The sequence below is a fragment of the Streptomyces sp. NPDC029292 genome (assembly GCF_055569295.1).
In genome coordinates this window covers 170,370-227,223 of record NZ_JBVHXR010000010.1, presented here as the reverse complement: position 1 = coordinate 227,223, position 56,854 = coordinate 170,370, and the positions used below count along the sequence as shown (strand labels likewise).

52 protein-coding genes and 1 tRNA gene (2 of these 53 only partly in view) are annotated in these 56,854 nt (G+C 69.9%); 38 read left to right on the top strand and 15 right to left on the bottom strand.

Annotated features, from left to right (window positions below; genetic code table 11):
* Window positions 1-577, bottom strand: the beginning of a protein-coding gene (locus ACZ4WS_RS23085) for a potassium/proton antiporter (protein WP_467983098.1). It extends 971 nt beyond the left edge of the window; only the first 577 of its 1,548 coding nucleotides appear in the window; its start codon is at window positions 575-577; its stop codon lies beyond the left edge, outside the window.
* 225 nt (window positions 578-802) lie between these two features.
* Between ACZ4WS_RS23085 and ACZ4WS_RS23080 the strand changes: the two genes are divergently transcribed.
* Complete coding sequence (locus ACZ4WS_RS23080) at window positions 803-3,553, top strand: penicillin acylase family protein (RefSeq protein WP_467983097.1); 2,751 nt, start codon at window positions 803-805, stop codon at window positions 3,551-3,553.
* Window positions 3,554-3,679: 126 nt separating this feature from the next.
* Here the strand turns inward: ACZ4WS_RS23080 and ACZ4WS_RS23075 are convergent, their stop codons facing one another.
* On the bottom strand, window positions 3,680-4,327 hold the full coding sequence (locus ACZ4WS_RS23075; RefSeq protein WP_467983096.1) for a 5-formyltetrahydrofolate cyclo-ligase: 648 nt from the start codon (window positions 4,325-4,327) through the stop codon (window positions 3,680-3,682).
* 61 nt (window positions 4,328-4,388) lie between these two features.
* Here ACZ4WS_RS23075 and galU point away from each other — a divergent pair, with 61 nt between their 5' ends.
* From galU to ACZ4WS_RS23040, 7 genes are all read left to right on the top strand, one after another.
* Window positions 4,389-5,291: a UTP--glucose-1-phosphate uridylyltransferase GalU gene (galU, locus tag ACZ4WS_RS23070; RefSeq protein ID WP_467983095.1), complete on the top strand. Its 903-nt coding sequence runs from the start codon at window positions 4,389-4,391 to the stop codon at window positions 5,289-5,291.
* Between the two features lie 5 nt (window positions 5,292-5,296).
* A complete protein-coding gene (glp, locus tag ACZ4WS_RS23065) occupies window positions 5,297-6,619 on the top strand; it encodes a molybdotransferase-like divisome protein Glp (protein ID WP_467983094.1) in 1,323 nt (440 codons plus the stop codon).
* 84 nt (window positions 6,620-6,703) lie between these two features.
* On the top strand, window positions 6,704-7,183 hold the full coding sequence (moaC, locus tag ACZ4WS_RS23060; RefSeq protein WP_327429384.1) for a cyclic pyranopterin monophosphate synthase MoaC: 480 nt from the start codon (window positions 6,704-6,706) through the stop codon (window positions 7,181-7,183).
* Window positions 7,180-7,719 carry a MogA/MoaB family molybdenum cofactor biosynthesis protein gene (locus tag ACZ4WS_RS23055; protein ID WP_467983093.1) on the top strand — a complete coding sequence of 180 codons (540 nt, stop codon included), beginning with the start codon at window positions 7,180-7,182 and terminating at the stop codon, window positions 7,717-7,719. The genes moaC and ACZ4WS_RS23055 overlap by 4 nt, the downstream gene beginning before the upstream one ends.
* A 23-nt stretch (window positions 7,720-7,742) precedes the next feature.
* A complete protein-coding gene (locus tag ACZ4WS_RS23050; RefSeq protein WP_467983189.1) occupies window positions 7,743-8,420 on the top strand; it encodes a GNAT family N-acetyltransferase in 678 nt (225 codons plus the stop codon).
* A 173-nt stretch (window positions 8,421-8,593) separates the two neighbouring features.
* Window positions 8,594-9,880 (top strand): divisome protein SepX/GlpR, encoded by a 1,287-nt coding sequence (gene sepX / locus ACZ4WS_RS23045; RefSeq protein ID WP_467983092.1) that lies wholly within the window; start codon window positions 8,594-8,596, stop codon window positions 9,878-9,880.
* A gap of 96 nt (window positions 9,881-9,976) precedes the next feature.
* A tRNA-Ala gene (locus ACZ4WS_RS23040) sits at window positions 9,977-10,050 on the top strand.
* 174 nt (window positions 10,051-10,224) lie between these two features.
* Here the strand turns inward: ACZ4WS_RS23040 and ACZ4WS_RS23035 are convergent.
* Complete coding sequence (locus tag ACZ4WS_RS23035; RefSeq protein ID WP_467983091.1) at window positions 10,225-10,710, bottom strand: GNAT family N-acetyltransferase; 486 nt, start codon at window positions 10,708-10,710, stop codon at window positions 10,225-10,227.
* Window positions 10,711-10,791: 81 nt separating this feature from the next.
* Here ACZ4WS_RS23035 and ACZ4WS_RS23030 point away from each other — a divergent pair, with 81 nt between their 5' ends.
* Window positions 10,792-11,595, top strand: coding sequence for an exodeoxyribonuclease III (locus ACZ4WS_RS23030; RefSeq protein ID WP_467983090.1), 804 nt, complete (start codon window positions 10,792-10,794; stop codon window positions 11,593-11,595).
* Here the strand turns inward: ACZ4WS_RS23030 and ACZ4WS_RS23025 are convergent.
* Complete coding sequence (locus ACZ4WS_RS23025; RefSeq protein WP_467983188.1) at window positions 11,583-12,221, bottom strand: MerR family transcriptional regulator; 639 nt, start codon at window positions 12,219-12,221, stop codon at window positions 11,583-11,585. The genes ACZ4WS_RS23030 and ACZ4WS_RS23025 overlap by 13 nt on opposite strands.
* Before the next feature lie 155 nt (window positions 12,222-12,376).
* On the opposite strand from ACZ4WS_RS23025, the gene ACZ4WS_RS23020 reads away from it, so the two are divergent.
* The 5 genes from ACZ4WS_RS23020 (at window position 12,377) to ACZ4WS_RS23000 (ending at window position 16,262) form a co-directional block, all read left to right on the top strand.
* On the top strand, window positions 12,377-13,903 hold the full coding sequence (locus ACZ4WS_RS23020) for a flavin-containing monooxygenase (protein WP_467983089.1): 1,527 nt from the start codon (window positions 12,377-12,379) through the stop codon (window positions 13,901-13,903).
* The gene (locus ACZ4WS_RS23015) at window positions 13,900-14,907 is read left to right on the top strand and encodes an alpha/beta fold hydrolase (RefSeq protein WP_467983088.1); all 1,008 of its coding nucleotides are present in this window, start codon (window positions 13,900-13,902) and stop codon (window positions 14,905-14,907) included. Before ACZ4WS_RS23020 ends, ACZ4WS_RS23015 begins: the two co-directional genes overlap by 4 nt.
* Entirely contained in the window at window positions 14,904-15,788 is an 885-nt protein-coding gene (locus ACZ4WS_RS23010) for an SDR family oxidoreductase (protein ID WP_467983087.1), read from the top strand. The genes ACZ4WS_RS23015 and ACZ4WS_RS23010 overlap by 4 nt, the downstream gene beginning before the upstream one ends.
* 109 nt (window positions 15,789-15,897) lie before the next feature.
* The gene (locus tag ACZ4WS_RS23005) at window positions 15,898-16,083 is read left to right on the top strand and encodes a hypothetical protein (RefSeq protein ID WP_467983086.1); all 186 of its coding nucleotides are present in this window, start codon (window positions 15,898-15,900) and stop codon (window positions 16,081-16,083) included.
* Between the two features lie 29 nt (window positions 16,084-16,112).
* Window positions 16,113-16,262, top strand: a complete 150-nt coding sequence (locus tag ACZ4WS_RS23000) for a hypothetical protein (RefSeq protein ID WP_467983085.1) — start codon at window positions 16,113-16,115, stop codon at window positions 16,260-16,262.
* On the opposite strand, the gene ACZ4WS_RS22995 is transcribed toward ACZ4WS_RS23000, so the two are convergent.
* Window positions 16,205-19,456, bottom strand: coding sequence for a S41 family peptidase (locus ACZ4WS_RS22995; protein WP_467983084.1), 3,252 nt, complete (start codon window positions 19,454-19,456; stop codon window positions 16,205-16,207). The two genes, ACZ4WS_RS23000 and ACZ4WS_RS22995, sit on opposite strands and share 58 nt — an antisense overlap.
* A 166-nt stretch (window positions 19,457-19,622) precedes the next feature.
* Here ACZ4WS_RS22995 and ACZ4WS_RS22990 point away from each other — a divergent pair, with 166 nt between their 5' ends.
* Window positions 19,623-20,210 (top strand): TetR/AcrR family transcriptional regulator, encoded by a 588-nt coding sequence (locus ACZ4WS_RS22990; RefSeq protein ID WP_467983083.1) that lies wholly within the window; start codon window positions 19,623-19,625, stop codon window positions 20,208-20,210.
* A gap of 133 nt (window positions 20,211-20,343) precedes the next feature.
* Entirely contained in the window at window positions 20,344-22,560 is a 2,217-nt protein-coding gene (locus tag ACZ4WS_RS22985) for an MMPL family transporter (protein ID WP_467983082.1), read from the top strand.
* Window positions 22,561-22,651: 91 nt separating this feature from the next.
* Here ACZ4WS_RS22985 and ACZ4WS_RS22980 read toward each other — a convergent pair whose 3' ends face one another.
* Window positions 22,652-23,023: an SsgA family sporulation/cell division regulator gene (locus ACZ4WS_RS22980; protein WP_467983081.1), complete on the bottom strand. Its 372-nt coding sequence runs from the start codon at window positions 23,021-23,023 to the stop codon at window positions 22,652-22,654.
* A gap of 192 nt (window positions 23,024-23,215) precedes the next feature.
* Here ACZ4WS_RS22980 and ACZ4WS_RS22975 point away from each other — a divergent pair, with 192 nt between their 5' ends.
* From ACZ4WS_RS22975 to ACZ4WS_RS22950, 6 genes are all read left to right on the top strand, one after another.
* Complete coding sequence (locus tag ACZ4WS_RS22975) at window positions 23,216-24,256, top strand: energy-coupling factor ABC transporter permease (protein ID WP_467983080.1); 1,041 nt, start codon at window positions 23,216-23,218, stop codon at window positions 24,254-24,256.
* Between the two features lies 1 nt (window position 24,257).
* Window positions 24,258-25,055, top strand: coding sequence for a cobalt ECF transporter T component CbiQ (cbiQ, locus tag ACZ4WS_RS22970; protein WP_467983079.1), 798 nt, complete (start codon window positions 24,258-24,260; stop codon window positions 25,053-25,055).
* The gene (locus ACZ4WS_RS22965) at window positions 25,043-25,801 is read left to right on the top strand and encodes an energy-coupling factor ABC transporter ATP-binding protein (protein WP_467983078.1); all 759 of its coding nucleotides are present in this window, start codon (window positions 25,043-25,045) and stop codon (window positions 25,799-25,801) included. The genes cbiQ and ACZ4WS_RS22965 overlap by 13 nt, the downstream gene beginning before the upstream one ends.
* On the top strand, window positions 25,798-26,247 hold the full coding sequence (locus ACZ4WS_RS22960) for a MarR family winged helix-turn-helix transcriptional regulator (protein WP_467983077.1): 450 nt from the start codon (window positions 25,798-25,800) through the stop codon (window positions 26,245-26,247). The genes ACZ4WS_RS22965 and ACZ4WS_RS22960 overlap by 4 nt, the downstream gene beginning before the upstream one ends.
* A gap of 262 nt (window positions 26,248-26,509) precedes the next feature.
* Window positions 26,510-26,956, top strand: coding sequence for an organic hydroperoxide resistance protein (locus tag ACZ4WS_RS22955; protein ID WP_467983076.1), 447 nt, complete (start codon window positions 26,510-26,512; stop codon window positions 26,954-26,956).
* Window positions 26,957-27,020: 64 nt separating this feature from the next.
* Window positions 27,021-28,181, top strand: coding sequence for a serine hydrolase domain-containing protein (locus ACZ4WS_RS22950; protein WP_467983075.1), 1,161 nt, complete (start codon window positions 27,021-27,023; stop codon window positions 28,179-28,181).
* A 79-nt stretch (window positions 28,182-28,260) separates the two neighbouring features.
* Here the strand turns inward: ACZ4WS_RS22950 and ACZ4WS_RS22945 are convergent, their stop codons facing one another.
* From ACZ4WS_RS22945 to ACZ4WS_RS22925, 5 genes are all read right to left on the bottom strand, one after another.
* Window positions 28,261-29,106 (bottom strand): EamA family transporter, encoded by an 846-nt coding sequence (locus tag ACZ4WS_RS22945; RefSeq protein ID WP_467983074.1) that lies wholly within the window; start codon window positions 29,104-29,106, stop codon window positions 28,261-28,263.
* Entirely contained in the window at window positions 29,103-29,600 is a 498-nt protein-coding gene (locus ACZ4WS_RS22940; RefSeq protein ID WP_467983073.1) for a YbaK/EbsC family protein, read from the bottom strand. Before ACZ4WS_RS22940 ends, ACZ4WS_RS22945 begins: the two co-directional genes overlap by 4 nt.
* A gap of 288 nt (window positions 29,601-29,888) precedes the next feature.
* Window positions 29,889-31,559 (bottom strand): penicillin-binding transpeptidase domain-containing protein, encoded by a 1,671-nt coding sequence (locus ACZ4WS_RS22935; protein WP_467983072.1) that lies wholly within the window; start codon window positions 31,557-31,559, stop codon window positions 29,889-29,891.
* Window positions 31,560-31,658: 99 nt separating this feature from the next.
* Window positions 31,659-33,293, bottom strand: coding sequence for a penicillin-binding transpeptidase domain-containing protein (locus ACZ4WS_RS22930; RefSeq protein WP_467983071.1), 1,635 nt, complete (start codon window positions 33,291-33,293; stop codon window positions 31,659-31,661).
* A gap of 118 nt (window positions 33,294-33,411) precedes the next feature.
* Window positions 33,412-35,151: a dolichyl-phosphate-mannose--protein mannosyltransferase gene (locus ACZ4WS_RS22925; protein WP_467983070.1), complete on the bottom strand. Its 1,740-nt coding sequence runs from the start codon at window positions 35,149-35,151 to the stop codon at window positions 33,412-33,414.
* Between the two features lie 62 nt (window positions 35,152-35,213).
* Between ACZ4WS_RS22925 and rsmI the strand changes: the two genes are divergently transcribed.
* The 12 genes from rsmI (at window position 35,214) to ACZ4WS_RS22865 (ending at window position 51,489) form a co-directional block, all read left to right on the top strand.
* The gene (rsmI, locus tag ACZ4WS_RS22920) at window positions 35,214-36,071 is read left to right on the top strand and encodes a 16S rRNA (cytidine(1402)-2'-O)-methyltransferase (RefSeq protein WP_467983069.1); all 858 of its coding nucleotides are present in this window, start codon (window positions 35,214-35,216) and stop codon (window positions 36,069-36,071) included.
* A 221-nt stretch (window positions 36,072-36,292) separates the two neighbouring features.
* Window positions 36,293-36,700, top strand: a complete 408-nt coding sequence (locus tag ACZ4WS_RS22915) for a hypothetical protein (RefSeq protein ID WP_467983068.1) — start codon at window positions 36,293-36,295, stop codon at window positions 36,698-36,700.
* Window positions 36,701-36,822: 122 nt separating this feature from the next.
* On the top strand, window positions 36,823-37,695 hold the full coding sequence (locus ACZ4WS_RS22910; RefSeq protein WP_467983067.1) for a TatD family hydrolase: 873 nt from the start codon (window positions 36,823-36,825) through the stop codon (window positions 37,693-37,695).
* Window positions 37,696-37,836: 141 nt separating this feature from the next.
* A complete protein-coding gene (locus ACZ4WS_RS22905) occupies window positions 37,837-39,186 on the top strand; it encodes a ubiquitin-like domain-containing protein (RefSeq protein WP_467983066.1) in 1,350 nt (449 codons plus the stop codon).
* Between the two features lie 183 nt (window positions 39,187-39,369).
* On the top strand, window positions 39,370-40,242 hold the full coding sequence (rsmA, locus tag ACZ4WS_RS22900; RefSeq protein ID WP_467983065.1) for a 16S rRNA (adenine(1518)-N(6)/adenine(1519)-N(6))-dimethyltransferase RsmA: 873 nt from the start codon (window positions 39,370-39,372) through the stop codon (window positions 40,240-40,242).
* Complete coding sequence (locus tag ACZ4WS_RS22895) at window positions 40,239-41,132, top strand: 4-(cytidine 5'-diphospho)-2-C-methyl-D-erythritol kinase (RefSeq protein WP_467983064.1); 894 nt, start codon at window positions 40,239-40,241, stop codon at window positions 41,130-41,132. Before rsmA ends, ACZ4WS_RS22895 begins: the two co-directional genes overlap by 4 nt.
* A gap of 226 nt (window positions 41,133-41,358) precedes the next feature.
* The gene (locus tag ACZ4WS_RS22890; protein ID WP_467983063.1) at window positions 41,359-42,138 is read left to right on the top strand and encodes an MHYT domain-containing protein; all 780 of its coding nucleotides are present in this window, start codon (window positions 41,359-41,361) and stop codon (window positions 42,136-42,138) included.
* A 219-nt stretch (window positions 42,139-42,357) separates the two neighbouring features.
* Complete coding sequence (locus ACZ4WS_RS22885; RefSeq protein ID WP_467983062.1) at window positions 42,358-44,379, top strand: sensor histidine kinase; 2,022 nt, start codon at window positions 42,358-42,360, stop codon at window positions 44,377-44,379.
* 154 nt (window positions 44,380-44,533) lie between these two features.
* Window positions 44,534-46,339: an ABC-F family ATP-binding cassette domain-containing protein gene (locus ACZ4WS_RS22880; RefSeq protein ID WP_467983059.1), complete on the top strand. Its 1,806-nt coding sequence runs from the start codon at window positions 44,534-44,536 to the stop codon at window positions 46,337-46,339.
* 352 nt (window positions 46,340-46,691) lie between these two features.
* Window positions 46,692-48,521 carry an outer membrane protein assembly factor BamB family protein gene (locus ACZ4WS_RS22875; RefSeq protein WP_467983057.1) on the top strand — a complete coding sequence of 610 codons (1,830 nt, stop codon included), beginning with the start codon at window positions 46,692-46,694 and terminating at the stop codon, window positions 48,519-48,521.
* Between the two features lie 96 nt (window positions 48,522-48,617).
* Entirely contained in the window at window positions 48,618-50,519 is a 1,902-nt protein-coding gene (locus ACZ4WS_RS22870; protein ID WP_467983056.1) for an outer membrane protein assembly factor BamB family protein, read from the top strand.
* 259 nt (window positions 50,520-50,778) lie between these two features.
* Window positions 50,779-51,489 carry a helix-turn-helix transcriptional regulator gene (locus ACZ4WS_RS22865; protein WP_467983053.1) on the top strand — a complete coding sequence of 237 codons (711 nt, stop codon included), beginning with the start codon at window positions 50,779-50,781 and terminating at the stop codon, window positions 51,487-51,489.
* Window positions 51,490-51,515: 26 nt separating this feature from the next.
* On the opposite strand, the gene ACZ4WS_RS22860 is transcribed toward ACZ4WS_RS22865, so the two are convergent.
* On the bottom strand, window positions 51,516-52,244 hold the full coding sequence (locus ACZ4WS_RS22860; protein WP_467983048.1) for an MOSC domain-containing protein: 729 nt from the start codon (window positions 52,242-52,244) through the stop codon (window positions 51,516-51,518).
* 127 nt (window positions 52,245-52,371) lie between these two features.
* Here ACZ4WS_RS22860 and ACZ4WS_RS22855 point away from each other — a divergent pair, with 127 nt between their 5' ends.
* Window positions 52,372-52,788: a hypothetical protein gene (locus ACZ4WS_RS22855; RefSeq protein ID WP_467983045.1), complete on the top strand. Its 417-nt coding sequence runs from the start codon at window positions 52,372-52,374 to the stop codon at window positions 52,786-52,788.
* 1,057 nt (window positions 52,789-53,845) lie between these two features.
* Here the strand turns inward: ACZ4WS_RS22855 and ACZ4WS_RS22850 are convergent.
* Both ACZ4WS_RS22850 and ACZ4WS_RS22845 read right to left on the bottom strand, forming a co-directional pair.
* On the bottom strand, window positions 53,846-54,052 hold the full coding sequence (locus ACZ4WS_RS22850) for a DUF397 domain-containing protein (protein WP_467983042.1): 207 nt from the start codon (window positions 54,050-54,052) through the stop codon (window positions 53,846-53,848).
* A gap of 9 nt (window positions 54,053-54,061) precedes the next feature.
* Window positions 54,062-54,913 (bottom strand): helix-turn-helix domain-containing protein, encoded by an 852-nt coding sequence (locus ACZ4WS_RS22845; RefSeq protein WP_467983039.1) that lies wholly within the window; start codon window positions 54,911-54,913, stop codon window positions 54,062-54,064.
* 236 nt (window positions 54,914-55,149) lie between these two features.
* Between ACZ4WS_RS22845 and ACZ4WS_RS22840 the strand changes: the two genes are divergently transcribed.
* The 3 genes from ACZ4WS_RS22840 to ACZ4WS_RS22830 are packed head-to-tail and all read left to right on the top strand — an operon-like array spanning window position 55,150 to window position 56,695.
* Window positions 55,150-55,557, top strand: a complete 408-nt coding sequence (locus ACZ4WS_RS22840) for an ATP-binding protein (protein WP_467983037.1) — start codon at window positions 55,150-55,152, stop codon at window positions 55,555-55,557.
* 33 nt (window positions 55,558-55,590) lie between these two features.
* Window positions 55,591-56,457: a hypothetical protein gene (locus ACZ4WS_RS22835; protein WP_467983034.1), complete on the top strand. Its 867-nt coding sequence runs from the start codon at window positions 55,591-55,593 to the stop codon at window positions 56,455-56,457.
* Window positions 56,441-56,695, top strand: a complete 255-nt coding sequence (locus tag ACZ4WS_RS22830) for a hypothetical protein (protein ID WP_467983032.1) — start codon at window positions 56,441-56,443, stop codon at window positions 56,693-56,695. The genes ACZ4WS_RS22835 and ACZ4WS_RS22830 overlap by 17 nt, the downstream gene beginning before the upstream one ends.
* An 88-nt stretch (window positions 56,696-56,783) precedes the next feature.
* Here ACZ4WS_RS22830 and ACZ4WS_RS22825 read toward each other — a convergent pair whose 3' ends face one another.
* Window positions 56,784-56,854: the end of a hypothetical protein gene (locus ACZ4WS_RS22825; protein WP_467983029.1), read on the bottom strand. Its footprint extends 262 nt past the window's final position; the window shows 71 of its 333 coding nt (coding positions 263-333); its start codon lies beyond the right edge, outside the window — the gene reads right to left on this strand; the stop codon is at window positions 56,784-56,786.

Here is a 56,854-nt window from a genome sequence, read left to right as displayed (position 1 = left end):
CGTACCAGTGCTCCACCGGGCCGGCCGTGGAGAACGCGACGACGAGGATGACCACCGGGGCGTCGTTGAAGCCGGACTCGGCCTCCAGGACACCCGTCACGCGCGCGGGGAGAGGGATTTTCCGCAGGACCGAGAAGACCGCTGCCGCGTCCGTCGAGGACACCACCGCACCGATGATCAGCGCCTGCCGCCACTCCAGCCCGATGAGGTAGTGCGCCGCGGTGGCCGTGAAGCCGACGCTCACCGCGACCCCGACCAGCGCCAGCGAGGTGGCGGCCGGAAGGGCCGGCTTGATCTCCTTCCACTTCGTGCCGAGACCGCCCTCGGCCAGGATCACGACCAGGGCCGCGTACCCGATGACCTGGGTCAATTCGGCATTGTTGAAGTGGACGTTGCCGATCCCGTCCTGGCCCATCGCGATGCCGATGCCCAGGTACACGAGCAGCGTGGGGAGCCCGCTGCGCGACGAGATCCGGACCGCTGCCACCGCGACGAGCAGGACGATCGAGCACACGAGCAGGAGCTGGTTGAGGTGGTGGACAGTCAGTGGCTGTTCCCTTCTCGCCAATCCGGGCACGGGATTCGACCACGTCGATCCGATTGCCGGACGTTGGTACGTCAGTCCAAGTACTTCGTTACCTTACCTAACTCTTGACGCTTTCTTGACACTCCTGTGGGCAAGATCGAACGCCCGTCCGCTCGGGTACCCGACTCCGCGTCAAGGCGCGATGGGCCCTGCGCCTATGGTTGCTCCAGCACTCCAGGACCGCCTGCCGCTCGCGTTAGGACAGCAAGGACAGCGATGCCCCCCAACACCACCGCCTCTTCCGGCCAAAAGCCCGGCAAGTCCGGCAGGAAGAAGGGGCGCAAAGCCCGACTGTTCTTGATTGTCCTGGTCCTGGCCATCATCGGAGGCGTCGCCTTCGGCGCGTACTGGAGCATCAGCACCGTCCGCGCCTCCTTCCCGCAGACCAAGGGCTCCATCACGCTCGACGGACTGTCCGGCCCCGTCGACGTCAAGCGCGACAGTTACGGGATCCCGCAGATCTACGCCTCGTCCGACGAGGACCTGTTCATGGCGCAGGGCTTCGTCCAGGCGCAGGACCGGTTCTACGAGATGGACGTGCGCCGCCACATGACCTCGGGCCGCCTGTCCGAGATGTTCGGCAAGAGTCAGGTCAAGAACGACGAGTTCCTGCGCACCCTGGGCTGGGACCGCGTCGCGAAGGAGGAGTACGACACCAAGCTGTCGGCCTCCACGAAGAAGTACCTCCAGGCGTACGCCAAGGGAGTCAACGCCTACCTGAAGGGCAAGGACGGCAAAGACATCTCCCTGGAGTACGCGGCCCTTGGTTTCACCAACGACTACAAGCCCCAGGAGTGGACCCCGGTCGACTCGGTGGCCTGGCTCAAGGCGATGGCCTGGGACCTGCGCGGCAACATGCAGGACGAGATCGACCGCTCCCTGATGACCAGCCGTCTCGGCCCGAAGCAGATCGCCGACCTGTACCCGGAGTACCCGTACAGCCGGAACAAGACGATCGTCCAGGAGGGCGAGTACGACAGCGTCACCGAGTCGTACGTCCAGGGCAGCTCCACCACCACGACCGCCACCACGGCGGGCACGGGGCTGGCGAACAACACCACGGCGCCCTCCAGCCTGCAGAGCCAGCTGTCGGGGCTCTACGACGTCCTCGACGACCTGCCCACGGCCGTCGGCGTGAACGGCAACGGCATCGGCTCCAACTCCTGGGTGGTCGACGGCAAGCACACCATCACCGGCAAGCCGCTGCTGGCCAACGACCCGCACCTGTCGGCCTCACTGCCGTCGGTCTGGTACCAGATGGGCCTGCACTGCACGAGCATCTCCAGCAAGTGCCAGTACGACGTCTCCGGCTACACCTTCGCGGGCATGCCCGGTGTGGTCATCGGCCACAACCAGGACATCGCCTGGGGCATGACCAACTCCGGGGTCGACGTCACCGACCTCTACCTGGAGAAGCTCACCGGCGACGGCTACCAGTACGACGACAAGGTCCTGCCCTTCAAGTCCCGCGAGGAAACGATCAAGATCGCGGGCGCCAAGTCCAAGACGATCGTCGTCCGGGAGACCAACAACGGGCCCCTGCTCTCCGATCGTGACGACGAACTCGTCAAGGTCGGCAAGAAGGCCACCGTCGACGAAGCGGCACCCGACCGCGGCGACGGCTACGGCATCTCGCTGCGCTGGACCGCACTGGACCCGGGCAACTCCATGGATGCCATCTTCCAGATGGACAAGGCGTCGAGCTGGACCGAGTTCCGCAAGGCGTCCGCGTCCTTCGACGTGCCCTCCCAGAACCTGGTCTACGCCGACACCCAGGGCAACATCGGCTACCAGCTGCCGGGCAGGATCCCCACCCGCGGCGAGAGCGACGGCTCGCTCCCGTCGCCGGGCTGGGACTCCAAGTACAACTGGACCGGCTACATCAAGCAGGCCGAGCTGCCCTACGAGTACAACCCCAAGCGCGGCTACATCGTGACCGCCAACCAGGCCGTCGTCGACAAGGACAAGTACCCCTACACGCTCACCACGGACTGGGGTTACGGCACACGCAGCCAGCGGATCAGTGACCTGATCGAGTCGAAGATCAAGGGTGGCGGCAAGATCTCGACCGATGACATGCGCCAGATGCAGCTCGACAACAGCAGCGAGATCGCCAAGCTGATCGTGCCCAAGCTGCTCAAGATCGATGTCGCCGACAAGAACGTCCGTGAGGCGCAGAAGCTCCTCGAGGGCTGGGACTACACCCAGGACGCCGACTCCGCGGCGGCCGCGTACTTCAACGCGACCTGGCGCAACATCCTCAAGCTCGCCTTCGGCAACAAGCTGCCCAAGGAGCTGCGGGTCAAGGGCCAGTGCCTGTACGTCGACCGGGTCGACACCACCGGTCCGGCGGACGAGGACCAGACCGTGCGCGAGTGCGGCCAGCGCGACGCGGACCAGGCGCAGCCGGACGGCGGCGACCGCTGGTTCGAGGTGGTCCGCAAGATCATCGACGATCCGAACAACGACTGGTGGTCCGCGCCCAAGTCGGGCACCGACCGCGCGGTCACCGATCGCGACGGGCTGCTCAAGCGGGCCATGAAGGACGCCCGCTGGGAGCTGACCGCCAAGCTCGGCAAGGACATAGATACCTGGAGCTGGGGCCGGCTGCACCGCCTGTTCCTGAAGAACCAGACTCTGGGCACTGACGGCCCCGCGTTCCTGAAGTACATGCTCAACCGCGGCCCCTGGAAGCTCAGCGGCGGCGAGGCGACCGTCAACGCGACCGGCTGGAACGCGGCGGGCGGCTACGGAGTGGTCTGGGTCCCGTCGATGCGCATGGTGGTCAACCTCGGGGACCTCGACAAGTCCAAGTGGATCAACCTCTCCGGCGCCTCCGGGCACGCCTACAGCGCCCACTACACCGACCAGACGGACAAGTGGGCCAAGGGCGAACTGCTCCCATGGGCCTTCTCGGACAAGACGGTCGACAAGACGACGAGTGACACGCTGGTACTGAAGCCGTGAAGCCGTGAAGCACTGAAGCCGTGAAGCACTGAAGCACTGAAACGGTGACCTCGTGAAATTGGCCCTCCACGCGTGCGTGGAGGGCCAATTCGTCTCTGCGGGAGTGGGTGACTGCCGGACCGCGCGTCAGCGGAAGCGGCGTACGCCCGAGGGGGTCACCACCGCGTGCACGGGCCGGTCGTGCGCCTCCTCGGGCACCCGCGCGACGACCTCCGAGTCGTACAGGAGCACCACCAGCGCGGGATCGGCCTTCGCGCGCTCCAGTCGGGCCAGTACGCGGTCGTACGAGCCTCCGCCGCGCCCCAGACGCATGCCGCGCGCGTCGACGGCGAGACCGGGCAGCAGGACGGCGTCGGCGTCCTGGACGGCCTCCGGTCCCAGCCGCTCGCCCGCGGGCTCCAAGAGGGCCATTTTCCCGCCGTGTTGAACGCGTACGAGGGAGCTCGCTCCGGAGTACGCTCCCCAGTCCAGATCGTTGTCCGCCATCAGCGCCGGCAGCAGCACGCGCACGCCACGCGCGTGGAGTGCGTCCAAAAGCGCGAGGGTGCCGGGCTCGCTCCCCACGGAGACGTACGCCGCCACCGTGTGCGCGTGCGCCAGCTCGGGCAGCTCCAGGGCGCGGGCGGCGAGAGCTGCGGACGTTTCCCGCACGTCATCCGCTGTCAACCGATCTCTCACCGCGAGGAATCCTCGCCGCAACGTTCGCTTGTCAGGCTCAGGGGTAGATCCAATGTGACGCACAGGGTGTTCCCGTACCTTTCTTAATGCGCTCATATGAGAGCGAATTAACCGGAGCATCAGATTCAGCACATAGCCACCGGATATGGTTGCGGGCATGACTGAGTCGCACCCCAGGATCAGCAAGGCTGTCATCCCCGCAGCAGGCCTCGGTACCCGGTTCCTGCCGGCCACCAAAGCCACTCCCAAGGAGATGCTGCCGGTCGTCGACAAGCCTGCGATCCAATACGTGGTCGAAGAGGCCGTGTCGGCGGGTCTTGACGACGTCCTGATGATCACGGGCCGCAACAAGCGCCCCCTCGAGGACCACTTCGACCGGAACTACGAGCTCGAATCGGCCCTCCAGAAGAAGGGCGATGCCAGCCGGCTCGCCAAGGTCCAGGAGTCCAGCGACCTCGCCACCATGCACTACGTGCGCCAGGGCGACCCCAAGGGCCTCGGTCACGCCGTCCTGTGCGCGGCCCCGCACGTCGGTCACGAGCCCTTCGCGGTGCTCCTCGGCGACGACCTGATCGACCCGCGCGACCCCCTGCTCGCCCGCATGGTCGAGGTCCAGGAGCAGCACGGCGGCAGCGTCATCGCGCTCATGGAGGTCGCGCCCGAGCAGATCCACCTCTACGGGTGCGCCGCCGTCGAGGCCACCGCCGAGGGCGACCTCGTCAAGGTGACCGGCCTGGTCGAGAAGCCGGACGCGGCGGACGCGCCCAGCAACTACGCGATCATCGGACGTTACGTCCTCGACCCGCACATCTTCGACATACTGCGCAAGACCGAGCCGGGCCGCGGCGGCGAGATCCAACTCACCGACGCCCTCCAGCAGCTCGCCGCCGACGAGAAGGTCGGCGGCCCCGTGCACGGCGTCGTCTTCAAGGGCCGCCGCTATGACACCGGGGACCGAGGCGATTACCTGCGTGCCATTGTCAGACTCGCATGCGAACGTGAAGACCTGGGCCCGGACTTCCGGACCTGGCTTCGCAGTTACGTAGCCGAGGAGATGTAGGGACTTTGAGCAGCGCCGCGACCCGCACCACCGGCCAGGATCACCTCTGGTCGGTGGACGACCACCTGGAGGACATCCTCGCGACCGTCCGCCCCCTCGAACCCATCGAGCTGCAACTCCTCGACGCCCAGGGCTGCGTGCTGGTCGAGGACGTCATGGTGCCGGTCTCCCTGCCACCGTTCGACAACAGCTCGATGGACGGGTACGCGGTCCGGGTCACCGATGTCGCGGGCGCGAGCGAGGAGTACCCGGCGGCCCTGACGGTTGTCGGCGATGTCGCGGCCGGCCAGGCCGAACAGCCCTACGTGGGCCCCGGCCAGGCCGCCCGCATCATGACCGGCGCCCCGCTGCCGCCCGGCGCCGAAGCCGTCGTCCCCGTGGAGTGGACCGACGGCGGCCTGGGTGAGGGCCCGGTCTCAGGAATGCGTGCCCACAGCGCGGCCCCCGAGGGCGCTTCCGGACAGGTGCACGTTCACCGCCCGGCCGAGGCGCGCGCGCACGTGCGCGCGAAGGGCAGCGACGTGAAGGCCGGCGACCGCGCCCTCGAAGCGGGCACGGTCCTCGGCCCGCCGCAGATCGGCCTGCTCGCCGCGATCGGCCGCGGCACCGTACGCGTGCGCCCGCGCCCGCGCGTGGTCGTCCTGTCCACCGGCAGCGAACTGGTCCAGCCCGACGAGGAGTTGAGCGCCGGCCAGATCTACGACTCCAACAGCTTCGCCCTCTGCGCCGCCGCCCGCGACGCCGGAGCCATCGCCTACCGCGTGGGCGCGGTCGCCGACGACGCCGAGACGCTCCGCTCCACCATCGAGGACCAGCTCATCCGCGCGGACCTGCTGGTCACCACGGGCGGCGTGAGCGTCGGCGCGTACGACGTGGTCAAGGAGGCCCTGTCCTCCGTCGGCGACGAGGACGAGGCGGGCAGCGGCATCGAGTTCCGCAAGCTCGCCATGCAGCCCGGCAAGCCCCAGGGCTTCGGCTCCATCGGCCCCGACCACACCCCGCTGCTCGCGCTCCCGGGCAACCCCGTGTCGTCGTACGTCTCCTTCGAGATGTTCGTCCGTCCCGCGATCCGCACCCTGGCGGGTCTGGAAGACGTCCACAGGCCCACGACCAGGGCGACCCTGGAGACGAGCAAGGCGCTGACCTCGCCTGCGGGCCGTCGGCAGTTCCTTCGGGGGAAGTACTCCGACGGAAAGGTGACCCCGGTCGGCGGCGCCGGATCCCACCTGGTCGCGGCCCTCGCGCACGCCGACGCGCTGATCGTCGTCCCCGAGGACGACACCTCGGTCGAGCCCGGTGCCGAGGTCGAGGTGGTCCTGCTCGGCTGAGAGGTCCGAGTTGGCGGTACCGTGTCGCGCACAACAGGCCACGCACCGCACCGCGACAGGCCCTGACCGGGAGCGCCACACCACATGAGTACGCAGGACCGACTGACGCACATCGACGAGGCGGGCGCGGCCCGCATGGTCGACGTATCCGGGAAGGACGTGACCGCGCGCACCGCCCGCGCCAGCGGCCGCGTCCTGGTCTCGCCCCGTGTGGTCGAGCTGCTGCGCGGTGAGGGGGTTCCCAAGGGCGACGCCCTCGCCACCGCGCGCATCGCGGGCATCATGGGCGCCAAGCGCACGCCGGACCTGATCCCGCTGTGCCACCCGTTGTCGGTGTCGGGTGTCAAGATTGATCTGTCGGTCGCGGACGACGCCGTCGAGATCCTCGCCACCGTGAAGACCACGGACCGTACGGGCGTCGAGATGGAGGCCCTCACCGCGGTCAGCGTGGCGGCCCTCACCGTGATCGACATGGTCAAGGCGGTCGACAAGGGGGCGGTCATCACGGACGTGCGCGTCGAGGAGAAGACGGGCGGAAAGTCGGGCGACTGGAGTCGGGCATGACCGGCGACCCATCGACCGGCGGTGCCCTGGTGGCCCCCTACAGCGCGCTCGTGGTGACCGCGTCCAACCGCGCGGCGGCCGGTGTGTACGAAGACAAGGGCGGTCCCTTGATCGCCGAGGGGCTCGCGAAGTTCGGCTTCGCGGTCGACGGTCCGCAGGTCGTCCCCGACGGTGACCCCGTGGAAGCGGCGCTGCGCGCCGGCGTCGACGCGGGGTACGACGTCATCCTGACCACCGGCGGCACCGGCATCTCGCCCACCGACCGGACCCCCGAAGCGACGCTCAAGGTGCTCGACCACGAGATCCCGGGCATTCCCGAGGCCATCAGGGCGTTCGGAAGAGAGAAGGTGCCGACGGCGGCGCTGTCCCGGGGGCTCGCCGGAGTCGCGGGAGGCACGCTGATCGTCAACCTGCCGGGCTCCACCGGCGGGGTGAGGGACGGTCTCGCCGTCCTGGAGCCCCTCCTGATCCACGCCGTCGACCAGATCCGCGGCGGCGACCACCCCAGACCCAACAGCAGTGGGGGTGCGAGCTGAACAGCCCATCCTGGCCCGTCGAGCTGGTGGACGGCGACGTCGTCCTCCGGCCGATAAAGCTGCGCGACCAGCGGGCCTGGCGCGAGGTCAACCGGCGCAACCGGGACTGGCTGCGGCCGTGGGAGGCGACGATCCCGCCGCCCACCCCCAGCGGTCCGATCGCGCACCGGCCGACCTACCGCCAGATGGTCCGGCATCTGCGCGCCGAGGCCAACGCGGGCCGGATGCTGCCCTTCGTGATCGAGTACCAGGGGCGGCTCGTCGGACAGCTGACGGTCGCCGGGATCACCTGGGGCTCGATGTGTTCCGGACACATCGGTTACTGGGTGGACCAGGCGGTGGCGGGTCGTGGAGTGATGCCGACAGCCGTGGCGCTGGTGACCGACCACTGCTTCCGCGCGGTTGGACTGCACCGCATCGAAGTCTGTATTCGCCCGGAGAACGGACCCAGCCGCAGGGTCGTGGAGAAACTCGGATTCCGCGAGGAAGGGCTTCGTCCACGTTATCTCCACATCGACGGGGCCTGGCGCGACCATCTCGTCTTCGCCCTCACCGCCGAAGAGGTGCCCGAAGGGCTGCTCGGACGCTGGCGGCGGACGCGCTCGGAACAGGCCCGTTTGGAACAGGCCCGGTCGGAGCAGTCTCGCTCGGAGCAGACGGGCTCGCAGAACCCGAGCAAGCCGGGCAACGCCAGCAAATGAAATAGGTGTTCGAAATTGATCGGTCGGCGATCGCCTCAGGGCATTAAATTCGCGGTCCCGGTGGCCTGTTGATCGCATCAGTCACAAAAAAAGCTCGAAATATCAGCCAGATCGTGCGACACACCGGCGCAATTGGCAGATGGCCTCACGCAAACCCCTCTACCGTGTGAGGCGTGAGCAGCAGCGGCCTCATCTACGCAGTCATTGTCGGGGCCTGGGCCGCCTACTTGGTGCCGATGTGGCTCCGTAGGCAGGACGAGCTGAATGAGGCCCGTCCGACGGAACGCTTCAGCACCGCCATCCGGCTGCTGTCCGGACGGGCGGGTATGGAGCGCCGGTACGCCAAGGACCTGCGGGCGCGCTCCACCGAAGAGGGGGAGCCCAGCGCCGATCCGGACGGCGTCACCGATTCGGTGGACGTCCGGGCCTTCGCCATGCCTCCGACCCGGCCACAGGCCCACGCACAGGCCCAGCATCGGCCGCAGGCACAGGGGCGGGTGCAGCCACAACCGCCGGTGCAGGCGGAGTCGAAGCCCGCGCCTCAGGCGGCGGCCAGACAGAGCGGCGCGCCGTACGAGGCTCCGGGTGCCGCCAGGTCCGTACCGCACCAGTCGGTCAAACCCGCGCCGAAGCAGTCGGGGAAGCCCGCGCCCCAGCCCGCCTCCAAGTCCGCGCCCCGGCATGTGCCGAGCGCAGCGCGCCGTGCTTCTTCGGCGGAGGCCGCAGCGCGCGCCCGGCGCACGAAGGTGCTCGCGCGCCGGAGGCGTACGACCGTGATGCTGTTCCTCGGCTTCACGCTCGGCGCGATCGTCGCGGCTGTCGGCGGGCTCGCGCTCCTGTGGGCGCCCGGCGTGCCCGCCGTGATGCTGAGCGCGTACATCGTGTACCTGCGCGCCCAGGAGCGCCGGCGCTTCACCTACACCATGGACCGGCGCCGGGCCGAGGCCGCGGCGCAGCGGCTGCGGGAGCGGCAGCCGCGCCGGCGGCCGACCGCCGATCCCGGGGCCGACGAGCCGGACGACGGCCCCGAGCCGGAGACCGACCCCGGCCTGTCCGCGCTCGCCGCCGATCGTCGCGCGCTCGTGGAGCAGACCGACCACGCGGAGTGGGTCGACCAGCAGCGCGAGCGCCAGCGTGGCCCCGGCCAGGGGGACAGCTGGGACCCGGTGCCGGTTCCCCTGCCGACGTACGTGACCGCGCCGGTCGCGCCCCGGGCCACGCCCAGCGTCGACCTGGGGGCGCCCGACGCGTGGAGTTCCGCGCGCTCGAGCGCCGTGGAGCCGAGTGCGCCGGAGGCCGAGTCGGCCGCCGAGGAGGAGACCGACAGCGCGGGGGGCGCGGACGACGGTCGCAGCGACGCCCGGCGCGCCGCGTCCGCCCGGCGCGCACGCGAACGCGGTCGCACGCCGTTGTTCGACCAGTACGAGGACGGGGGACGGCCGCGCGCGGCCAACGAGTGACGGGTGGGTGACGGGGGCTCGGGAGCCCCTGGCTGACCAGCCAGGAACGGATTTCCAAGCACCTCGATGAGGATGCTAGAGTTTCACTCGTTGCAAGGGCCTGTGGCGCAGTCCGGTAGCGCACCTCGTTCGCATCGAGGGGGCCAGGGGTTCAAATCCCCTCAGGTCCACTGCAATCACTGTTCTCGAGCTTTGCTCAGGGCAGTTGACTGGATCCCGCCCGATCTCACTGATCGGGCGGGATCTTTGCGTTGCGGCAGCGGCGGCGGTAGCCGGCCGGGCCGGCGCCTCGCATCACGAGGTCGGAGTGGACGTCCCGCATTGCGAGGCCCGGGAGGGCGGGGTCAGTGCTCCCGCAGCGGCTTGGCGTAGCAGAGGCTCAGCTCGTGAAAGCGGTAGTGGCCGAACTTGGCGCAGGGCCCGTAGCCGCTCGACGAATAGAGCGTGACCGCCTCGGGTTGCTTGGCGCCGGTTTCCAGGACCATGCGGGTGCGGCCGGCCTCGCGGGCGTCGGCCTCCAGGGCGGCCAGCACGCGGCGGGCGAGGCCGAGGCCGCGGGCCTCGGGTATCACGTACATGCGCTTGAGCTCGGCATCGCCGTCCGAGTACCCCTCGTCGTTCTCGTCCTGGGTGCGCCAGCCGCCCGTGGCCACCGGGCGGTCCTGCTCGTCGTACGCGATGAGGTACAGGCCGAGCGGCGGAGCGAACATCGACGCGTCGAGCGGTGTGACGTCGCCCTCGTCGCCGTAGCGCTCGGCGTATTCGGCCTGCACCTGGTCGTTGAGCTCGACGGCGTCGGGGTGGTCGAAGGGGACCGGGCGGATATTCATGCGGTCAACCGTACATCTATGCGCTGGCTGGCGGTACCCGTTGAGTTCGGGTCGGCGGTACCGGTTAAGTATCGTGCCTGGGTGCTGACTGTTACCTCTGTGAATGTGAACGGGCTCCGGGCCGCCGCGAAGAAGGGTTTCGTGGAGTGGCTCGCGGAGACCTCCGCGGACGTGCTGTGCCTTCAGGAGGTGCGGGCCGAGCCCCACCAGTTGCCGCAAGCGGTCTGCGAGCCGGAGGGGTGGCACGTCGTGCACGCCCCCGCCGCCGCCAAGGGGCGCGCGGGTGTGTCCCTTTACACACGCCGCGAGCCCGATCGCGTCCGGGTCGGCTTCGGCTCCGAGGAGTTCGACTCCAGTGGGCGGTACGTGGAGGCCGACCTCCCGGGCGTCACCGTCGCCAGCCTCTACCTGCCCTCCGGCGAGGTCGGGACCGAGCGGCAGGACGAGAAGATCCGGTTCATGGGGGAGTTCCTCGAGTATCTGAAGGGGCTCAGGGAGCGGGCCGCCGCCGACGGGCGAGAGGTCGTCGTCTGCGGCGACTGGAACATCGCCCACCAGGAGGCCGACCTCAAGAACTGGCGCGGCAACAAGAAGAACTCCGGCTTCCTGCCCGAGGAGCGGGCGTGGATGGGGCAGGTCTTCGACGCGGGTGACGGCGGGTACGTCGATGTCGTGCGCGCCCTGCACCCGGATGTCGAAGGGCCGTACTCGTGGTGGTCGTACCGCGGGCGCGCGTTCGACAACAACACCGGATGGCGCATCGACTACCAGGTCGCGACGCCGGGACTCGCGGGCAAGGCGGTCAAGGGGTTCGTCGAGCGGGCGGCGACGCATGAGGAGCGGTGGTCCGATCACGCGCCGGTGACCGTCGTCTACGACCTCTGATCGCGCCGCGGCTCCCGTAGCCGTCGGTCCAGGGCCATCGAAAGCTCCGCCTCCACCACGCTCTTCGCCAGTGGGCGCAGGCGTTGGAGGTCGTCGGTGGTGCGGTCCTCGGTGAGGACGAGGGCGGTGAAGAGTTCGGCGAGGGCGTCGGCGTGGTCGCGGACGCGGCGGGCGGCGGTGAGGACGTCGGCGAGGGGGATGCCCTCGCGGACCAGTGCGGCCGAGACGTCGAGCAGGCGGCGGCTGATGTGGACGATCTCGCCGCCGTCGGTGCCGAGGTAGCCGAGGTCGAGGGCCGTGGCGAGGTTCTCGGGGGTCGCCTGGCCCGCGAAGGCGTCGGCCAGTTCCTCGGGGGAGACGCGGACCGGGGTCTCCTCGGTGGGTTCGCCGAGACCGAGGAGTTCGCCCACGTCGCGGCCGTGGTCGAACGCCTCCGCCAGCTCCGCGATGCCGCTGAGGGTGTGGCCGCGTTCCAGCAGCGCCGAGATCGTGCGCAGGCGGGCCAGGTGCGTGTCGTCGTACCAGGCGATACGGCCCTCACGGCGGGGCGGCGGAATGAGCTTGCGCTCGCGGTAGAAGCGCAGGGTGCGCACGGTGATACCGGCCTCCTTGGCCAGCTCCTCCATCCGGTACTCATGCTTCTCCGCCACGTGCGCACCCTACGTCGTACCGGCGGTAACTTTCCCGGTCGCGACCCCTACCCATCAGTACGCACCTGCTCTACTCTCCCCATTGCGCCAGTGTTCACTGGCAGGGTCGTGCGGCTAGGGAGGCGTCCGGGATGACCGAGCACGAGCATGTACGAGTGGCGGTGATCGGGTCCGGGTTCGGCGGTCTGGGGGCCGCCGTGCGGCTGCGCCGTGAAGGGGTCACCGACTTCGTCGTCCTGGAGCGGGCCGACAGCGTGGGCGGCACCTGGCGGGACAACAGTTACCCCGGGTGCGCCTGCGACGTACCGTCCCACCTGTACTCGTTCTCGTTCGCGCCCAACCCCGACTGGCCGCGCACCTTCTCCGGGCAGGAGCACATCCGGGAGTACCTGGAGCACGTGGCGGACGTCTTCCGGCTGCGGTCGCATCTTCGCTTCAACTCCGAGGTGAAGATGATGACGTGGGATGCGGAGAAGCTGCGCTGGGGGATCGAGACCAGTAGTGGTTTCCTCACGGCGGATGTGGTCGTCTCCGCCACCGGGCCGCTGTCCGACCCCAAGATTCCGGACATCCCGGGGATCGACACCTTTCCTGGCAAGGTCTTCCACTCGGCCCGCTGGGACCACGACTACGACCTGCGCGGCAAGCGCGTCGCCATGATCGGCACGGGGGCCTCGGCGATTCAGATCGTGCCCTCGATCCAGCCGGACGTCGCCGAGCTGACGCTCTTCCAGCGCACCCCGCCGTGGGTGATGCCACGCGTCGACCGCGCCATCAGCGGCGCGGAGCGCTGGCTGCACCGGCAGCTGCCGTTCACGACGCAAGCGCGGCGCGGACTCCTGTGGGGCATCCGGGAGTTGCAGGTCCAGGCCTTCACCAAGCGGCCCAACGAGCTCGGCATGGTGGAGCGGCTGGCCAAGCGGAACATGGCGCGGGCCGTCAAGGACCCCGCCCTGCGCACCAAGCTGACCCCGGACTACCGCATCGGCTGCAAGCGGATCCTGCTCTCCAACGCCTACTACCCGGCGCTCACCCAGCCCAATGTGGACGTCGTGGCCTCCGGGCTCGCGTCGGTGGACGGCTCCACCCTCGTCGCCGCCGACGGCAGCACCGCCGAGGTCGACGCGATCATCTTCGGTACGGGCTTCCACGTCACCGACATGCCGATCGCCGAGCGGGTCGTCGGGGCGGAGGGCAAGACGCTCGCGGAGGTGTGGCGGACCGGCATGAAGTCGCTGCGCGGTGCGACCGCCGCCGGGTTCCCCAACTGGATGACGGTCATCGGGCCCAACACCGGTCTCGGGAACTCGTCGATGATTCTGATGATCGAGTCCCAGCTCAACTACATGGCGGACTTCGTACGGCAGTTGGACATCCTCGGGGGGCGTGCGGCCCTCGACGCGCGCCCCGGCGCCGTGAACGACTGGAACCACAAGGTCCAGGAGCGCATGAAGCGCACGGTGTGGAACACCGGCGGCTGCAACAGCTGGTACCTCGACGCCAACGGGGTCAACACCACCATCTGGCCGGGGACGACGACCGAGTTCCGCAACGCCACACGGCGCGTGGATCTCGGAGAGTACGAAGTGCTGCGCGAGCCCGAGCCCGCGCCCCTTACGAAGAGCGCGCGCGAGAAGAGGGTGGAGGCGGGAGCGTGAGCCGACTGATGCATGTGGAGCACGGGGCGTACGCGCCGCCCGCGCCCGCGCGCGAGCTGACCGCCGTCTCCGCCGACGGCGCACGCCTGCACGTCGAGGTGCACGGGCCCGAGAGTGCGCCCCCCGTGGTCCTCGCACACGGCTGGACCTGCTCGACCGCCTTCTGGGCGGCGCAGATACGGGACCTCGCCGCCGACCACCGCGTCATCGCGTACGACCAGCGCGGGCACGGGCGCAGTCCCGCGAGCGCCACCTGCACCACGGAGGCGCTCGCCGACGATCTGGAAGCGGTGCTCGCGGCCACGCTCGCGCCGGGCGAGAAGGCCGTGCTGGTGGGTCACTCCATGGGCGGGATGACCCTCATGGCCGCCTCGGCGAGGGCGCGCTTCAGGGAGCACGCGGCGGCCGCGCTGCTGTGCAGCACGGGGAGCTCGCGGTTGGTCGCGGAGGCGCGCGTGGTGCCCATGCGCGCCGGGCGGCTGCGGACCCGTATCACCAAGTCCGTCCTCGGCTCGCGGGCGCCGCTCGGGCCGGTCACGCCACTCGCCCGGCGGATCCTCAAGTACGCGACCATGGGCCCCGGTTCGTCCCCGGGCATGGTCGAGGCGTGCGCGCGGATCGTGCACGCGTGTCCGCGCAAGGTGCGGTACGCCTGGTCGGTGGTCCTCGATCTGCTCGATCTCGACCATGGAGTACGGGAGTTGAACGTGCCGACCGCTGTCGTCGCGGGGACGGCGGACCGGTTGACGCCGGTCGTGCACGCGCGAGCGCTCGCGGCCGCGCTGCCGCACTGTGTCGGCCTCACCGAACTGCCGGGGCTCGGGCACATGACCCCTGTGGAGGCGCCCGAGTTGGTCACCTCCCGCATACGCGAACTCGTCACCACCTATACGCGGAACAGAGCGACAGCAGAGGCCGCAGCGACCGCAGAGGCCACAGCGATCACAGAGACCGCAGAGGCCACAGAGGCCACAGAGGCTGTAGAGATCAAGGAGGGCGCATGAGCAGGGTGAGTCTGGAGGGGCAGGTCGCGGTCGTCACGGGAGCCGCGCGGGGCGTCGGTGAACTCCTCGCCCGCAAGCTCTCCGCGCGCGGCGCCAAGGTCGCGCTCGTCGGCCTGGAGGCGGACGCGCTCAAGCAGGTCTCGGAGCGGCTGCACAGCGAGAGCGGCCACTGGTACGCCGACGTCACCGACCACGAGGCCATGGCGCGGGTCGCCGAGGAGGTCAAGCAGCGGTTCGGGAAGGTCGACATCGTCGTCGCGAACGCCGGTGTCGCCAGCGGCGGTCCCTTCGTCGACTCGGACCCCGTCGCCTGGCGGCGCGTCATCGAGGTGAACCTGATCGGCTCGGCGGTGACGGCCCGCGCGTTCCTGCCCGTCCTGATGGAGAGCCGCGGGTACCTGCTCCAGATCGCCTCGCTCGCGGCGATCACTCCGGCTCCCATGATGACCGCGTACTGCGCGTCCAAGTCGGGCGTGGAGGCGTACGCGCACAGCCTGCGCGCCGAGGTTGGGTACAAGGGAGTGCGGGTGGGGGTCGGCTACCTCTCCTGGACCGACACCGACATGGTGCGGGGCGCCGACCAGGACGAGGTGATGCGCGAGCTGCGGCAGCGGCTGCCGTGGCCGTCGAACAAGACGTATCCGCTGGGGCCCGCGGTCGACCGCATCGTCGCCGGGATCGAGCGACGCTCCAGTCATGTGTACGCGCAGTGGTGGCTGCGGGGCATGCAGGGCATCCGCGGCTATCTGCCCGGGGTCATCGGGGCGGTCGGGCAGCGGGAGATGCGGCGGTTCGAGCCGCGGCTCAAGGAGGTGCGTACGGGGCTTGTCGGGGCCGGTGGGGCGGCCGATGAGCAGGAGCGGCAAGGGATGTCGCCGTGAGTCGCCGGGCGTAGCTCACCGTGAGTTATTGATCGAAATGCGTGCTCTGTCCGTGCGTGTAAGTCTGGTCGAGCCCCGAAACCCCTCACCCACAATGGGAGTGAATCTCATGGGCATGCAGGACCAGTTCAAGGACAAGGCCGAGCAGCTGAAGCAGCAGGCCAAGAAGAAGACGGGCAACGCGAAGGACGAGACGACTGAGCGTTCCTCGCAGCAGCGCGACCGTAACCAGAAGGAGACGGAGCGCGCGCAGCAGGAAGCGCAGGACCGCTTCGACCAGGACTACGACATCTGACGTCTGACTCTGCGGTCGACTTTGCCCGGATGGGGTGCCCTTCTTGGAAGGGCACCCCATTCCTGCGTGCGCTGTCGCTGGGCTTCTGGATGCAGGGCGACTACTGCCTCGTGGGCGACTACTACTGCCTCGTCCTCGGCGGCAGCTTCGGCCTTGTCCTGTCCGGCACGTTCGCGTAGTCCGGCGGGGATGCCGCCGGGTGCGTGTTCAGCAGGTCCAGTGCCAACTGGATCGCGTCGTCCATCTGGGCGTGCCGGCCCTCCGCCCAGTCCAAGGGGGTGCGGAGGATCTCCAAGTCCGGGGTGACGCCCTTGTTCTCGATGGACCAGCCGTACGCGTCGAACCAGGCCGCGTTCATCGGGACCGTGATCACCGTGCCGTCGCCGAGGCGGTGGCGGCCGGTCATGCCGACGACGCCGCCCCAGGTGCGTTGGCCGACGACGGGGCCGAGCTTCAGGAGTTTGAAGGCCGCGGTGATCATGTCGCCGTCGGAGGAGGTCGCTTCGTCCGCGAGGGCGACCACGGGACCGCGCGGGGCGTTCGAGGCGTACGACACCGGCTGGGCGTTGCGTGTCAGGTCCCAGCCCAGGATCGTGCGCGTCAGCTTCTCGATGACCAGCTCGCTGATGTGGCCGCCCGCGTTGCCGCGCACGTCGACGATCAGGGCGGGACGGGAGACCTCCATGCGCAGGTCGCGGTTGAACTGGGCCCAGCCGGAGCCGCCCATGTCGGGGATGTGCAGGTATCCGCACATGCCGTGGCTCAACTCCCGTACCACCTCGCGCCGTTTGGCGACCCAGTCCTGATAACGCAGCGGCCGCTCGTCGATCAGCGGCACCACCGCGACCCGCCGCGACCGGCCCTCGCCCGCCGCCGGAGTGAAGGTCAGCTCCACCGTCGTACCGCCCGCGCCCGCGAGGAGGGGGTACGGGCCCGTGACCGGATCCACCGGACGTCCGTCCACGTGGGTGAGCACCGCACCCTCACGGATTCCCGAACCCGCCAGCGGCGAGCGCGCCTTGGAGTCCGAGGAGTCGCCGGGGAGGATCCGTTTGAGCATCCAACTGCCGTCACGGCGGACGAAGTTGGCGCCCAGCAAGCCCTGCCAGCGCTGGTAGTGGGGCGGGCCTTCGTTGCGACGGGCCGCCGCGACGTACGCGTGCGAGGTGCCCAGCTCGCCCAGCACCTCCCGCAGCAGATCGGCGAACTCGTCGGGAGAGGCGACCCGTTCGACCAGCGGGCGGTACTGATCGAGCACCGCGTCCCAGTCGATGCCGCACATGTGGGGTTCCCAGAAGTAGGCGCGGATGAGGCGGCCCGCCTCCTCGTACGACTGGCGCCATTCGGCGGGCGGGTCCACCTGGTGCAGGATGCGGCGCAGGTCGATCCAGACCGTGGAGTCGCTGTCGCCGGACTCGGTGGAGGGGACGGCCCGCAGGTCGCCCTCGTCCACGACCACCAGCCGGGCCCCGTCCGCGCTCACCGCGAACCAGTCCAGGTGTCCGACGAGTTCGGACTTCTTCGCCTTGGCGATGTTGAAGTACTCGAGGGTGGGGCGGCCGGTCGTGTCGTCGGGGTTCACGAAGGTCTCGCCCAGCGCGCCCGAGATCGGCCAGCGCAGCCACACCAGGCCGCCGCCCGCCACCGGATAGAGCGCCGAGTACTTGGAGGCGGTGACCGGGAAGGGCGTCACCCGGCTCTCCAGGCCTTCGAGTTCCACGGTCGCCGTGTTGCCGTCGCCTGGCTCCTCCTCGACCGGGTCCAGTCCTCCGGCGACCGGGCGTCCGTCGGGGTTCAGCGCGAAGGGGGAGGGGGTGGCGGAGGACAGGGGGACGAGGTACGGGCGGCAGCCCAGCGGGAAGGACAGGTCCCCGGTGTGGACGTCGTACACCGGGTCGAAGCCGCGCCAGGACAGGAAGGCCAGGTACCGGCCGTCCCGCGTGAACACCGGATTCTCGTCCTCGAAGCGCCCGTTGGTGACGTCGACGATCAGGCGGTCCTTGATCCGCGCCATCTTGATCTGGCGCAGCGAGCGGCCGATCCCCGGGTGCGACCACGTCAGCCATGCTCCGTCGGGCGAGAACGCGAGATCCCGTACCGGCCCGTTGATGGACCGAATGAGTTCCGTGACCTCGCCGTTCGACTCCTCCGTGGCGTCGAGGAGCAGCAGCCGCCCGTCGTTCGAGGCGATCGCGAGGCGCTCGCCCAGCGGGTCCGACACCATCTCCAGTACGCGGCCCAGCTCGCCGGAGGCGAGGCGGCGCGGCTCGCGTTCGCCGGTGGCGCGCGGGAGGTAGGCGATCTCGACGGCGTCCTCGCCCTCGGCGTCCGTGACGTAGGCGACCTGACCGCCCGAGCCGAGCATCTCGGGGAGCCGGACGCGTACGCCGGGCGTGTCCGTGATGGTCCGCGCGGGGCCGTCCCGGTGGGTGAGCCAGTAGAGGCTGCCGCGTACGACGACGGCGCTGGCCCGGCCCGTCTCGTCCACGGAGATGCCGTCGACGTGCTGGGCCGCCGGGACCAGGTACGTACGGCGTCCGGCGCGCGGACCGCCGAGCCGTACGTCGAGGCGGCGCGGGACGGACTCCGGGGACAGGCCGTCGACGATCCACAGGTCGCCCGCGCACTGGTAGACGACGCGGGTGCCGTCGCTGGCGGCGTGCCGGGCGTAGAAGGCGTCGTGGTCGGTGTGGCGGCGCAGGTCGGAGCCGTCGTACGCGCACGAGTACAGGTTTCCGATGCCCTCGTGGTCGGAGAGGAAGGCGATCCGGCCGCCGACGAACATGGGCGAGTCGAGGTGGCCTTCGATGTCGGCGAGCAGCTGCTGACCGTGCATCCAGAGTCGGCCCATCGCGCCGCCGCGGTACCGCTTCCAGGCGGCTGGCTCGTGCGGCGGGGTGCCGGTGAGCAGCAGGGTCTTGCGCTCGCCGTCGATGTCGGCGGTCGCGATGTGCGAGACCGGTCCCCAGGGCATCTCGCCGCCCGGGTCGCCGTTGGTGGGGACCTTGTAGGCCCAGGTGAAGTACGAGAAGGGCTGGCTGTGCGAGGCGACGGCGAGGATGTCGCCGTCGGGGGACCAGCCGCAGACCTGGGTGTCCGCGCTGCCCCAGTAGGTGAGCCGTCTGCCGGGGCCGCCGTCCACCGGTGCCAGATGGATCTCCGGGGCGATGCTGCGCCAGCTCGTGTACGCGATGTGGCGGCCGTCGGGCGAGAAGCGGGGGTGGCCGACCTTGGTGCGGTCCACGGTGAGCCGCCAGGCCCGGCCGGGGCTGTCGAGGGGGGCCACCCACAGGTCGTCCTCGGCCGCGAAGCACAGCCGGTCGCCGCTGAGGTGCGGGAAGCGGAGGTATCCGGGTGCGTTGTCGTCGCTCACCTCCCTATGCTTTTCCGCCCGGCGGGCCCCGGCAACTTGTGAAACACACACGTGACCCAGGACACGTACGAAACGGTTTCGTTTCGCTGACTCTCAGGGTATCTTCAGAGACGTACGAAGGTGACGTACGGCAGCGTGTCGTTCGAAGCAGGGGAAGGTGAGTGGGATGGCTGAAGCCGCAACGGTGCGTCGCAGTCGGATCACGCCCGAGCGTGAGGCCGAGCTGTACGCGGCCGTGCTCGACCTGCTTCGGGAAGTCGGCTACGACGCGCTGACGATGGACGCCGTGGCCGCCCGCACCAAGTCCAGCAAGGCCACCCTCTACCGCCAGTGGGGCGGCAAGGCCGAGCTCGTCGTCAGGGCGATGCGGCACCAGAAGCGGGCCCACGTCCCCGTCGACACGGGGTCCCTGCGGGACGACTTCCACGCGATGGTGACCCGTGAGGACGACTGTCGAATGGAGCAGGACTCCGCGCTGATGCGGGGACTGGCCATGGCGGTGCACGGCAACCCCGATCTCCTGCACGCCTTCCAGGAGTTGGTCATCGAGCCGGAAGTGCAGGAGATGCGCCGGGTGCTGCAGCGCGCCGTCGACCGGGGTGAGATCCGTCCGGACAACCCCGCGATGAACTACGTGCTGCACATGCTCGTCGGCGCCTTCGCGGCCCGGACCCTGATCGACGAACTGCCGCCGACCCAGGCCTTCCTCACCTCGTACGTCGACGCCGTGATCCTCCCCGCTCTCGGCGCCTGAACCTTCGCCCCTGCCCGAAGTCCCCTCAATGCACCTGACGCGACCGCTCACGTCGTCGGGCTGATCGCCCCTGCCCCACAGGACGATCACACCAGCCCCTGCCATCCCACGACCTGACCGGGAGTTCGCCCTCGTGGCCACTTTCCTCTATAAACTCGGCCGATTCGCCTTCAGGCGACGGCACTTCGTCGCCCTGATCTGGGTGGCGCTGCTGACGCTCGCGGGTGTCGGCGCCGCCTCCGCGCCTGCCGCGGGCTCGTCCTCCTTCTCGATCCCCGGCACCGAGGCGCAGAAGGCCTTCGACCTGCTGGAGCAGCGCTTCCCCGGCATGAGCGCCGACGGAGCGACCGCGCGGGTCGTCTTCAAGGCGCCCAGCGGCGAGAAGATGACGGACGCGGGCAACAAGGCGACCGTCGAGAAGACCGTCAAGGAGCTGGGCACCGGCTCCGAGGTCACCTCCGTCGCCGACCCGTTCAAGGCGAACGCCGTGAGCAAGGACGGGTCGGTCGCCTACGCGTCGGTGAAGTACAAGGTCTCCGGCATGGAGCTGAAGGACGCCTCGAAGGACGCCCTGAAGGCGGCAGCGCAGGACGCGCGGGATGCCGGGCTGACCGTCGAGGTGGGCGGTGACGCGCTCACGGCGACGCCCGAGACCGGGTCCACCGAGGTCATCGGTATCGCGATCGCCGCGGTCGTCCTCGTCATCACCTTCGGTTCGCTGATAGCGGCCGGGCTGCCGCTGCTGACCGCGCTGATCGGCGTGGGCATCGGCGTCTCGACCATCACCGCCCTCGCCAAGGCGCTCGACCTCGGCTCCACCACCTCCACGCTCGCGATGATGATCGGCCTCGCGGTCGGCATCGACTACGCGCTGTTCATCGTCTCCCGCTACCGCGCCGAGCTGGCCGAGGGCCGCGCACGCGAGGAGGCGGCCGGGCGGGCCGTCGGCACGGCGGGCTCGGCGGTGGTCTTCGCGGGCCTGACGGTCGTGATCGCGCTGGTCGGCCTGTCGGTCGTCAACATCCCGATGCTGACGAAGATGGGTGTCGCGGCGGCGGGCACGGTCGCCATCGCCGTACTGATCGCGCTGACGATGATCCCGGCGCTGCTCGGCTACGCGGGCCGGAAGGTCCAGCCCGCCGGCAAGAAGAGCAAGCTGCTCGGCGGCGGTCGCGCCGCGAAGAAGGAGGGCAAGCCCAACATGGGCACCCGCTGGGCGAGCTTCGTCGTCCGCCGGCCCCTCGCCGTCCTGCTGCTCGGCGTCGTGGGTCTGGGCGCGGCGGCCATCCCGGCGGCCTCGCTCGAACTGGGCCTGCCCGACGACGGTTCACAGCCGACGTCGACCACCCAGCGGCGCGCGTACGACCTGCTGTCCGAGGGCTTCGGGCCCGGCTTCAACGGCCCGCTGATGGTCGTGGTCGACGCGCAGGCCAGCGACTCCCCGAAGGGCGCCGTCACCGAGGTGTCCGACACGGTCAAGGACCTCAAGGGCGTCGTGACGGTGACCCCGGCGGCGTTCAACAAGGCCGGCGACACCGCGACGATCACGGTGATCCCGGACTCCAAGCCGTCCTCGGTCACGACCGAGAACCTGGTGCACGCCATCCGTGACGCGGGCGGCTCCATCACCGCGGACACCGATGCGAAGGTGCTGGTCACCGGTACCACGGCGATGAACATCGACTTCTCGCAGAAGCTCAACGACGCGCTGATCCCGTATCTCGCGCTGGTGGTCGGTCTCGCCTTCCTGCTCCTGATCGTGGTCTTCCGCTCGATCCTGGTCCCGCTGAAGGCGGCCCTCGGCTTCCTGCTCTCGGTGATGGCCGCGCTCGGCGCCGTCGTCGCGGTCTTCCAGTGGGGCTGGCTCGCCAGCCTCATCGGGGTCGAGGAGACCGGCCCGATCATGTCGATGATGCCGATCTTCATGGTGGGTGTCGTCTTCGGTCTCGCCATGGACTACGAGGTCTTCCTCGTGACACGGATGCGCGAGGCGTACGTCCACGGGGAGAAGCCCAGCCAGGCGATCGTGACCGGCTTCAAGCACGGCGCGCGGGTCGTCACGGCGGCGGCCGTCATCATGATCGCCGTGTTCTCCGGCTTCATCGGCTCCAGCGAGTCGATGATCAAGATGATCGGCTTCGGCCTCGCGATCGCGGTCTTCTTCGACGCGTTCATCGTGCGCATGGCGCTCGTCCCGGCCGTCCTGGCCCTGCTGGGCAAGCGGGCCTGGTGGCTGCCGAAGTGGCTGGACCGTGTCCTCCCGAACGTGGACGTCGAGGGCGAGGGCCTGCGCGCACTGGACGAGAAGCCGCGGGACGGGGACGGCGACCGGGAGCTGGTCCGGGTCTGACCGGAGCTGGTCCCGACTGCCGCGCCACCGCTCCTGGTGGCGCGGCAGTTGTCTTTGTTTCTAGTGCGCCACCGGCGCAGTTCTTAGTGGGTCACCGGCGCGGTCCCAAGTGGGCCACCGGCGCCGCCGCCGTATACGTACGACGCAGGAAGCGGATCAGGACTTTCGAGTCGACCTGTACGACCGCCACCCCTTGTGCCGAGTGGAACTCCATCACCGCCTGTACCCGGCCGCACGGCCAGACGCGGACGCCGCCACTGCTGACGGGAACCCGCAGCCCCTGCTCGAGGAGCTCGCGGGCGAAGACCCACTCGTGGGGACCCGGCAGTGTGATGTGCACCTGGCGGGGATCGTCCTCGGGGTCGTAACGGAGGGCCACCGGGACGGCCCGGTGTTCGTCCTCGGCGGAGTCGGCGGTGTCGGTGACTATGTGGGCGCGTGCGTACTGTTCGACGGCGGACATGAACCGACTCCTTACGCTGCGTTACCTGTGCGGAATCTGTGAATCCGTCACCATTCCAATGTCGCACATTCCACGGAAACCGCTCTCGGGTGGAGTGGTGCGATCCTCCGAAGGTCCGCCGGGCGCGCCCCGGCTTATTCGTAGGCGCCTCGCTCTTGCAAGGCATTCGCAACAAGCCACTATCATCGAACGGTGCACGTACCTGACGGATTCATCAACGCCCCGGTCTCCGCGGTCACCGGAGTGGTCGCCGCCGGTGCCATCGCCGTGAGCCTGCGCGGCGCCCGCCGCGAACTCGACGAGCGGACCGCGCCGCTCGCCGGCCTGGTCGCCGCCTTCATCTTCGCCGTACAGATGCTGAACTTCCCGGTCGCCGCCGGGACCAGCGGACATCTGCTCGGCGGCGCCCTGGCCGCGATACTCGTCGGCCCCTTCACCGGGGTCCTCTGCGTCTCCGTGGTGCTGCTGATGCAGGGCATCCTCTTCGCGGACGGCGGCCTGACCGCGCTCGGCGTGAACGTCACGGACATGGCGATCACCACGACCGTCGTGGCGTACGCCGTCTTCCGCGGCCTGGTGAAGGTGCTGCCCCGCAAGCGGCGCTCCGTCACCGTCGCCGCCTTCGTCTCCGCGCTCCTGTCCGTCCCGGCCGCCGCCGTCGTCTTCACCCTCATCTACGCGATCGGCGGCACCACCGACGTCTCGATCGGCAAGGTCGCCACGGCCATGATCGGCGTCCACCTCCTCATCGGCATCGGCGAGGCCGCGATCACCGCGCTCACGGTCGGCGCCGTCATCGCCGTACGACCGGATCTCGTGTACGGCGCCCGGGGCCTGACACAGCGGCTCAAGCTGCGCGTGGGCGGCGAGTTGGTCGACGCGCCGACGACCGTGGCCCCCGTCGCCGCCCGCTCCTCCCACCGCAAGGTGTGGATCACCGGCCTCGTCACCTCCCTCGTCCTCGCCGGGTTCGTCAGCTTCTACGCCTCCGCGAGCCCCGACGGCCTGGAGAAGGTCGCCAAGGACAAGGGCATCGACAAGAACGTCGAGAAGCACGCGGCGGAGGACTCCCCGCTCGCCGGGTACGGCGTCAAGGACATCTCCGACGCCCGGATCTCCGGCGGCCTCGCGGGCGTGATCGGCGTCGGCGTCACGGTCGTCGCGGGCAGCGGTGTCTTCTGGGCCGTCCGCAGGCGTCGTACGGCCGATGTCTCCCCCTCGCGGGTGGCCTGACGTGGGCGCGGATGGGGGTACCTCCCGCTCGAGCGCAGCCGAGAGTGGGGGAGCCCACAAGCTGTACCGGCACGGGCACTCGCCCGTGCACGCGCTGCCCCCGCACACCAAGCTCGCGGCCGCCTTCGCCTTCGTCGTCGTGGTGGTCTCCACCCCGCGCGAGGCGATGTGGGCGTTCGCGCTGTACGCGGTGCTGCTCGCGGTGGTCGCGTACAAGGCCCGGGTTCCGGCCGGTTTTCTGCTGAAACGGCTTTTGATCGAGATCCCGTTCGTCGCCTTCGCGGTGCTGATGCCGTTCGTGGCGGAGGGCGAGCGGGTGGACGTGCTGGGTGTCTCGCTGAGCGTGAACGGCCTCTGGGGTGCCTGGAACGTCCTGGCGAAGGGGACCCTCGGCGTCGCCGCCTCCGTGCTTCTCGCCTCCACCACCGAGCTGCGCGAACTGCTCCTCGGGCTTCAGCGGTTGAAGCTGCCACCGCTCCTTGTGCAGATCGCGTCCTTCATGATCCGGTACGGCGATGTCATCACGGACGAGATGCGGCGGATGCGGATCGCGCGGGAGTCGCGCGGCTTCGAGGCCCGTGGTGTCCGGCAGTGGGGCGTCCTCGCGAAGTCGGCGGGCGCGCTGTTCATCCGCTCCTACGAGCGCGGGGAGCGCGTGCATCTCGCCATGGTGAGCCGGGGGTACGCCGGTTCGATGCCGGTCATCGACGAGGTGACCGCGTCCCGGGCGCAGTGGTCGTACGCCCTCGCCCTTCCGTTCGCCGCCCTTGTCGTATGTCTGGTGGGATGGACGCTGTGACCCCCTCTCTGGAAGTGGCCGGACTGGCCTTCGCCTACCCCGACGGGCATCAGGCCCTCTTCGGCGTCGACTTCACCGTCGGGCGCGGCGAGCGCGTCGCGCTGCTCGGCCCGAACGGTGCCGGCAAGACCACCCTCGTCCTGCACCTCAACGGCATCCTGACCGGCGGCGCCGGAACCGTGACGGTGGCCGGACTCCCGGTCGGCAAGCGGCACATGGCCGAGATCCGGCGGAAGGTCGGCATCGTCTTCCAGGACCCGGACGACCAGCTCTTCATGCCGACCGTGCGGGAGGACGTCGCCTTCGGCCCGGCGGCTGCGGGGATGAAGGGGGCCGAACTGGAGGAGCGCGTCCGTACGGCCCTGGAGCGGGTCGGCATGGAGGCCTTCGCCGACCGCCCGCCGCACCATCTGTCGTTCGGGCAGCGACGCCGGGTGGCCGTGGCGACGGTCCTCGCGATGGAGCCGGAGATCCTCGTCCTCGACGAGCCCTCCTCCAACCTCGACCCCGCCTCGCGCCGCGAACTCGCCGACATCCTGCGGTCGTTGGACGTCACCGTCCTCATGGTCACGCACGACCTGCCGTACGCCCTGGAGCTGTGCCCCCGGTCGCTCGTTCTGAGCGACGGAGTGATCGCGGCCGACGGGAAGACCGGCGAGCTGCTCTCCGACGACACGCTCATGCGCACCCACCGTCTGGAGCTGCCCTTCGGGTTCGACCCGCGCTCCGTGACAATGGGCGCGTGACGAATCAAGAGGACGCCGGGTCGCCGCTCCTCGACGACCAGCTGTGCTTCGCCCTGTACGCGGCCCAGCGGGCGGTGACGGCCGCCTACCGCCCGCTGCTGGAGGAGCTCGGTCTCACCTACCCGCAGTACCTCGTCCTGCTGGTCCTCTGGGAGCGCGGCGAGACCACGGTCAAGGAACTGGCGGGCGCCCTGCGGCTCGACTACGGCACGGTGTCGCCGCTGCTCAAGCGCCTGGAGTCGGCGGGGTTCGTGCGCCGTGAGCGCTCGGCGCGCGACGAGCGCTCGGTGCTCGTCGCGGTCACCGGGCGCGGGGAGGAACTGCGGGAACGCGCGGCGAGTGTGCCGGGCGCGCTGCTCGCGGCGACCCAGCTCGGCGCGGACGAGGTGGCGCGGTTGCGCGGCGAGCTGTGGGGGCTTGTGGAGCGGGCGGAGGGCGCACGCTGACCTGCGTCGGAGTGCGCGCCTTCGACCCGCGCTGGAGCGCGCGCCTTTGCCTCGCGCCGCCCGGAGCGCATCCGCCCGAAGTGCATCCGCCCGAAGTGCATCCGCCCGGCGCGCGCCGGGCGTGCACCCCCGACCTCGCGTTACCCGCGGTTGCTACCCCCTGGTAATCGAGCCGGTTCCTACCGGCCGGTACCTTGTGCACGATGTACTTGCACACTTCTGTGTTGCGCATCATGTTGTCCGCCCTGGGGGAGGTCCAGCCATGATCGATGGCACCGCTGTCGACACCCGCCCGACGAAGATCATGTACGTCGCCGAGGCCACCGCGCACGGCGGCCGGGACGGCTATGTCACCAGCCAGGACGGCCAGCTCGAACTCAAGGTCGCGATGCCGCCTGCGCTCGGCGGCGACGGCAACGGCACGAACCCGGAGCAGTTGTTCGCGGCGGGCTACAGCGCCTGTTTCCACAACGCGCTGGTGCTGGTGGGCCGTCGCGCAGGGTTCGACCTGTCCGGCTCCACGGTCGCCGCGAAGGTCGGTATCGGCCCGAACAAGCAGCGCGGCTACGGTCTCGCGGTTGCCCTGAGCGTCTCGCTGCCCGTCGTCGACCAGGACGTCGCGGCGAAGCTCGTGGACGCGGCCCACGAAGTCTGCCCGTACTCGAACGCCACCCGCGGCAACATCGAGGTCTCGATCCTGCTGGGCTAGGAATCGACGGCTGTACGTGCGTGTTGCATCCACTGTTGGCCGTCAGGAGACAGGGAGCGCGGGCGTGGACGTGAACGGCACAGTGGCCGAGGGCTTCGAGCCGGTCAGGGCAGCGTTCGTACGCAACTTCGGGACGCTCGGGGACCGGGGCGCCGCCGTCACGGTGTACCGCGCCGGGCACAAGGTCGTCGACCTGTGGGGCGGCACGCGGGACGTCGACGGCGCCGAGCCCTGGGAGCACGGCACCGCACAGATCGTGCGCTCGGCGACCAAGGGCGTCGCCGCCGCCGTACTCCTTCTGCTCGCCCAGCGCGGGGAACTGGATCTGGACGCGCCGGTCGGCCACTACTGGCCGGAGTTCAAGGCGCGCGGCAAGGAGCGGGCACTTGTCCGGCACGTGCTCGCGCACCAGGTCGGCGTGCCCGTCCTCGACCGTCCGCTGACGCCCGCCGAGGCCGCGGATCCCGAGCTCGGGGCCGCGGCGGTGGCGGGGCAGGCGCCGGTGTGGGAGCCGGGCTCGGACCACGGATATCACGCGCAGACGTACAGCTGGCTGACCGGCGAGCTGGTGCGGCGGGTGACCGGGCGTTCGATCGGCGCGTGGATCGCGGACGAGATAGCCGGGCCGCTGGGGCTGGATCTGTGGGTCGGGCTGCCGGAGGCCGTGGCCGGGCGGGTGGGCCGGGTGGGCCAGGTCGAGGCGCCGTCGGCGGCGGGCGGCTTGAAGACCCGTCCGAAGCGGGCGGTCTCCGAGGCGTACGCGGACCCCGACTCGCTGACCCGCCGCGCCTTCGCCGCGATCACCCCGCTGCCGGACGAGAACGACCCGGCGTACCGGGCGGCGGTGCTTCCCGCCTCCAACGGCATCGCGACGCCGGAGGGCCTGGCGCGCTTCTACGCCTCGCTGATCGGGGAGGTCGACGGGGTGCGGCTGTTCTCCCCGGACACGGTGGCGCGGGCGCGGGCGGAACAGTCCGCGGGCCCCGACCGCGTCCTGGTCGTCAACACCCGCTTCGGCCTTGGCTACATGCTCCACGGCACGGCGTCGCCGCTGTTGTCCCCGGGCTCCTTCGGCCACCCCGGCCGGGGCGGCGCCCTGGGCTTCGCCGACCCCGAGTCGGGGATCGCCTTCGGGTATGTGACCAACGGTTTCCGCAAGAGTGTGACGGCGGACGCGCGGGCGCAGGCGCTGGTACGGGCGGTGCGGACGGCGATCGGGGAGTAGCGGACGGCGATCGGGGAGCGGGGAGCGGGGGAGTGGGGCGCGTACCCACCCCCTGCGGCGAACAGGATCGCCCATGGTCCTAGCCCGCGTGCAGCATCAACCCGATCCCCACCACCAGCAGCCCCGCCGCCGCGATCCGGGGCGCCCCGAAGCGCTCCTTGAAGAACACCGCCCCGATCGCCGCTCCCACGATGATCGAGGACTCGCGCAAGGCCGCGATGGGCGCCAGCTCCGCCCGCGTCTGCGCCCACAGGACCAGGCCGTACGCCGACACGGACAGGGCCGCGCCGAGGAGGCCGAGCGCGGCGAACGGGCGCAGCATGCTCACGAACTCGCCGCGCCACCGGTACAGGGCGTACGCCGGGATCACCGTGCCCTGGACGGCAATCAGCCAGGCGGTGTAGCCGAGTGCCGAGCCGGAGGCGCGCACACCGAGCCCGTCGACGACCGTGTAGGCCGCGATGGACAGGCCCGTCGCCAGCGCGGCCCCGATCGCGGCCCAGTTGGGCCGGTGCCCGCGCAGTCCCCACAGGGCGACCCCGGTCAGTCCCGCGCAGGACAGCGCGATCCCCGCGGCAGCCCACGCGTTGGGCACCTCGTTCGCGAACAGCGCCGCCAGCACCGTCACCACGAGGGGCGCGGAGCCGCGCGCGATGGGGTACGCCTGGCCGAAGTCACCGAGCTTGAACGAACGCATCAGCAGGACGACGTACACGACGTGGATGGCCGCGGAGGCGAGCAGGTACGGCCACGCGGCGGACGCCGGGAACCGTACGAACGGGGCCGCGGCCAGCCCGATCAGCACGCCGCCGGCCAGGATCAGCGTGAACCCGACCAGCTTGTCGGCGATGCGGTGCGCGATCGCGTTCCAGCTGGCGTGGGTGACCGCGGCGAGCAGCACCGCCGCGGTGACGACCGGCGTCACGCGGGCTGCTCGCGCACGTCCACCAGTGTGCCGCCCGCGTGTGCGACCAGTGTCTTGGGGTCCATCGGGAAGACGGCGTACGGGGTGCCGGCCGCGGCCCACACCGTGTCGTGGTCGAGCAGTGAACGGTCCGCCAGGACACGGGTCCTGGTGCGGTGCCCGAAGGGCGGGACGCCGCCGATCGCGTACCCCGTCGTGTCCCGGACCACGTCCGCCTTGGCCCGCGTCACCTTCTCGGCGCCGAGCTCCCGCCGTACCAGCTCCATGTCCACGCGTGACGCCCCGTCCATGAGGACGAGGACCGGGACGCCGTCCGCCGCGAAGATCAGGGACTTGCAGATCTGGCTCAGGTCGCAGCCGATCGCGGTGGCGGCTTCGGCGGCGGTGCGGGTCGCGTCCGGGAACCGGCGGACTTGCTGGGTGAGTTCGCCCAGACCCAGTTCCTGGAGGGCCTCGGCGAAACGGGGATGGGCGGCGTTCTCTTCGGCGGTCATGAACGGCACCGTAGCGGTGGGTGTACGTGACACGCGACCGACTTCCGGGCGGCGACCGGAGTGGGGGTTGGGCTCGGGGTGGGTGCGCAGCCCGGCGCTTGCGGGGTGCCGCTCTCGTCGGGACGGGCGCCGCCCCAGCGGCACGATTGCCCGCAGCTGGGGCGACTTGCGGCCAGTGAGCTGGTTTCGAGTTGTTGGCGCACCTCGTGAGGCGCGTCCAGCACCAAGTGCCTCGTCGCCGAGCCGTCGATCAGGCGGCTGGTGGCGCGGAAACCCGAAACCGGGACACTAGCTGCCCGCCTTTAGCAGCGCCGCCACGATCGGTCCCGCAGTGTCGCCGCCGTGGCCGCCCGCCTGGACCACGCCCGCGGCCGCGAGGTCGCCCTTGTACGCGGTGAACCAGCCGTTGGGCTTCTTCTGGCCGTCGACTTCGGCCGAGCCCGTCTTGGCGCCGTAGTTCGGGCCCAGGCCCGCCATCGCCTTGGCCGCCGTGCCGTAGGCCGCCGTGTACTGCATGACTTCCTTCAGCTCGGCCTGCGTCTTCGACGACATGGTGCGCGAGGCCTTCGCCAGCGTGCGGTTGTCCACCGTCGGGGACACCAGGTACGGCTGGTGGAAGACGCCCGTCTCCACCGTCGACGCCACCGACGCCATGTTCAGCGGATTCATGCGCACCCCGCCCTGCCCGATCAGCGAGGCGCCCATCTGCGCGCCGCTCTGCACCGGGATCGAGCCGTCGAACGTCGGGACGCCGATGGCCCAGTTGTTCATGCCGAGGCCGTAGACCTGCTGGGCCTCCGTCGTCAGGTCGCTGTTGGACAACTTCGGCGCGAAGTTGATGAAGGCGTTGTTGCAGGAGGCCCCGAAGCTCAGCTTGAACGTGCCCTTCTTGATCTCGGAGTCGGCGTCGTTGTGGAACGTCCAGCCGGCGAGCTTGTACGTCTTGGGGCAGGGGTGCGACGCGTCCGGGGTGATGAGCCCCTTCTCGAACAGCATCGTCGAGGTCACGATCTTCATCGTGGAGCCGGGGGCGAGCGAGCCCTGGAAGGCGGTGTTGAAGCCGTGGGACGAGTTCGCGACCGCGAGGATCTCACCCGTCGAGGGGCGCATCAGGACCACCGACGCCTTGGACTTCGCGGCCACTTGACGCTCGGCTTCCGCCTGGAGGGTCGGGCTGAGCGTCGTCTTCACGGTCCCGGGCGTGCCCTCGCTGAGCGTCACCAGGGTTTTGTCGGGGGTCTTCTGGGCGCCCTTCTTCGCGGCCTTGCGGACCACGCGCAGTTCGATGCCCGCCTTGCCGCCGGCCGTCTTGCCGAACTTCTCGCGCAGCCCGTCGAGGACCGTGCCCAGGGACGGGTACTTGGCCGTGGTCAGCTCCCCGCCGTCGCGGTCGAGCGCCGTGACGGGGGGCGTGCCCGACTCGCCGGTGACCAGACGGTCGCCGTCCTGGAGGTCCGGGTGCACGACGGACGGCTGCCAGCCGACCAGCGGCACACCGTCCTTGGCGCGGCGCACGACCGTCAGCTTCGACTCGTACGCGAGCGGCTTGCTCTTGCCCTTGTACGTGACGGTGGCCTTGACGGAGAACGGGACCGAGGCCCCCGACCGCTTGCCGCTCGTCAGCGTCACGCCGGTGATGTGGGCGTCTTTCGTGTAGCCGGTCAGCGCGGTCGTCGCGGCCGCCGAGTCGTCCGTGGCGGCGGCCGCCTTCGCGACGTCACCCTTTTGCCAGGCGGTGAGGAAGGCGGCAGCCGTCGTGCGGACTTCGGTCGCCGAGACCGGGCCGGTTTCCACGGTCTTGTGGTCGGCGGTCGTCGACGTCCTGTCCTCGGCCGCCGCACCACCGCCGTACAGGCTGTAGGCGCCGAACGCCCCGCCGGCGACGACCACGGCGATCACCCCGCCGACCACGGCGGGTTTCGTCTTCCGTCGCTCGGCGACGCGCCTTCTCTTGCCCACAGCTCCAGATCCTCCGCTGGTTCCCCTGGTTCCCCCGTGTGCCCTCACGCCCCTCAACGAGAGGCACCACCCTAGGGTCCCGCCCTGTGAGGGGTGACTTCAGCCACCAGTTCGTAGCACAGCTGCGACGATCGGACCGGCCGCGTCTCCGCCGTGGCCGCCCTCCTGGGTCATCGCGGCGGCCGCTATGTCGTTGCGGTAGCCGGTGAACCAGCTGTTGGACTTGGCCTGGCCGTCGACCTCGGCGGAGCCGGTCTTGGCGCCGACGTCACCGCCGAGCCCGGCCATCACGTGCGCGGCGGTGCCGCTCGTCGCGGTGAGCCGCATCATCTGCTTGAGCTGCGCGACGGTGTTCATCGGCAGCCCCTTCGCCTGCGCAGGCACGCGGTCGTCGAGCTTCAGCGGCACGATGACCGGCTGACGGAACGTGCCGGTGATGGCGGTCGCCGTCACCGACGCCATGTTCAGCGGGCTCAGCTGGACCTGGCCCTGGCCGATCGCGTTCGCCGCGCGGTCCGGGCCGCCGGAGGCGGGGACACTGCCGTCGAAGGACGGAATGCCGGTCTTCCAGTTGTCCTGGCCGAGGCCGAACCGCGTCTGTGCCTCGGTCGTCAAAGACTCGTCCGTGAGCGGCTTTTCGTCGATGAGCTTCACGAAGGCCGTGTTGCAGGACCGGCTGAAGCTGTTGGCGAGGGTCGCGCTCTCGTTGGGAGTCATGTCCGTCAGGTTGTGGAAGGTCTGGCTCTGCCAGGTCGCGGTGGGAGGACAGGGTGCCGGGCCGTTCATCGTGGTCACGCCGTTGTCGATGAGCATCGCCGAGGTGATGATCTTCATGGTGGAGCCGGGTGCCAGCTTGCCGAGGAACGCCGCGTTGAACCCGTCCTCCCGGTGGTTGGCGACCGCCAGCACCTCACCGGTGCTCGGCTTCACCGCCACCACGGACGACTCGGAGTACTCCTTGACCGCCTTCTCCGCGGCTGCCTGCGCGGTCGCGCTGAGCGTCGTGTGCACCCGGCCCGCCTTGCCCTTGGCGAGGGTCAGCAGCGTCGTGTCGACCGCGTTCGAGCTCGTGTGCCGGATCGCCAGCTCGATACCGGGCGTGCCGCCCGCCGTGTCGCCGTACTTGTCGCGCAGTTCGTCCAGGATCGGCCCCAGGGACGGGTACTTCTCCTGGGTCAGGACAACGTTGTTGCGGTCCACGGCCTCGATCGCCGGGCTCGCCGACTCACCCGTGACCAGCGTGTCGCCGTCCTTCAGGTCCGGGTGGACGACGGACGGGTCCCAGTCGACCAGCGCCTTCCCGGTGGTGTCGCCGCGGACGACGGTCAGTTCGGAGTCGTACGAGAAGGGCTTGCTCTTCCCCTCGTACGACACCGTCGCCTCGACCGAGAACGGCACGGTCGCGCCGGACGGCGTGCCCGGCTTGATGTGCACCTTGGTGAGGTGCGCGTCGTCGCGGTAGCCGGCCAGGAGTGTTCCCGCCTTCTCCGCGAAATTGGTGTACGACGCCGCCTTGGTCGCGTTGCCCTTCTCCCAGGCCGCGAAGAAGTTCGCCGAGGTCTCCTTGACCTCCGCACTGCTCGGCGGCCCGGTCTTCACGGGCGCGGGCCCGGACGACCCCGGGCTCCCGTCCCCGCTGATCGCGGTCACCACGTTGTACGCGCCGTACCCGGCGCCCCCTACCATCACCGCGAACACGCTGCCGACGATGGCAGCCTTCGCCCCCTTGCGCATCGCGCGAATCCCCTCCCCGTGGACCCTCTTCCGAACTTCTGAACGCGTTCAGAAAGAGTGGTCTACTCCGCACTGTATGCGTGAGCTGTGACCCACGGGGCGGGAGTTCTCCGAATCGTTAGACCCAGGTGTCCAGCCACATCCGCGACCGCCAGGAGTCGATCGGGATGGCCGTGCCTGTGTACAGGGGCCAGAAGTAGATGAAATTCCAGGCGATGAGCAGGACCAGGACGCCCGCGCCCGCCGCGCCGATGACGCGGCGGCGTTCCCCGGAGCCGGGTGGGCCGATGATCGCGCCGATCAGCGTCGTGACGGCCAGGCACAGGAAGGGCACGAAGACGACGGCGTAGAAGAAGAAGATCGTGCGTTCCTGGTACATGAACCAGGGGAGGTAGCCGGCCGCGATGCCACAGGCGATCGCGCCCGCGCGCCAGTCGCGGCGGAACGCCCAGCGCCACAGCACGTAGACGATCGCGAAGCAGGCGGCCCACCACAGGAGCGGGGTGCCGAGGGCCAGCACCTCGCGGGCGCACTTCTCGGTCGCGTCGGCGGGGCAGCCGTCCGTGCCGGGGGCCGGGGACTCGTAGAAGTACGAGACCGGGCGGCCCAGGACGAGCCAGCTCCACGGGTTCGACTGGTAGGTGTGCGGGGACGAGAGGCCGACGTGGAACTTGTAGACCTCGTGCTCGTAGTGCCACAGGCTGCGCAGCCAGTCGGGCAGGAAGGTCCAGTTGCCGCCCCTGCCGTCGGTCACCGCCCAGTTGCGGAAGTAGCCGCCCTTGCCGTTGTCCGGCGACAGGATCCAGCCGGTCCAGGAGATCAGGTACACGGACAGGGCGACCGGGACCGTCGCCAGGAACGTGATGCCCGTGTCGTGCTTGAGGGCCGCCAGGTACGGGCGACGGGCGCCGGCGACCCGGCGCGAGGCCGCGTCCCACAGGATCGCCATCACACAGAACGCGGCGAGGACGTAGAGGCCGTTCCACTTGGTGCCGATGGCCAGACCCAGCATCAGGCCCGCCCCCCAGCGCCAGGGACGCCAGCCGAGGCGGGTCGCTTCGGCGGCGTGCGCGTCGGGGCGTACGACGCCGTCCGCGTCGGTGGGGAGCGCCGCCGCGAGCCGGGCCCGCGCCTTGTCGCGGTCGATGACCAGGCAGCCGAAGGCCGCCAGCACGAAGAACATCAGCACGCCGTCGAGCAGCGAGGTGCGGCTCATCACGAAGTGCAGGCCGTCCACCGCCATCAGCGCGCCCGCGAGGCAGCCCAGGAACGTCGAGCGGAACAGGCGGCGCCCGATCCGGCACAGCAGCAGCACGGACAGCGTGCCGAGCAGCGCCGTCATGAAGCGCCAGCCGAAGGGGGTGAACCCGAAGATCTGCTCGCCGAGCCCGATCACGTACTTGCCGACCGGCGGGTGCACGACATAGGCGGCGTCGCTCGGGATCCGCACATGGCCGTTGCCCTGCAGGATCAGGTCGTTGGCGTCCTTCGCCCAGTTGACCTCGTATCCGCGGTGGATGAGCGCCCAGGCGTCCTTGGCGTAGTACGTCTCGTCGAATATCACCGCCTTCGGGCTGCCCAGGTTCCAGAACCGCATCAGCCCGGCGAGCAGCGTCACCAGGAGCGGGCCGCCCCAGCCCGACCAGCGCGTGATGCGCTCGGCGACCTCGTGGCGCAGTCCGAGCGTGGCCCAGATGCGTGGGCTGGGCTCGGCGTACGGCGGCACGAGCCGGTCGCGTACGTCGCTTCTGAGCGGCGCCGTGTAGCCGAATCGGCGCAGCCGCTGCTGCCACGACGGCCGCTGCTCTTCGGCGGCCTGGCCCTGTCGGGTGTCCGTGGAGGACGCGGTACTGGTCACCGCGCCATCGTAGGGAACACGCCTGTGGGAGTCCCGTGCCTGGGCCCTGCGAGGATGGAACCGTGACAGGAACCCTTGTATTGGCAGGCACTCCGATCGGCGATGTGGCCGATGCTCCGCCCCGGCTCGCCCAGGAGCTGCAGAGCGCGGACGTCGTCGCCGCCGAGGACACCCGCAGGCTCCGGCGGCTCACCCAGGCGCTGGGGGTGCAGCCCGCGGGGCGCGTCGTGTCGTACTTCGAGGGGAACGAGTCCGCCCGTACGCCCGAACTGGTCGAGGCGCTCCTGGAGGGCTCGCGGGTGCTGCTCGTGACCGACGCCGGGATGCCGTCCGTGTCGGACCCCGGATACCGGCTGGTCGCGGCCGCCGTCGAGAAGGACATCAAGGTCACCGCCGTACCGGGCCCGTCCGCCGTGCTCACCGCGCTCGCCCTGTCCGGACTGCCCGTCGACCGCTTCTGCTTCGAGGGCTTCCTGCCGAGGAAGGCGGGCGAGCGGTTGTCGCGGCTGAAGGAGGTCGCGGAGGAGCGCCGGACGATGGTCTATTTCGAGGCCCCGCACCGGCTCGACGACGCCCTCGCCGCGATGGCCGAGGTCTTCGGGGACACCCGCCGGGCCGCCGTCTGCCGCGAGCTGACGAAGACGTACGAGGAGGTCAAGCGCGGTCCGCTGGGCGAGCTGGCGGCCTGGGCCGCCGAGGGCGTACGCGGGGAGATCACCGTCGTCGTCGAGGGCGCCGCCGCGAAGGGCGCCGAGGAGCTGGACGCCGCCGAACTGGTGCGCCGGGTCCAGGTGCGCGAGGAGGCGGGGGAGCGGCGCAAGGACGCGATCGCCGCCGTCGCCACGGAGGCGGGGATTCCCAAGCGCGACGTCTTCGATGCCGTTGTCGCGGCAAAGAATGCCGCTCGAAGCGCCCCATAGAAGGGCAAAGGACGATCGTGAAAAGCAAAGCTCAGGCCGGGTAGCGGGACGGTTGCGACAAGGAAAGGCCAAAACGACTCCAACAGTCGACAGACCTGATGCGTTCGCGCCCGGAGAAGCGTCCACTGGTTGAAGGGACGCACCCGTCCCTCGCCTTCAGCGGGATTCAGGAGGAATCCCCTCGACGAAGGCGCTTGTCCAGCGGACAAGAGGGAGCTGGCATGACTGAGATCGCAGGACGGACCGGGCATCGCAGCGCGGCGACCGCCGTCGTCCATGAGTCGTATTCCTTCGCCTGCATGCGCTGCGGGCACGGCTGGGAGCAGTCGTACGAGATAGAGCACCACCTCGACGCCGAGGGCAGCGAGTTCGTGATGTACGTGGCGAACGGCCAGGTCGTGCCGTCGCCGCTGAGCCGGCCCAGCTGCCTCAACTGCGACAGCCACGTAGTGCGCATAATGCGCGCCGGTCAGGTGTCCTCCGTTCTCGACTCCCTGCACCGGGCCCAGCGTCCGGGCCCGCGGCGGCCCGACGAGGCCCTCGAGGAGGCTCAGGCGGCGCCGAAGGAGGCGCACCACTGGCACCTCTCGGATCTGCTGCACCCCTTCCATCACCGCAAGGCGGGGTGACGTTGCTCGGGGCCCTCGGGTGAGGCCCGGCAAGGCGGGGTGACGTTGCTCGTGAGGCACCGCAGGGCGGGGTGACCCTGACTCGGGTGAGGCCCGGCATGCGCCTTTCGTAGGATCGGGGCATGCCCTCCGACAAGACCGAAGCGCCGCCCCTCCCCGAGCCCCTGCGGGTCCCCGTCGCGGACTCGCACACCCACCTCGACATGCAGTCCGGCACGGTGGAGGAGGGCCTCGCCAAGGCCGCGTCGGTCGGGGTGACGACGGTCGTCCAGGTCGGCTGCGACGTGAACGGCTCGCGGTGGGCGGCGCAGACCGCGCTGGATTACGACGCCGTCCACGCCACCGTCGCGCTGCACCCCAACGAAGCGCCCCGCATCGTCCACGGCGACCCCGACGGCTGGTCCCGGCAGGGCGCCCGGCAGCCGGGCGGCGACGCGGCGCTGGACGAGGCGCTCGCCGAGATCGACCGCCTCGCCGCGCTTCCCCAGGTCAAGGGTGTCGGCGAGACCGGGCTCGACTACTTCCGCACGGGAGCCGAGGGCAAGGCCGCGCAGGAACGGTCCTTCCGCGCCCACATCGAGATCGCCAAGCGGCACGGCAAGGCCCTGGTCATCCACGACCGGGACGCCCACGCCGACGTGCTGCGCGTCCTCAAGGAGGAGGGCGCCCCCGAGCGGACCGTCTTCCACTGCTACTCCGGCGACGCCGAGATGGCCGAGATCTGCGGCCGCGCGGGCTACTTCATGTCCTTCGCAGGCAACATGACCTTCAAGAACGCCCAGCCACTGCGCGACGCGCTCGCCGCGGCGCCGCTGGAACTCGTCCTCGTCGAGACCGACGCGCCCTTCCTGACACCCGCGCCATACCGCGGACGGCCTAACGCCCCGTATCTCATTCCGGTCACGGTGCGCGCCATGGCCGTTGTACGGGGCATCGACGAGGACGCGCTGGCGACCTCGATCTCCGCGAACACTGCGCGCGCGTTCGATTACTGACGGATAACGGTTCCCGGGGTCTCCCCGGGTCGCACCTCAGGGGAGTGTCGCGACACAGCGTAGCCGCGTTGCTTGGGAGAGTGACGACCGCTCCGCTAGGTTCTGGTCGCCCGATCCGGACCCCCCCTGGAGCGTGTCGTCGTGAGCAGCTCGCAGTACGAGACGTATGGACCGCCTGGAACGTCGTACGAGACGTATGAGCCCCATGAGCCGTACGGTCGCGGCTACCCGGACACGTACCGGCCCGCGTACGAGGCGGGCGTGGCCGAGCCCGAGGGGCCGACGGAGCCCCGGCTGCCTCGACAGGGACAGGTGCAGGGGGAGGGGGACGGCGCGACCCGGTCCGGGGGCCGCGCCGAGACCCGGCGCGCGGCCCGGCGCAAGCGCACCGCCGAGCGCCCCGACCCCTTCCGCCGCCTGCTCCCGCAGGCCCTGGTCGTCGCGTTCCTCGCCGGGGGCACCTCCGCCTTCGTCGCCAACGACAAGGTGATCGAGCTCAGCGTCGACGGGAAGCCGCGCGCGCTGCACACCTTCGCGGACGACGTGACCGAGTTGCTCGCCGACGAGGGTGTGAAGGTGGGGGCGCACGACGTGGTGGCGCCCGCGCCCGGCACGCCGCTCACCAGCGGCGACGAGGTCGCGGTGCGCTACGGGCGCCCCATGCACCTCACCCTCGACGGGCACCGGCGCAAGGTGTGGACGACGGCGCACACGGTGGACGGGGCGCTCAGAGAGCTCGGAGTGCGCGCGGAGGGGGCGTACGTGTCGACTTCGCGCTCCCGGCGCATCGGCCCTGAGGGTCTGGCGCTCGATGTGCGCACCGAGCGCACGGTGACGATCATGGCGGACGGGCGGGCGCGGACGATCTGTACGAACGCGGCGAGTGTGCGCGAGGCCGTCGAGGAGGCCGGGATCACCCTGCACGGGCAGGACACGACCTCCGTCCCGCCCGGGAGTTTCCCGCGGGATGGGCAGACGGTCACCGTCATGCGGGTCACCGGGGGCAAGGAGGTCCGCGAGGAGCCGATTCCGTTCCCGGTGCGACGGACGCAGGATCCCTCGCTGTTCCGGGGCACGGAGGTCGTTGAGCGGGCCGGGCGGTCCGGGGCGCGACGGGTCACGTACTCCCTGTGGACCGTCAACGGCGTCAACCAGGCGCCACGGCGCATCAAGTCCGAGGTGGCGCGGGAGCCGCGGGCCCAGCTGGTGAAGGTCGGCACCAAGCCCCCTCCGGCGTCCGTCGCCGGGGCCGACGACCTGAACTGGTCCGCCCTCGCGGCCTGCGAGTCCGGCGGTCGCCCCGACGCCGTGGATCCCTCCGGCACCTACGGCGGCCTCTACCAGTTCGACACCCACACCTGGCACGCCCTCGGCGGCTCCGGCCGCCCCCAGGACGCCCCCGCCACGGAACAGACGTTCCGCGCGAAGAAGCTGTACGTGCGGCGGGGGGCGAGTCCTTGGCCGCATTGCGGGGCAAGGCTGCGCGGGTGAGTGAGAGTTTTTAGCCCGTCCGGCGTTTGAGGACGAGCGCGTCAGCGCGATGGCGGGGGGCTGGGGGCGGCAGCCCCCAGGGACGATAGGGGTCCCCCGCTCGAGCGAAGCCGAGAGTGGGGGAGGGCAGGGGCGGAGGGGGCGACAAAATACCCAGCCCCAGCCCACCCGTACCCTTGGGGGGTGACCAGCCCCACCCCCGACGCCCTCCTGGGCCCCGCCGAGATCCGCGAACTCGCGGGAGCCCTCGGCGTACGGCCCACCAAGCAGCGCGGCCAGAACTTCGTCATCGACGCGAACACGGTGCGCCGCATCGTGCGCACCGCCGACGTCCGCCCCGACGATGTGGTCGTCGAGGTGGGCCCCGGCCTCGGCTCGCTGACGCTGGCCCTGCTGGAGGTGGCCGACCGGGTCGTCGCGGTAGAGATCGACGACGTGCTCGCGGGCGCGCTGCCGTCGACCATCGCGGCCCGCATGCCGTCCCGCGCCGAGCGCTTCTCGCTCGTGCACTCCGACGCGATGCACGTCCAGGAACTCCCCGGCCCCGCCCCCACCGCACTCGTCGCCAACCTCCCGTACAACGTCGCCGTCCCCGTCCTGCTGCACATGCTCGAGACCTTCCCGACCCTCGAGCGCACCCTCGTGATGGTGCAGGCGGAGGTCGCCGACCGGCTCGCGGCCGCGCCCGGCTCGAAGGTGTACGGCGTGCCGTCCGTGAAGGCCAACTGGTACGCCGACGTGAAGCGGGCCGGTGCCATCGGCCGGAACGTCTTCTGGCCCGCGCCGAACGTCGACAGCGGGCTCGTGTCGCTCACCAGGCGCGCCGAGCCCCTCAAGACCACGGCCTCGAAGCGCGAGGTGTTCGCCGTCGTCGACGCCGCCTTCGCGCAGCGGCGGAAGACACTGCGCGCCGCCCTCGCCGGGTGGGCCGGTTCAGCCGCCGCCGCCGAGACCGCGCTCGTCGCCGCCGGGGTCTCGCCGCAGGCCCGCGGGGAGTCCCTGACCGTGGAAGAGTTCGCCCGTATCGCCGAGAACAAGGAGCCTGCTCAGCCGTGACGGTGACGGTACGCGTCCCTGCCAAGGTCAATGTCCAGCTCGCGGTGGGCGGCGCCCGCCCCGACGGCTTCCACGACCTGGCCAACGTCTTTCTCGCGGTCGGCCTGTACGACGAGGTCACGGTGACGCCGGCGGACGAGCTGCGCATCACCTGCGCGGGACCGGATGCCGGGCAGGTCCCCCTGGACCGTACGAACCTGGCGGCCCGCGCGGCCCTCGAACTCGCCCGCCGGTACGGCATCGACCCCGCCGTCCACCTCCACATCGCCAAGGACATCCCCGTCGCCGGCGGCATGGCGGGCGGCAGTGCCGACGGCGCGGGCGCGCTCGTCGCCTGCGACGCGCTGTGGGGTACGAACGCCTCGCGCGGCGAACTCCTGGAGATCTGCGCCGAGTTGGGCAGCGACGTGCCGTTCAGCCTGGTGGGCGGGGCGGCGCTCGGCGTCGGGCGGGGCGAGCGGCTGCGGCTGCTGGAGGTCGGCGGGACGTTCCACTGGGTCTTCGCGATGGCCGAGCGCGGGCTGTCGACCCCGGCGGTCTTCCAGGAGTTCGACCGGCTGAATGACGGGGTGCGGATCCCTGAGCCCGTCGCCTCGCAGGAGTTGCTCGACGCCCTCGCGAAGGGGGATGCCGCCGGCCTCGCGGGCGCCGTCTCCAACGATCTCCAGCCCGCGGCCCTCTCCCTCTTCCCGGCCCTCGCCGACACCCTCGCGGCGGGCCGCGCGGCCGGCGCCCTCGCGGCGCTGGTCTCCGGCTCGGGCCCGACCACCGCCTTCCTCGTGCCGGACGCGCGGTCCGCGACGACGGTCGCCGAGGCGCTGCTCTCCTCTGGAACCTGTCGTTCCGTTCGGGTCACCGAGAGCCCGGCACCCGGCGCGACGGTGCTGTAACGGCCCGTACTCAGAGGTGACAACTGCCCCGGTTCTTGTATAAATATTCCGGCCAGTTGTTACCTACGTCACCGCAACTCAATTCTCGCCTATAGCCCCCATGGTCCCTTTCGCGCGGTCTGCTCCTCAGCCGGTGCTGGCATGATCAGCCATCCCCGGTCTCTTGTTACCGGCGGTACTACCGTGTGCGCGGCCCTGCCCGCGCGACGGGCGAGAGGGGTTCCTCGTGGGACACATGAACCATTTCAGCGCCGGATGGGTCACTCCCGTCCTGTCCTACGCGATGGCCTGCGTCGGTTCGGCACTCGGACTGCGCTGCACGGTCAGGGCACTTGAGGCCGACGGCGCCTCGAAACGGAACTGGCTGATGATGGCGTCCATCGCCATCGGCTCCGGCATCTGGACCATGCACTTCATCGCCATGATGGGCTTCGCGGTCGACGGCACACCGATCCGCTACGACGTCCCGGTCACCGTGCTCAGCCTGCTGATGTCGATCGCCGTCGTCGGCGCGGGCGTCTTCACCGCGGGATTCGGGCGTTCCCCCGTACGGGCCGTACTGCTCGGCGGGCTCGGCACCGGCCTCGGCGTCGCCGCGATGCATTACACCGGCATGGCCGCGCTCAACCTGCACGGCGAGGTCAACTACGACCCCACCCTCGTCATCGCCTCCGTCATCATCGCCGTCGTCGCCGCGACCGCCGCGCTCACGCTCACCCTCATCGTGCGCGGGCCCGTCCTCGCCGCGGCCGCCGCGCTCGTCATGGGCGTCGCGGTCGTCAGCATGCACTACACCGGGATGTGGGCCGTCAGCATCGACCTCGCGCCCAGCAGCGCGTCGCTCGCCGGGGCCACCGCCACCGAGTTCATCTTCCCGCTCGCCGTGGTGCTGGGCTCGTTCCTCTTCCTGACCTCCGCGTACGTCGCGCTGTCCCCGACCGGGAAGCGGGACGAGTCGGTGGCCGCCGCCGCGCTGCTTCGCGAGGTCGAGCTCTCCACCGCCTGAGCCGGCCGTACGCCCGGTCGCCTCGGGCGTTCGCTTCGCACCTTCGCCGCTTCGCACGGCCTCATGGCCGTCACTTACGTCTACCCGAGCCCTCTTACGGCCACCCCAGCCGCTCTTACGGCTACCCCGGCCGCCCCTACGGCTACCCCAGCCGTCCGTACGGCCGCCCCAGCCGCCCGTACGCCCCCTCCGTAACTCGCTCCCTGAACGAGGTCCCCCATGCGTGTCCCCCGCACGCCCGACCGGCTGCGTCCCAGATCGGTTCGCGCGAAGATCGTCTCCCTGCTCATGCTGCCCATCGTGTCCCTCATGGCACTGTGGGGCTTCGCCGCCGTGACCACCGCGTCCAGCATCGGCGCCCTGGAGCGGGCCAAGGACGTCAACTCCGAACTCCTCATCCCCGTGAGCGACTTCGTCACCGTCCTGCAGAGCGAACGGACCGCCACCCTGCGGTACGTCGCCGCGCCGGACAGCAGCGGCCTCGCCGCACTGAAGACCGCGCGGGCCGCCACCGACAAGGCCGCCTCCGCGCTGCTCGACGGCGTCAACGCGAGCAGCTCCGACGCCGCGCTGCTGGACGCCGGGCTGCCCGACCGCCTCGCCCGCCTCGAAGCCGACGCGGGCGGCCTTCCGGCCCTGCGGACCGAGGTCGGCGTGAAGGGGTCCGCGCTCTCCGCCGCGTACACCAAGTACTCCTCGATCATCGAGCACGGCTTCTCCGTCACCGGTGCGCTCACCGGCGACGAGAGCACCGACGCGACCTCCGAGGCCCGGGTCGTCCTCGAACTCTCCCGCGCCCGTGAGGCCGTCGCCCAGGAGCAGGCGCTGCTCGCCGCGGGCCGTGGCGCCGGGACGCTGACCACGGACCAGTACGCGCTGTTCGCCGGGGCCGTCGCCACGCAGCGGTCGCTGCTGAAGCCCGCGGTCGCCGACCTGAAGGCCGCGCACCGGGGGGCGTACAACACCGTTCTGGAGGGCGACGGTTACACGCGGCTGCAGGCCGTGGAGAACCGGGTGCGCAGTGCCGGGCCGGGCGCCTCCGCCGTGTCGGCGGGGCTCGTCACGGGCTGGGACAGCTCTGTCTCGGCCGTCCTGAAGGGGCTCACCAAGGCCGAGGCGGGGGCCGGAACCGCGGCTGCCGCGAAGGCGAATCCGTTCGGCTGGTCCACGCTCGGCGCGTCCGGGGTCGCTGTGGTCCTGGGCCTGGTCGGCGTCCTGCTGTCGCTGCTCGTCTCCGTGCTCGTCGGCCGCGGGCTCATCGTCGAACTGCTCGATCTGCGCAACTCCGCCCTCGAGGTCGCCGGACGCCGGCTGCCGCAGGCCATGCGGCGACTGCACGCCGGGCAGGGCGTCGACATCGACGCCGAGGCGCCCATGCGGCGACTGGTCGGCGACGAGCTGGCGCAGGTGGGTACGGCACTGACCGCCGTGCAGCGGGCCGCGCTCAAGGCCGCGTCCGAGCGGGCCGAGCTGCTCAGCGGGATCTCCGGCGTGTACGTGAGCCTCGCGCGACGCAGCCAGGTGCTGCTGCACCGCCAGCTGGACCTGCTGGCCGCGATGGAGCAGCGCCAGCGGGACGCGGCCGAACTGCAGGACCTCTACCGCGTCGACTACCTCGCCACCCGCATGCGGCGGCACTCCGAGAGCCTCCTCATCCTGTCCGGGATCGCGCCCGGACGAGGATGGCGTACGCCGATCGCGCTCGCCGATGTGCTGCGGGCCGCCGTCGGCGAGATCGAGGACGCGACGCGCGTGCAGATCTGGGCCGTACCCCGGGTCTCGGTGGCCGGGGGCTCGGTCGCCGACGTGATCCACCTCCTCGCCGAGCTCGTGGAGAACGCGACCGCCTTCTCGCCGCCCAGCACCAAGGCGCAGCTGCGCGCCGCCCGGCTGCGCGACGGCGTCCTCATCGAGGTCGAGGACAGCGGCTTCGGTATGAACGAGGACGCGATGGCCGAGGCGAACCGGAAGATCCAGGCCCAGCGCGTCGATCTCCTCGACGCCAAGCAGATCGGGCTGTTCGTGGTGAACCGGCTGGCCGAGCGGCAGGGCTTGCGCGTGGAGCTGCGGCCCTCCCCGAACGGGGGCGTCACGGCGGCCGTCCTCATCCCGGAGAACCTCCTCCGTGACGACATGCCGGTACACGACCGCGCGGCGGCCGAGGCCGGCGGCCAGGGCCGCTCCCTGGCCCCGGCGTCCGCGCTGATCCCGCGCCAGCGACTTACTGGCGGGGACGCCTGACGCCGGGCTCAGCCCGTCGTGGCGGGGGTCTGGGTGCGGAGGCCCCAGGGAGGGGAAGGGCAGGGGCGGCGGGGGCGAGGAAACCCATGGCTCAGCCCACCACCGCCCCCGGACTACCCTTGAGGGTCGATCGTCCCCCTTGTTCAGGAGAGAAATGGCCGTCAACCTGGTCAATGTCGAGTCCGTCAGCAAGGTGTACGGCACCCGCGCACTGCTCGACGGAGTCTCCCTCGGCGTCAGCGAGGGCGACCGCATCGGCGTGGTCGGCCGGAACGGCGACGGCAAGACCACCCTCATCCGGATGCTCGCCAAGCTGGAGGAGGCCGACACCGGAAGGGTCACGCACTCCGGCGGCCTGCACATCGGCGTGCTGACCCAGCACGACTCCCTCGACCCCACGGCCACCGTCCGCCACGAGGTCATCCGGGACATGGCCGACCACGAGTGGGCGGGCAATGCCAAGATCAGGGACGTACTGACGGGCCTGTTCGGAGGGCTGGACCTGCCCGGCTTCCCGCAGGGGCTGGACACGGTCATCGCCCCGCTCTCCGGCGGCGAACGCCGCCGCATCGCACTCGCGAAGCTGCTCATCGAGGAGCAGGACCTGATCATCCTCGACGAGCCGACCAACCACCTGGACGTGGAAGGTATCGCCTGGCTCGCCCAGCACCTGCGCGCGCGCCGCTCCGCGCTGGTGTGCGTCACCCACGACCGCTGGTTCCTCGACCAGGTCTGCACCCGCATGTGGGACGTGCAGAAGGGCGCGGTGTACGAGTACGAGGGCGGCTACTCCGACTACGTCTTCGCACGGGCCGAGCGTGAGCGCATCGCCGCCACCGAAGAGGTCAAGCGGCAGAACCTCGTCCGCAAGGAGCTGGCCTGGCTGCGGCGCGGCGCCCCCGCCCGCACGTCCAAGCCCCGCTTCCGCGTCGAGGCCGCCAACGAGCTGATCGCGGACGTGCCGCCGCCCCGGGACAAGAGCGAGCTGATGAAGTTCGCCAGCTCCCGGCTCGGCAAGACCGTCTTCGACCTGGAAGACGTGACCGTGCAGGCCGGGCCCAAGGTGCTGCTGAAGCACCTGACCTGGCAGCTCGGGCCGGGCGACCGCGTCGGCCTGGTGGGCGTGAACGGCGCGGGCAAGACCTCGCTGCTGCGCGCCATGGCCGAAGCCGCCCGCAGCGAGGGCGAGAAGCAGCCCGCCGCCGGGCGGATCGCCACCGGCAAGACCGTCAAGCTCGCCTATCTCTCCCAGGAAGTCGCCGAACTCGACCCCACCTGGCGGGTGTTGCAGGCCGTCCAGGCCGTGCGCGACCGCGTCGACCTCGGCAAGGGGCGTGAGCTGACCGCGGGCCAGCTCTGCGAGACGTTCGGCTTCAACAAGGAGAAGCAGTGGACGCCGGTGGGGGACCTGTCCGGTGGTGAGCGCCGCCGGCTCCAGCTCCTGCGCCTGCTGATGGACGAGCCCAACGTCCTCTTCCTCGACGAGCCCACCAACGACCTCGACATCGAGACCCTGACGCAGCTCGAAGACCTGCTCGACGGCTGGCCCGGCTCGATGGTCGTGATCTCCCACGACCGGTTCTTCATCGAGCGGACGACGGACAACGTGTTCGCGCTGCTCGGCGACACCAGCCTGCGGATGCTGCCGCGCGGGATCGACGAGTACCTGGAGCGGCGCAAGAAGATGGAGGAGGTCGCGGCCGCCGCCGTACTCGCCTCCGCGCCGGCGCCCGCCAAGGCCGCGTCCGCCGCCGACGCCCGCGCCGCCAAGAAGGAACTCCAGAAGATCGAGCGGCAGCTGGACAAGATCTCCGAGAAGGAGACCAAGCTGCACGCCCAAATCGCCGACAACGCCACCGACTTCGCGAAGGTCGCCGCACTCGACGCCGAGTTGCGCGCGTTGTCCGGGGAGCGCGAGGAGCTGGAGATGCGCTGGCTGGAGCTGGCGGAGGACGCGTAAGCGGGCGCGCGGCGGGAACGCCGGCCGGGGCGCGCGAGCTGGGGCGCGCAAGCCGGGCGCACGCCGCGCGAGAGTAACGCGCGCCGCTGCCCGCCGCGCACGAGCTGAACGCGCTCCCCGTGCGCGCTCCTTGCGCCCCCGCGCGCGCGTCGAGTGAAGGGCGCGTGAAGGCGCGTAACGACGGCATCACGGGCCGGTCCTCCCTTGGGAACAGGGCGAGGACCGGCCCCGTGTTCAAGGGCGCCACAGTGATAGAAAGAGCCGTCTGAGAACAGTCTGAGAACCACCGGGTGCGGCGGGAATCCAACGCCGCCGGTGGGGCGCCACATCAGTGAAGAGGGGGAAAGCGCTGATGAGTCAGCCGCCCAGTCAGCCGCCGCAGGGCGGCTTCGGAGCACCGCAGGAACAGCCGCCGGGGGGCGGTTACGGCGCTCCGCAGGACCCGCGGGCGCAGGGGGGTTTCGGCGCGCCCCCCAACACGCCCCCTCCACCCGCGCAGGCGCCCGCGCCCCCGCAGACTCCGCCCACCGGTCCTCCGCAGCCCGGTTACGGATACCCCCAGCAGCCCGGCCAGCCCGGCCCCTACGCCCAGCCGGGCCCGTACGCGCAGCCCCAACAGCCGGGCCCGTCCGGCCAGTCGGGCCCCTACGGACAGCAGCCTGCGTACGGACAGCAGCCGGGGTACGGATACCCGCCCCAGGCGCAGTACCCGGGTGAGCCCGGCACCCCGCCGCCCGGCGGTGGCTCCAAGAACCCCTTCAAGGGCAGGCCCGCGGTGGTCATCGGCGCCGCCGTGGCCGCGCTGCTCGTCATCGGCGGCACCGTATGGGCCGTCAGCAGCAGTGGTGACGACGGCAAGAAGGAGCCGGTCGCCGAAAAGAGCCAGACCTCGAAGCCCCCGGCCTCGGACGATCCGGTCAACCCCGGTGACGGCAGCGGCAACGGCACCGAGGAGCAGAAGGACCTCAACGCGGGCCGCCAGGCCGGTGAGGCGAAGGTGCTCTGGTACAAGGAGGCGCCCGACGCACCCGGTTCCGGTGCCGACGCCCCCGGCCTGTGGATCACCGACAAGACCGCGGTGAAGGCGGCGTACAAGCAGGTGTTCGCGTACAACGTCGCGGACGGCAAGCCCGCTTGGGACGCGCTCACCTTCCCGCAGAAGATCTGCGCGGTCACCCCGCAGAAGACGTCCGACGACAAGGTCGTCATCGCGTACATGAACGGCACCGGCGACAACGCCAAGTGCAACCAACTCGAGCAGATCGACCTCAACACCGGTGTGAAGGGCTGGAGCGGGAAGGTCGACGACGGCGTCGGGCTCTTCGACAGCACGCTCTCGATCGAGCTGTCCATCGCCGGCGACACGCTGATGGTCGGCCGTGAGCAGTCCGGTACGGCGTACGACGCCGGCAGCGGCGACAAGCTGTGGGACAAGGGGAAGTACGGCACGAACTGCTACCCCGCCGGGTTCGCGGGCGGCGCCAAGCTGCTCTCCGTCGCCTCCTGCGGCGTCGGCACCGACACCGAGCACGACGAGGTGCGGGAGCTCGACCCGGTCAGCGGCAAGGCCAAGTGGACCACGAAGATCCCCAAGGGCTGGACGGTCGAGCGCACGTTCTCCGTCGACCCCGTCGTCCTCTACATGACCAACGCGGACAAGAAGACGGTGAACGTCACCGTGCTGAAGAACAACGGCGACATCCGCTCGCAGCTCGAGAGCAAGGACACCTTCGCGCCCGACTGCGACTATGCCGTCCTCGACCGCGATCTGACGGGCTGTCAGGGCACCGCCGCCGACGCCAACACCCTCTACCTGCCGACCGAGGCGAAGACCGGCGCCAACGAGGTCGTCGCGTTCAGCCTGGAGAGCGGCAAGGAGCGGTGGCGCGTCAAGTCCCCGGCGGACGAGGCGATGCTGCCGCTGAAGATGGACGGTACGAATGTCATCGCGTACGTCCAGCCCTCGTACGACGCCGGCGGCCAGATCGTGTCGATCCCGACGACCGGGAGCAGCCACAAGACCACCAAGCTGCTGCAGAACCCGCAGGGCACCGCGGACATCGAGAAAGCCTTCTTCGCGAAGGCGGTCGACTACGTGGACGGGCGCTTCTACATCTCCACCACCCGGCTGACGGGCACCGACGACGCGAAGGAGAAGTTGATGCTGGCCTACGGCAAGTAGCCGCGCCTACGGCAAGTAACCGCGCCTACGGCAAGTAGCCGACACCCACTCTTCGTTCCGGCCCGCCTTCCCTTCGTATCCCGAGGTACACACGTCATGAGCCAGCCGCCGCCCCCGCCGCCGCCGAACCAGCCCCCGCAGCCCCCGCAGCCTCCGCAGGGAGGCTTCGGCGCGCCCCAGGGCCCGCCCCCCGGTGGCTTCGGCGCCCCGCAGGACCCGCCGCCGGGAGGCTTCGGCGCGCCCCAAGACCCGCCGCCCGGTGGTTTCGGCGCCCCCCAGCCCCCGCAGCCCGCGCAGGGCCCCGGCTACGGCTACCCGCAGACGCCCCCGCCTCCGCCCGCCCCGCCGCAGGGCCGGCCCCAGCAGCCGTACGGCTACCCCCAGACCCCGCCGCCGGCCCAGCCCGGCTACGGCTACCCGGGTCAGCAGCCCCAACAGCCCTCCCCGTACGGCTATCCGCAGCCGCAGACCATGCCGATGCAGCCGCAGGCTCCCCAAGGCGGGGGCGGCGGGCGGAAGTTCAACAACCAGATGGTCATCATCGTCGCGGCCGTGGCGGCCGTCGCGCTGATCATCGGCGGAGGCGTCTGGTACGCCAACACCTCCGGCAAGGACGACACCAAGAACAACTCCTCGAGTACGACCGGCGGCAAGGACGGCAAGGACACCACCGGCAGCACGGGTGGTACGGACAGCACGGGCGATGACAAGCCCGTGGACACCACCCCCAAGGAGAAGGTCCCGTCCAACACCAGCTCCAAGGTCCTCTTCCAGCTGCCCGCGCCGGCCGTGACGTCCGGCAGCTCCAGCGTGAACACCGTCGGCTCCTGGCTCACCGACAAGGTGTACGCCAAGACCGGCAACGCCGAGATCAATGGCTACGACCCCGAAACGGGCAAGAAGCTCTGGACGATCCCGCTGTCCGGCCCGGTGTGCCAGGCGAGCCGCCACGTCACCGATTCCAACCGGACGGCGATCATCTACGAGCCCGCCATGCCGACCAAGGCGGACCCCTCCCACGGCTGCAGCCAGGTCGCGTCCCTCGACCTCGACCTGGGCAAGAAGCTGTGGACGCACACCATCAAGTCCGGTGACGAGCTGGTCAGCCTCGACAACGTCACCGTGAGCGGGAACACGGTCGCCGCGGGCAGCACCAGCGGCGGCGGCGCGTTCGACATCTCCACCGGCAAGCAGCTGTGGGCCCCGAAGCCGACGGACAGCTGCTACGACTCCGGGTACGGCGGCGGCGACAAGCTGGTCGCGGTCCGCAAGTGCGGTGAGTACGGCAGCACCCGTCAGCTGCACATCCAGACCATCGACCCGAAGTCCGGGACGGTGCTCTCCGAGTACAAGATGACGCCCGGCATCGAGTACGCGAGCGTCATCTCGACCAACCCCCTCGTGGTGGCCGCCGACGTCGGCGACTCCGCCGGGGACGGCAGTGGCATCTCGGACTTCTTCTCCATCGACAACAAGACCGGCAAGCTGCGCACCAAGATCTCCGCGCCGGGCAAGACGTACGCCGCCAAGTGCGACGGGATCACCAGGATCGAGGCCTGCTCCCTGCTGGCCGTCGGCAACGACAAGCTCTACATCCCGACCGAGGAGCACGACGGCTCCGGCCAGTACGGCCAGACCAACGAGATCGTCGCCTTCGACCTCGCCACCGGCAAGCTGACCGGCCAGCGCGCCGACGCGGGTGACGGCTACACCATCACCCCGCTGCGCATGGACGGCACCAACCTCCTCGCGTACAGGAGCCCGCCGTACGACAAGGGCGGCCAGATCGTCAGCATCGACGGCACCTCGTTCAAGGAGACCAAGCTCCTGGAGAACCCGGCGACCGAGTCGGTCCGCGACGTGGAGACCAGCCTGCTTCCGGACTACGCCGAGCTCATCTACAGCGGCGGCCACCTGTACATGTCCGCGATCTACGCGGACAAGCCGACCAGCGCGAGCGACAAGGAGTACTTGGCGATCGCCTTCGCCGCGCAGTAGTCGCAGCCGCGCAGTAGCCGCACCCTCGCTGCTTACGATCGGCCACTTGTGATCGGCCCCGCCCCTGTTCAGGGGTGGGGCCTTTCACTTACCCCTCATCACTCCCGAATGGTAGGGATTTCGATATTCCGGGGCACTTCTCTCCAGTAGGGGAAGCGCAATGTCGAACAAGCGTGTAGCTTCCGGGGGATGGAGAGCCGGGGGGCTCCGCATCACGGGGAACCAGTGGGGATGCTTGGGGGGACTGGGGGGTTGCCTGATGGGAGTGCGGCTCATGGTGGTCGACGACCACCGACTGCTCGCCGAGGCCTTGGCCTCGGCCTTGAAGCTGCGCGGGCACCGGGTGCTCGCCGCGGCCGCGCCCGCCGCGGGAGCGGCGGAGCTGGTGATCACACGCGCACCGGAAGTGTGCCTGATCGGCACGGCGACACCCGCCGAGCCGGGAATCTTCGACCCGGTGGTGAAAATCAAACGCGAGCGCCCGCAGGTAGCGGTCCTCGTACTCGGCCCCGTACCGAACCCACGCGGCATCGCCGCCGCCTTCGCGGCCGGTGCCTCCGGGTACGTACGCCATGACGAGCGCATAGAGGGAGTCGAGCGCGCGATCATGAAGGCGCGGGCGGGCGAGGCGGCCGTGGCTCCACAACTGCTCCAGGGCGCCTTCAGCGAACTCCTCAACCCGGCCACACAGCCCGACGACGAGGGCCAGCGCCTGCTCCAGATGCTCACTCCGCGGGAGGTCGAGGTGCTGGTGAGAGTGGCCGACGGGGAGGACACGCGGCTGATCGCGGCCGGGATGGGGATCGCTCCGTCGACGGCCCGGACCCATGTCCAGCGGGTGCTGATGAAGTTGGGGGTGGGGTCGCGGCTGGAGGCGGCTGCGTTGGCGGCTCGTACGGGGTTGTTGGACCGGGCGGGGCCGGTCAACGCGTCTTCCGGTGATCCTGGGGGGCCGCGGCCGCTGGAGTAGGCAGGGCGGCGACACTTCAGTACGGATCAAGCCCAGAGAACGGCGGTGTCGTCCTGCCGGACGATGCCGCCGCGTACGACGCCGGCCTGCAGACCGAACCGCGCCTGGCTGACGCGTCCGAGCAGCTTGAGCAGGCGAGCGTCGGGCGCCAGTCCGTCGTGGGGTTGCGTCATGCCGACCATGACACAGCGGGGCATGGGCGGCCCCAAGCACAGCACGACGTCGTTGCCGAGGGCGAGGTGCCGACCCTGCCACTCGTCCTCGACGAAACCGGAGCCGGAGCCGGAGCCGGCACTGTCGACGTCCAGCACGATGTTCGCGCGGAAACGGGCGGCACCGACGGGTTCGCAGCGCAGCTGCTCCAGTTCGCGTACCGCGGCGGTGGTGATGACGTGGATCGGGGATTCGTCGTGGTGGGGCACCAAGGACTGGGGGCGCAACCGCAGCGGTTGGCCCAGCAGCACGCTCAGCGCCTGGGCGGCTGCCGGGTCGTCGGCGCGCTGTTCGCTCCCATCCGGGAAGGCCACCAGCGGCACAGGGCGCCCACCGCGGTCACGACCGCGCACTCCAGACGCGCCGGGCGGGACGAGTTGCGGGAGCAGACCGGTGTAGAACACGGCGATCTTGGGATTGAGCAGGTTGGTCAGCAGCCCTGTCCGCCACCCCGCGACGCGGACCGCTCCCTGCGCGGTGGGCAGGACCGGCGCGTGCCGGCTGTGCCACCACGCGTGCAGACCGAGTAGTACGAGGTACACCGCGCAGCGCGAGCTGAAATACCTTCAAGATAAAGGCTACGGATGGCGACGGGCTGACGTGGATGGCGCAAGACCCTATTGGGAGGTCTACAGAGTCCGCCCGTAGGTGTAAAGAGGAGCGGGAGGCGTGGTGGCCATTTCGGTCAAGGCATTCTTTCAAGAGGTTCGTGTGACATGCGAGGAGGCTGCGGAGAAGCTGCTCCTCGACGGCCCTAGTGAGACGGATGACGTGATGCCGGTATCGACGTATCTCAGTGGCCATGTCGCCTACGAAGTGGGGCTCGATATACGTGAGGGAATCGTGGAGACCACAGTAAAGTTTGAGACGGATGCCACGTATCTCACGATAGACGTCGAGGAGCTGGCGCTGGCTTTGAGGGTTGCCGAGCGGCGAGGTGGATTTTCGCGCAGTGCGCGCAATCTGAAGCAGTTGAAAAAGTCCTTGATCGGGCAGACGGGGTATGTCGAACTTGTGCATCCCCGGTTGGCTGGGGGAGATGCGGAAGGGTTGATGCGAGAAGCCGGCGCCGATATATGGCGATAGGACGGCCAAAGCTCCATCTACTGCCGTCACGTGCGTAGTCGCCTGACAGGAGCCGACGGCAACATGGGTGCGCACCGTGCATTTCCGCACCCCCGCGGGTCAGCCTGAATTTGTGGTTTGAGGTACCTCTGCGCAGCAGGGGATCCTTTGATTTCCGGGAGGTGAATGTCATGACTGAGCGCGATCTGGTAAGTGGCCTATCTGAATGGCTCCTGGGGTGCGGGTTTTCTGTCACGGAAGAACGCCAGGCTGGTGGATTCGAAGACATCCTGCTTCGTTTTGTCGGAGAGGGGTGCGAAGTGCACTTGATTCGAGAGAGAGGGGAATGGAGAATTACTCTGACTCCCCCTCTCGGTGAGCCTAAATTTCCCCCACAGATTTGGCGCTACTGTGTGGATAATGTTCCCATGAAGGTAACGCTGGTCGAACAGTCCGAGCCTTTCGAATCGGAGGTCGCCTTCGTTCGGAATAGGCTGCACGAAGTTATTGCCGCTGCGCGGTCCGATGAGACTATCGGGGACCGCCTTATCGGTATCAATTGGGTAATTGTCAAAGATAGGCTCGGACTGGATCCAGAAATGCCGCTGCCTGGACAGCCGGGATTCGGCAATTCGTAAGATCTGGCGGCGGTGCTGTGGCTTCGCACCCTCGCCTCCGCTCGACATCAGCTCTGCCGGCCTCTGCCGCCGCGTGGCGTAGCTCGAACAGGTCTCCAGCTCGGACACCGCCACCGGGAGCAGCGCGAGTGACATCCCACGTTGACGTGCAGGTTATGCCCGGCCAGCCGGGTGACTTGGCGCGAGCCCCGAGGGCTTGTCGACGTATGACCGCAGTGCCGGGAACGGGCACGCTTGAGAGGGCGGACTTACCTATCGTGAACCGACCCGATACATGCCGCACCCGTACCGCCGTCCTCGCGGCCTTGGTCATCCCCCTCGCCCTGATCGCCGCCTGCGACGGCGCTAACAGCGAGGGCGATGACGCCAAGAGCACGGCCTCTGCCCGGAGCACGCAGAGCGCCGCCAAGCCCCTCACTCCTGCCGAGTTGGGCTGGTCATCACGCCGGGGGTGTGCCGAGCCTGCCGGTCTTTATGTGGTGGAGGAGACCGGCGAGGGGGGCGGGGGTGGTGGTGAGGTGGGTGGTGGGGGTGTCGCTTTCGCGGAGGTGGATCGAGTGGGGGCGGGTGGTGGCGAGTTCCACGCAGGTGTTGCCGTCACCGCCGTCGGAGAACGTGGACTTCTGCCAGTGCACGGCCTGGGTCATGGAAGTGCCTCACAGTTCCTTTGACAGACGGTGGATGTAGTCCCGCGACGCCGTGGGGTTCAGCGCCGCCTTCTCCACCCTACGGAACAGCGTTCGGAGTCGGTTCAGTTGGGGCTCGGCGTCGATGAAGGCGGTGCCTGTCGGGGCATCGCGCAGACCGGTGTCCAGCTGGGGCACCGGACCGCCGGTGTACATCATCGAGGCGCCGGCACCGGCGAAGCCGTCCTGTTCGGTGGGGATGACCCGTACCGAGACGTGACCTCGCTCGATCTGGTCCAGGATTTCCCGGAGTTGAGAACGGGCGACCGGGCGGTCGGACACCCGGATACGCAGGGCGAATTCGTGGATGATCGTCTCGTACGGGGTGGGTGTCTCGCCCTCGATCGTGACGCGTCGCCTCATGCGGTGTTCCACGCGGGGCTCCAGCTCGCTGTCGGGCAGCTCCGGAACCATGTACGAGTAGACCGCCCGGGCGTAGTCGGGGGTCTGCAGAAGTCCCGGAACGTGAGTGATCACCACCTCGCGAAGGAACGTGGCATGGTGCTCCAACTCGGCGACGTCCAGGAACACCGGAGGCAACACCCCGCGGTACTCCTCCCACCAGCCTCGAGTGCGGTCGGTCGACATCGCCGTCAGGGCTTCGATCAACGGCTCGTCCGTGCAGGCGTAATGGGCGGCGAGGCGGCGCACGCGTTCCGCGCTCACGCCGACGACGCCGGACTCGATCTGGCTGATCTGAACCGAGTCGGCCCCGAGCAGCGCGGCGGCTTCCCGGGCCCTCATGCCGGTAGCCTCACGCAGTTTGCGCAGCTCAGCGCCGAGTCGCACCCTGCGGGCCGTGAGATGCCTCTTCGGCGGCATGACTGCCTCTCCTCGTCCCAACTGCCCCGTGGGCATACCTCGTTCGGGCGTCAGAATACGGCAACGTGTTGCGCATTCCTAAAGTTAGGAAATACCGTCAGTGACGCGACGCGCACGCTGCGGAACCCCGGGACCCCGGAAGCGCACCGCTCCGTCCTGCCACGACGGCTGTGAAACTGCCACCGCCCGCCTCGCCGCGCATCCCAAACTCCCCACACCACCAACGGAGTTCACGCATGCCGCAAAGCGAAAACGAACCCTGGGAGTACGCGCTCCACATCCCCCACGACCCTCGCGCGGTCACCGTCTGCCGCCGCACAGTCCGCCTGATCCTCACGATGCACGGCCTCATCCGCCTCACGGACGTGGCCGAGCTGCTGGCAACGGAGCTCGTCTCCAACGCCGTACGGCATACGAAGGGTCCCGCGACCCTGCGTCTGACATGGCGGAACGGAGTCCTGCGAATCGGCGCGTGGGACGCGAACCCTGAACCGCCCCCTCACGACCTCGTGGTGGCCCTCGACGCGGAGGCGGGCCGAGGCCTCGCGCTCGTCCGGGCCTGTGCCGACAGCTGGGGCTGTCATCCGCTGCGGCAGGGCGGTGACACCGGCAAGTACGTGTGGTGTGACCTCGGTGCCGCCTAGATCGTTGATCACGTAGTACAGAAAGGAGAGCCGATGGTCAGCTCGTCGCACGAGGCGCTGCACCGGATCTTCCAGAAGGACCCGGCTCTGCTGACTCGCGCCTGCCAGCGCTTGCTGCATATCCCGTTCCCGGAACCGCGCGACATCGCGATCCTGAACGCGGACCTCACGGAGATCGAGCCGGTCGAGCGCCGTGTGGACACGCTGCTGCGCATGGAGACGGACGAGGGGGACTACCTCCTCGTTGTCGAGGCGCAGGGGAAGAAAGACGAGGCGAAGCGTGGGAGTTGGGCCTACTACCTCTCGTATCTGTACGCGAAGTACCGCTGTGAACCGGTGCTGATCGTGCTGACTCAGAGCAGTGCCACCGCTCGCTGGGCGGCGAGACCCATCCGGCTCGGGTTACCCGGCTGGCACTCGCTGACTGTACGGCCGCTCGTCCTCGGGCCGGACAACGTGCCCGTGATCGTGGATGAACACCAGGCGGCGCGAGACGTTCCGCTCGCGGTGTTCTCGGCGATGGCTCATGGCCGGGGATCGGATGCCGCTGCCATACTGAAATCGCTGGCGGCAGCTCTGGAAACCATCGACCCCGAAAGCGCGGCGGTGTTCGCGCAGTTCGTCGAGTCGGGCCTGGTCGATCCTCAGGCGAAGAAGATCTGGAGGGATCTCATGACGTCAGTGAACTACTTCTTCCGGCACCCGGTCGCCGAACAGGTTCGCGCGCAGGAGCGCACCGCGATGGTCCTCAGCATTCTGGAATGGCGTGGGCTGGACGTCCCGGAGCCCGTCCGGAAGCGTGTGCTGGCCTGTGCGGATCTGGATCTCCTGGAAACCTGGGCGGAGCGGGCGGTCCACGCGGCTGCCGCGGAGGATCTGTTCGATGACGGCGGAGCCTGACGCGGACGCCGGGGTTCCGAACGGTGACGGGACCTGGTGGAAGCTGCCCGACTACATCTGGCTGGACCCCGCACGGTGGGCGTGGCTGGAGGCCGCCGAGCGGTCCTGGAGCGAGCGCTGCGGGGAGGACTTCGAACGGGGCCGTCTGCGGCGCATCCCCCTGAAACTCCTGTACCGGCGGGCCATCGAGCCCCCCCGAGGCCGGAGCCTCCCGTCAGGTGAGGCAATTGGTCGTTGAGTCTCACGACACGCCGTAAGTCGCGGCGAGTCGCTGAGACTCAACGACCAATTGAAGGGCCGACGAACTCCGGCCCCGCCTACGTCAGTTACTCCGTCGGCGGTTGCGGCTCGCCCTCCTCCGATGTCGACGCCGTCGGCGGTACCGGCGGAGCCAGTG

What these genes read in the sequence shown, in the direction of transcription:
- ACZ4WS_RS23035 (WP_467983091.1), bottom strand. Translation starts at nt 10,710, where the DNA reads ATGAATATCCGCCCGGTCCCCTTCGACCACCCCGACGCCGTCGAGCTC.
- ACZ4WS_RS23020 (WP_467983089.1), top strand. Translation starts at nt 12,377, where the DNA reads ATGACCGAGCACGAGCATGTACGAGTGGCGGTGATCGGGTCCGGGTTC.
- galU (WP_467983095.1), top strand. Translation starts at nt 4,389, where the DNA reads ATGACTGAGTCGCACCCCAGGATCAGCAAGGCTGTCATCCCCGCAGCA.
- moaC (WP_327429384.1), top strand. Translation starts at nt 6,704, where the DNA reads ATGAGTACGCAGGACCGACTGACGCACATCGACGAGGCGGGCGCGGCC.
- ACZ4WS_RS23010 (WP_467983087.1), top strand. Translation starts at nt 14,904, where the DNA reads ATGAGCAGGGTGAGTCTGGAGGGGCAGGTCGCGGTCGTCACGGGAGCC.
- ACZ4WS_RS22845 (WP_467983039.1), bottom strand. Translation starts at nt 54,913, where the DNA reads ATGCCGCCGAAGAGGCATCTCACGGCCCGCAGGGTGCGACTCGGCGCT.
- ACZ4WS_RS23080 (WP_467983097.1), top strand. Translation starts at nt 803, where the DNA reads ATGCCCCCCAACACCACCGCCTCTTCCGGCCAAAAGCCCGGCAAGTCC.
- ACZ4WS_RS22830 (WP_467983032.1), top strand. Translation starts at nt 56,441, where the DNA reads ATGACGGCGGAGCCTGACGCGGACGCCGGGGTTCCGAACGGTGACGGG.
- ACZ4WS_RS22885 (WP_467983062.1), top strand. Translation starts at nt 42,358, where the DNA reads ATGCGTGTCCCCCGCACGCCCGACCGGCTGCGTCCCAGATCGGTTCGC.
- ACZ4WS_RS22930 (WP_467983071.1), bottom strand. Translation starts at nt 33,293, where the DNA reads ATGCGCAAGGGGGCGAAGGCTGCCATCGTCGGCAGCGTGTTCGCGGTG.
- ACZ4WS_RS23005 (WP_467983086.1), top strand. Translation starts at nt 15,898, where the DNA reads ATGGGCATGCAGGACCAGTTCAAGGACAAGGCCGAGCAGCTGAAGCAG.
- ACZ4WS_RS22980 (WP_467983081.1), bottom strand. Translation starts at nt 23,023, where the DNA reads ATGTCCGCCGTCGAACAGTACGCACGCGCCCACATAGTCACCGACACC.
- ACZ4WS_RS22880 (WP_467983059.1), top strand. Translation starts at nt 44,534, where the DNA reads ATGGCCGTCAACCTGGTCAATGTCGAGTCCGTCAGCAAGGTGTACGGC.
- ACZ4WS_RS22915 (WP_467983068.1), top strand. Translation starts at nt 36,293, where the DNA reads ATGACTGAGATCGCAGGACGGACCGGGCATCGCAGCGCGGCGACCGCC.
- ACZ4WS_RS22875 (WP_467983057.1), top strand. Translation starts at nt 46,692, where the DNA reads ATGAGTCAGCCGCCCAGTCAGCCGCCGCAGGGCGGCTTCGGAGCACCG.
- ACZ4WS_RS22870 (WP_467983056.1), top strand. Translation starts at nt 48,618, where the DNA reads ATGAGCCAGCCGCCGCCCCCGCCGCCGCCGAACCAGCCCCCGCAGCCC.
- ACZ4WS_RS22910 (WP_467983067.1), top strand. Translation starts at nt 36,823, where the DNA reads ATGCCCTCCGACAAGACCGAAGCGCCGCCCCTCCCCGAGCCCCTGCGG.
- ACZ4WS_RS23075 (WP_467983096.1), bottom strand. Translation starts at nt 4,327, where the DNA reads ATGAGCGCATTAAGAAAGGTACGGGAACACCCTGTGCGTCACATTGGA.
- ACZ4WS_RS22835 (WP_467983034.1), top strand. Translation starts at nt 55,591, where the DNA reads ATGGTCAGCTCGTCGCACGAGGCGCTGCACCGGATCTTCCAGAAGGAC.
- ACZ4WS_RS23025 (WP_467983188.1), bottom strand. Translation starts at nt 12,221, where the DNA reads ATGGAGGAGCTGGCCAAGGAGGCCGGTATCACCGTGCGCACCCTGCGC.
- ACZ4WS_RS22965 (WP_467983078.1), top strand. Translation starts at nt 25,043, where the DNA reads ATGGACGCTGTGACCCCCTCTCTGGAAGTGGCCGGACTGGCCTTCGCC.
- ACZ4WS_RS22940 (WP_467983073.1), bottom strand. Translation starts at nt 29,600, where the DNA reads ATGACCGCCGAAGAGAACGCCGCCCATCCCCGTTTCGCCGAGGCCCTC.
- ACZ4WS_RS22850 (WP_467983042.1), bottom strand. Translation starts at nt 54,052, where the DNA reads ATGACCCAGGCCGTGCACTGGCAGAAGTCCACGTTCTCCGACGGCGGT.
- ACZ4WS_RS22955 (WP_467983076.1), top strand. Translation starts at nt 26,510, where the DNA reads ATGATCGATGGCACCGCTGTCGACACCCGCCCGACGAAGATCATGTAC.
- ACZ4WS_RS22990 (WP_467983083.1), top strand. Translation starts at nt 19,623, where the DNA reads ATGGCTGAAGCCGCAACGGTGCGTCGCAGTCGGATCACGCCCGAGCGT.
- ACZ4WS_RS23055 (WP_467983093.1), top strand. Translation starts at nt 7,180, where the DNA reads ATGACCGGCGACCCATCGACCGGCGGTGCCCTGGTGGCCCCCTACAGC.
- ACZ4WS_RS22840 (WP_467983037.1), top strand. Translation starts at nt 55,150, where the DNA reads ATGCCGCAAAGCGAAAACGAACCCTGGGAGTACGCGCTCCACATCCCC.
- ACZ4WS_RS23000 (WP_467983085.1), top strand. Translation starts at nt 16,113, where the DNA reads ATGGGGTGCCCTTCTTGGAAGGGCACCCCATTCCTGCGTGCGCTGTCG.
- ACZ4WS_RS22865 (WP_467983053.1), top strand. Translation starts at nt 50,779, where the DNA reads ATGGGAGTGCGGCTCATGGTGGTCGACGACCACCGACTGCTCGCCGAG.